At 64.9% G+C, this 57671-nt stretch carries 50 protein-coding genes and 1 pseudogene (1 of these 51 running past the window's edge); 15 read left to right on the top strand and 36 right to left on the bottom strand.

Annotated elements, in window-relative coordinates:
• The 6 genes from RT513_RS06140 to RT513_RS06115 form a co-directional block, all read left to right on the top strand.
• Positions 1–1036, top strand: the 3' portion of a protein-coding gene (locus tag RT513_RS06140) for a class I adenylate-forming enzyme family protein (protein WP_290690450.1). 479 nt of this gene lie to the left of the window's left edge; 1036 of the gene's 1515 nt are visible here — the last part of the coding sequence; its start codon lies off the left edge, out of view; it ends in the stop codon at positions 1034–1036.
• A gap of 413 nt (positions 1037–1449) precedes the next feature.
• The gene (locus tag RT513_RS06135) at positions 1450–2064 is read left to right on the top strand and encodes a TetR/AcrR family transcriptional regulator (RefSeq protein WP_179209167.1); all 615 of its coding nucleotides are present in this window, start codon (positions 1450–1452) and stop codon (positions 2062–2064) included.
• Between the two features lie 151 nt (positions 2065–2215).
• Positions 2216–3793 (top strand): class I adenylate-forming enzyme family protein, encoded by a 1578-nt coding sequence (locus tag RT513_RS06130; protein ID WP_290690453.1) that lies wholly within the window; start codon positions 2216–2218, stop codon positions 3791–3793.
• 33 nt (positions 3794–3826) lie between these two features.
• Positions 3827–5035 (top strand): acetyl-CoA C-acetyltransferase, encoded by a 1209-nt coding sequence (locus RT513_RS06125; RefSeq protein WP_290690455.1) that lies wholly within the window; start codon positions 3827–3829, stop codon positions 5033–5035.
• 14 nt (positions 5036–5049) lie between these two features.
• Positions 5050–7185: a 3-hydroxyacyl-CoA dehydrogenase NAD-binding domain-containing protein gene (locus RT513_RS06120; RefSeq protein WP_290690457.1), complete on the top strand. Its 2136-nt coding sequence runs from the start codon at positions 5050–5052 to the stop codon at positions 7183–7185.
• Positions 7186–7272: 87 nt separating this feature from the next.
• Entirely contained in the window at positions 7273–8478 is a 1206-nt protein-coding gene (locus RT513_RS06115) for an ABC transporter substrate-binding protein (RefSeq protein WP_290690459.1), read from the top strand.
• A gap of 48 nt (positions 8479–8526) precedes the next feature.
• Here the strand turns inward: RT513_RS06115 and RT513_RS06110 are convergent, their stop codons facing one another.
• From RT513_RS06110 to RT513_RS06090, 5 genes are all read right to left on the bottom strand, one after another.
• Positions 8527–9645 (bottom strand): acyl-CoA dehydrogenase family protein, encoded by a 1119-nt coding sequence (locus RT513_RS06110; protein ID WP_290690461.1) that lies wholly within the window; start codon positions 9643–9645, stop codon positions 8527–8529.
• A gap of 303 nt (positions 9646–9948) precedes the next feature.
• On the bottom strand, positions 9949–10962 hold the full coding sequence (locus tag RT513_RS06105; protein ID WP_290690464.1) for a TRAP transporter substrate-binding protein: 1014 nt from the start codon (positions 10960–10962) through the stop codon (positions 9949–9951).
• Positions 10963–10976: 14 nt separating this feature from the next.
• A complete protein-coding gene (locus RT513_RS06100) occupies positions 10977–12812 on the bottom strand; it encodes a TRAP transporter large permease subunit (protein WP_290690465.1) in 1836 nt (611 codons plus the stop codon).
• Positions 12812–13942, bottom strand: coding sequence for an LLM class flavin-dependent oxidoreductase (locus tag RT513_RS06095; protein ID WP_290690468.1), 1131 nt, complete (start codon positions 13940–13942; stop codon positions 12812–12814). The genes RT513_RS06100 and RT513_RS06095 overlap by 1 nt, the downstream gene beginning before the upstream one ends.
• A 14-nt stretch (positions 13943–13956) precedes the next feature.
• Positions 13957–14784: an ABC transporter substrate-binding protein gene (locus tag RT513_RS06090; protein ID WP_313533747.1), complete on the bottom strand. Its 828-nt coding sequence runs from the start codon at positions 14782–14784 to the stop codon at positions 13957–13959.
• Between the two features lie 263 nt (positions 14785–15047).
• Between RT513_RS06090 and RT513_RS06085 the strand changes: the two genes are divergently transcribed.
• The gene (locus tag RT513_RS06085; RefSeq protein WP_088215418.1) at positions 15048–15425 is read left to right on the top strand and encodes an ArsR/SmtB family transcription factor; all 378 of its coding nucleotides are present in this window, start codon (positions 15048–15050) and stop codon (positions 15423–15425) included.
• Between the two features lie 215 nt (positions 15426–15640).
• On the opposite strand, the gene RT513_RS06080 is transcribed toward RT513_RS06085, so the two are convergent.
• From RT513_RS06080 to RT513_RS06070, 3 genes are read right to left on the bottom strand one after another with little or no spacing between them, the layout of a single operon-like run.
• Positions 15641–19525 (bottom strand): amino acid adenylation domain-containing protein, encoded by a 3885-nt coding sequence (locus RT513_RS06080; protein ID WP_290690473.1) that lies wholly within the window; start codon positions 19523–19525, stop codon positions 15641–15643.
• A gap of 1 nt (position 19526) precedes the next feature.
• Positions 19527–19763, bottom strand: a complete 237-nt coding sequence (locus RT513_RS06075; protein ID WP_290690475.1) for a phosphopantetheine-binding protein — start codon at positions 19761–19763, stop codon at positions 19527–19529.
• On the bottom strand, positions 19760–21400 hold the full coding sequence (locus tag RT513_RS06070; RefSeq protein WP_290690478.1) for a (2,3-dihydroxybenzoyl)adenylate synthase: 1641 nt from the start codon (positions 21398–21400) through the stop codon (positions 19760–19762). The genes RT513_RS06075 and RT513_RS06070 overlap by 4 nt, the downstream gene beginning before the upstream one ends.
• A gap of 161 nt (positions 21401–21561) precedes the next feature.
• On the opposite strand from RT513_RS06070, the gene RT513_RS06065 reads away from it, so the two are divergent.
• Positions 21562–22131 (top strand): cytochrome b, encoded by a 570-nt coding sequence (locus RT513_RS06065; RefSeq protein WP_290690481.1) that lies wholly within the window; start codon positions 21562–21564, stop codon positions 22129–22131.
• A gap of 159 nt (positions 22132–22290) precedes the next feature.
• On the opposite strand, the gene RT513_RS06060 is transcribed toward RT513_RS06065, so the two are convergent.
• From RT513_RS06060 to RT513_RS06030, 7 genes are all read right to left on the bottom strand, one after another.
• Positions 22291–23277, bottom strand: a complete 987-nt coding sequence (locus RT513_RS06060) for a TRAP transporter substrate-binding protein (protein WP_290690483.1) — start codon at positions 23275–23277, stop codon at positions 22291–22293.
• 11 nt (positions 23278–23288) lie between these two features.
• A complete protein-coding gene (locus RT513_RS06055) occupies positions 23289–24545 on the bottom strand; it encodes a TRAP transporter large permease (RefSeq protein ID WP_290690485.1) in 1257 nt (418 codons plus the stop codon).
• Positions 24542–25126: a TRAP transporter small permease gene (locus RT513_RS06050; protein ID WP_290690487.1), complete on the bottom strand. Its 585-nt coding sequence runs from the start codon at positions 25124–25126 to the stop codon at positions 24542–24544. Before RT513_RS06050 ends, RT513_RS06055 begins: the two co-directional genes overlap by 4 nt.
• Complete coding sequence (locus tag RT513_RS06045; RefSeq protein WP_290690489.1) at positions 25123–25917, bottom strand: ABC transporter ATP-binding protein; 795 nt, start codon at positions 25915–25917, stop codon at positions 25123–25125. The genes RT513_RS06050 and RT513_RS06045 overlap by 4 nt, the downstream gene beginning before the upstream one ends.
• Positions 25914–26954, bottom strand: coding sequence for a FecCD family ABC transporter permease (locus RT513_RS06040; RefSeq protein ID WP_290690492.1), 1041 nt, complete (start codon positions 26952–26954; stop codon positions 25914–25916). Before RT513_RS06040 ends, RT513_RS06045 begins: the two co-directional genes overlap by 4 nt.
• Entirely contained in the window at positions 26951–28057 is a 1107-nt protein-coding gene (locus RT513_RS06035) for an ABC transporter substrate-binding protein (RefSeq protein WP_290690495.1), read from the bottom strand. The genes RT513_RS06040 and RT513_RS06035 overlap by 4 nt, the downstream gene beginning before the upstream one ends.
• An 89-nt stretch (positions 28058–28146) precedes the next feature.
• Complete coding sequence (locus tag RT513_RS06030) at positions 28147–29559, bottom strand: ATP-binding protein (RefSeq protein WP_290690497.1); 1413 nt, start codon at positions 29557–29559, stop codon at positions 28147–28149.
• A gap of 239 nt (positions 29560–29798) precedes the next feature.
• Between RT513_RS06030 and RT513_RS06025 the strand changes: the two genes are divergently transcribed.
• A complete protein-coding gene (locus RT513_RS06025) occupies positions 29799–30581 on the top strand; it encodes an alpha/beta hydrolase-fold protein (RefSeq protein WP_313533744.1) in 783 nt (260 codons plus the stop codon).
• 668 nt (positions 30582–31249) lie between these two features.
• A complete protein-coding gene (locus RT513_RS06020; RefSeq protein WP_290690502.1) occupies positions 31250–31879 on the top strand; it encodes a 5'-methylthioadenosine/S-adenosylhomocysteine nucleosidase in 630 nt (209 codons plus the stop codon).
• Between the two features lie 840 nt (positions 31880–32719).
• Here the strand turns inward: RT513_RS06020 and RT513_RS06015 are convergent.
• The 6 genes from RT513_RS06015 to RT513_RS05990 are packed head-to-tail and all read right to left on the bottom strand — an operon-like array spanning position 32720 to position 39889.
• Positions 32720–34009, bottom strand: a complete 1290-nt coding sequence (locus RT513_RS06015) for an amidohydrolase family protein (RefSeq protein ID WP_290690504.1) — start codon at positions 34007–34009, stop codon at positions 32720–32722.
• 11 nt (positions 34010–34020) lie between these two features.
• Complete coding sequence (locus RT513_RS06010) at positions 34021–34965, bottom strand: ABC transporter permease (protein WP_290690506.1); 945 nt, start codon at positions 34963–34965, stop codon at positions 34021–34023.
• Positions 34962–36011, bottom strand: coding sequence for an ABC transporter permease (locus tag RT513_RS06005; protein WP_290690509.1), 1050 nt, complete (start codon positions 36009–36011; stop codon positions 34962–34964). Before RT513_RS06005 ends, RT513_RS06010 begins: the two co-directional genes overlap by 4 nt.
• Complete coding sequence (locus RT513_RS06000; RefSeq protein WP_290690511.1) at positions 36001–37515, bottom strand: ABC transporter ATP-binding protein; 1515 nt, start codon at positions 37513–37515, stop codon at positions 36001–36003. The genes RT513_RS06005 and RT513_RS06000 overlap by 11 nt, the downstream gene beginning before the upstream one ends.
• On the bottom strand, positions 37512–38888 hold the full coding sequence (locus RT513_RS05995; protein ID WP_290690513.1) for an amidase: 1377 nt from the start codon (positions 38886–38888) through the stop codon (positions 37512–37514). Before RT513_RS05995 ends, RT513_RS06000 begins: the two co-directional genes overlap by 4 nt.
• 2 nt (positions 38889–38890) lie before the next feature.
• The gene (locus tag RT513_RS05990; protein WP_290690516.1) at positions 38891–39889 is read right to left on the bottom strand and encodes a BMP family protein; all 999 of its coding nucleotides are present in this window, start codon (positions 39887–39889) and stop codon (positions 38891–38893) included.
• A 397-nt stretch (positions 39890–40286) separates the two neighbouring features.
• Between RT513_RS05990 and RT513_RS05985 the strand changes: the two genes are divergently transcribed.
• From RT513_RS05985 to RT513_RS05975, 3 genes are all read left to right on the top strand, one after another.
• Positions 40287–41852, top strand: a complete 1566-nt coding sequence (locus tag RT513_RS05985) for a flavin monoamine oxidase family protein (RefSeq protein WP_313533743.1) — start codon at positions 40287–40289, stop codon at positions 41850–41852.
• Between the two features lie 17 nt (positions 41853–41869).
• Positions 41870–42250, top strand: coding sequence for a c-type cytochrome (locus RT513_RS05980; protein ID WP_256947303.1), 381 nt, complete (start codon positions 41870–41872; stop codon positions 42248–42250).
• Between the two features lie 75 nt (positions 42251–42325).
• Positions 42326–42808, top strand: a complete 483-nt coding sequence (locus RT513_RS05975) for a RidA family protein (protein ID WP_290690522.1) — start codon at positions 42326–42328, stop codon at positions 42806–42808.
• Between the two features lie 364 nt (positions 42809–43172).
• On the opposite strand, the gene RT513_RS05970 is transcribed toward RT513_RS05975, so the two are convergent.
• Positions 43173–43598, bottom strand: coding sequence for a GlcG/HbpS family heme-binding protein (locus RT513_RS05970; protein ID WP_290690524.1), 426 nt, complete (start codon positions 43596–43598; stop codon positions 43173–43175).
• Between the two features lie 212 nt (positions 43599–43810).
• Positions 43811–45505, bottom strand: coding sequence for an L-lactate permease (locus RT513_RS05965; RefSeq protein ID WP_088215397.1), 1695 nt, complete (start codon positions 45503–45505; stop codon positions 43811–43813).
• A gap of 235 nt (positions 45506–45740) precedes the next feature.
• Between RT513_RS05965 and RT513_RS05960 the strand changes: the two genes are divergently transcribed.
• Positions 45741–46532, top strand: coding sequence for an FCD domain-containing protein (locus tag RT513_RS05960; protein WP_290690529.1), 792 nt, complete (start codon positions 45741–45743; stop codon positions 46530–46532).
• A gap of 566 nt (positions 46533–47098) precedes the next feature.
• Here the strand turns inward: RT513_RS05960 and RT513_RS20815 are convergent.
• From RT513_RS20815 to dctP (RT513_RS05950), 3 genes are all read right to left on the bottom strand, one after another.
• On the bottom strand, positions 47099–47245 hold the full coding sequence (locus RT513_RS20815; protein WP_409518401.1) for an integrase core domain-containing protein: 147 nt from the start codon (positions 47243–47245) through the stop codon (positions 47099–47101).
• Positions 47246–47408: 163 nt separating this feature from the next.
• The gene (locus tag RT513_RS05955; RefSeq protein ID WP_313533740.1) at positions 47409–47795 is read right to left on the bottom strand and encodes a hypothetical protein; all 387 of its coding nucleotides are present in this window, start codon (positions 47793–47795) and stop codon (positions 47409–47411) included.
• On the bottom strand, positions 47756–48382 hold the full coding sequence (gene dctP, locus RT513_RS05950; RefSeq protein WP_290690533.1) for a TRAP transporter substrate-binding protein DctP: 627 nt from the start codon (positions 48380–48382) through the stop codon (positions 47756–47758). The genes RT513_RS05955 and dctP (RT513_RS05950) overlap by 40 nt, the downstream gene beginning before the upstream one ends.
• A gap of 172 nt (positions 48383–48554) precedes the next feature.
• Here dctP (RT513_RS05950) and tnpB point away from each other — a divergent pair, with 172 nt between their 5' ends.
• Positions 48555–48767: an IS66 family insertion sequence element accessory protein TnpB gene (tnpB, locus tag RT513_RS20810; RefSeq protein ID WP_409518400.1), complete on the top strand. Its 213-nt coding sequence runs from the start codon at positions 48555–48557 to the stop codon at positions 48765–48767.
• A 184-nt stretch (positions 48768–48951) separates the two neighbouring features.
• On the opposite strand, the gene RT513_RS05945 is transcribed toward tnpB, so the two are convergent.
• The 10 genes and pseudogenes from RT513_RS05945 to RT513_RS20805 form a co-directional block, all read right to left on the bottom strand.
• Positions 48952–49200 (bottom strand): YciI family protein, encoded by a 249-nt coding sequence (locus tag RT513_RS05945; RefSeq protein ID WP_313533739.1) that lies wholly within the window; start codon positions 49198–49200, stop codon positions 48952–48954.
• Positions 49181–49939 (bottom strand): SDR family NAD(P)-dependent oxidoreductase, encoded by a 759-nt coding sequence (locus RT513_RS05940; protein ID WP_290690537.1) that lies wholly within the window; start codon positions 49937–49939, stop codon positions 49181–49183. Before RT513_RS05940 ends, RT513_RS05945 begins: the two co-directional genes overlap by 20 nt.
• A 1-nt stretch (position 49940) precedes the next feature.
• Positions 49941–50789 carry an alpha/beta fold hydrolase gene (locus RT513_RS05935; RefSeq protein WP_290690540.1) on the bottom strand — a complete coding sequence of 283 codons (849 nt, stop codon included), beginning with the start codon at positions 50787–50789 and terminating at the stop codon, positions 49941–49943.
• 10 nt (positions 50790–50799) lie between these two features.
• The gene (locus RT513_RS05930) at positions 50800–51573 is read right to left on the bottom strand and encodes an alpha/beta fold hydrolase (protein ID WP_290690563.1); all 774 of its coding nucleotides are present in this window, start codon (positions 51571–51573) and stop codon (positions 50800–50802) included.
• Positions 51573–52814 carry an LLM class flavin-dependent oxidoreductase gene (locus tag RT513_RS05925; protein WP_290690542.1) on the bottom strand — a complete coding sequence of 414 codons (1242 nt, stop codon included), beginning with the start codon at positions 52812–52814 and terminating at the stop codon, positions 51573–51575. The genes RT513_RS05930 and RT513_RS05925 overlap by 1 nt, the downstream gene beginning before the upstream one ends.
• A gap of 221 nt (positions 52815–53035) precedes the next feature.
• Entirely contained in the window at positions 53036–54343 is a 1308-nt protein-coding gene (locus tag RT513_RS05920; RefSeq protein ID WP_290690545.1) for a TRAP transporter large permease, read from the bottom strand.
• The gene (locus RT513_RS05915; RefSeq protein ID WP_290690548.1) at positions 54336–54896 is read right to left on the bottom strand and encodes a TRAP transporter small permease; all 561 of its coding nucleotides are present in this window, start codon (positions 54894–54896) and stop codon (positions 54336–54338) included. The genes RT513_RS05920 and RT513_RS05915 overlap by 8 nt, the downstream gene beginning before the upstream one ends.
• Before the next feature lie 91 nt (positions 54897–54987).
• Positions 54988–56133 (bottom strand): TRAP transporter substrate-binding protein DctP, encoded by a 1146-nt coding sequence (dctP, locus tag RT513_RS05910; RefSeq protein ID WP_290690549.1) that lies wholly within the window; start codon positions 56131–56133, stop codon positions 54988–54990.
• Between the two features lie 411 nt (positions 56134–56544).
• Positions 56545–57132 carry an IclR family transcriptional regulator gene (locus RT513_RS05905; RefSeq protein ID WP_290690551.1) on the bottom strand — a complete coding sequence of 196 codons (588 nt, stop codon included), beginning with the start codon at positions 57130–57132 and terminating at the stop codon, positions 56545–56547.
• 3 nt (positions 57133–57135) lie between these two features.
• Positions 57136–57312: pseudogene (locus tag RT513_RS20805) on the bottom strand (helix-turn-helix domain-containing protein); the annotation flags it as partial.
• Positions 57313–57671: the final 359 nt, after the last annotated feature.

Below are 57671 nucleotides of genomic sequence, written 5' to 3'. Positions count from 1 at the left end.
CAAGCCCAAGGGCGTGATCCTGACGGCTGCGAATGTGGAGGCGATGTGCTTCGGCTATCTGGCAGACGTGGATACCCTCTCCTCCGACGACGCGATCCTCTATGCCGCGCCCATGTCGCATGGCGCAGGGTTCTACAACTTTCCCCATGTCATGAAGGGCGCAAGGCATATCGTGCCCGAAAGCGGCGGCTTTGAGGCGGAAGAGGTGCTCGATCTGGCGGAACAGGTCGGCAACGTCTCCATGTTCGCTGCGCCCACCATGATACGGCGGCTCATCGACCGGGCGAAGGCTACGGGGCGGAGCGGCGAAGGGCTCCGCACGATCATCTACGGCGGCGGTCCGATGTATCTCGCCGACATTCTTGAAGCCGTAGAGATGCTGGGGCCGCGCTTCGTGCAGATCTACGGTCAGGGCGAAAGCCCGATGACCATCACCGTTCTGCCGCGCGAAATGGTTGCGGACCGCAGCCACCCCCGCTGGCGCGAGCGGCTGGCTTCCGTCGGGTTCGCGCAGGCGCCGATGCAGGTCCGCGTCGTCGATGAAGCTGGAAATGACGTGCCAAGCGGGGTGACAGGTGAAATCATTGCCTCCGGTGCCGCGGTCATGGCGGGTTACTGGCAAAAGCCGGAAGCCAGCGCGGAGACCCTGCGTGACGGCTGGCTCTGGACGGGCGACATGGGAATGATGGACGAGGACGGCTTCCTGACGCTTCAGGACCGCTCGAAGGACGTGATCATCTCCGGCGGCACCAACATCTATCCGCGGGAGGTGGAGGAAGCGCTGCTTCTGCATCCCTCCGTCCATGAAGTCGCCGTGGTCGGGCGGCCCGATCCCGAATGGGGCGAGGATGTGGTGGCCTTCGTCACGCCGACGCAAGGGGCGGAAATCGATCCTGCGCAACTCGACCGCCATTGCCTCGCGCATATTGCCCGCTTCAAGCGACCAAAGGCTTACCGGGTTCTCGATGGGTTGCCCAAAAACAACTACGGCAAGATCCTGAAAACGGAGTTGCGCGCATTGCTCGCACAGGAATAGCAGGCCGCTGAAAACGCATTCCGGGGTGGTCGCGAGACCGAACTCCCCCCACATTGCTGGATATCGCCCCGGAAACTGCAAGCCTTGATCCCTGACCGGACCGATTTCCGGCTTTAGCAGGGTGCTGAAGTATTCAGAGGTTGCTCCGGGGCGGAGACCTTCCTTGTATGGTTGAAGTTCACCCCGGAAACCGCAGGTTTTTGCGCGTGACCGGACCGATTTTCTGGTTTTCAACGCAAGGCTGGCCAGACCCACGACTTTTCCGCAGCCTGTTAGCGTGAACCCGGCCGTTTGGCAGCCAGTTGAGGATCGGGCGCTTTCCCGTTGCAGGGGAGGGGCCTACGCATTTATAAATCAAGCGATTGATTTTGGTGCGGGATGTGTCCCCTGCCACGTTCGGAAGGATGCGGATCATGGCAAAACCTGTCAGGCGCCGGGTCGGACGGCCGAGCCGCCAGGATATGGAGGCCGCTGCTCCGGGCTTCGACCGGCGTGAGCAGATCGTCGCCGCCTCCGCAGCCCTGTTTGCCGAAAAGGGCTACGACCGGACGTCCATGCGGGATATCGCGGCGGCGACCGGTATCCTGTCAGGGTCGCTCTACTACTATTTCAGCTCAAAGGAAGCCTTGTTCGTCGAGGTTTTCAATGCCGGAATGGCAGTCTTGACGGAGGGGGCGCGGGCCGCCGCGGCAATGGAAGCGGTCTCGCCCTGGGACCGCCTGGAGCGGATCGCCGCGGCGCATTGTCGGGCGCTGCTCGAAAACAGCGGGCTGATGATCATGGTCGTGCCGCGTTTTCCCGAGGGAATGGATGAATACCGTGCGGCACTGGTGTCACGCCGGGATGCCTATGAGAGTATCATCGCGGATGCTGTCCGGGCGCTCGATCTGCCGCCTGACATCGATCCGCAGGTGTTCCGCCTGCAATTCCTCGGGGCGCTGAACTGGTCGCAAAGCTGGTATCGACCGGGGGTGATGAGCCCCGAGGAGATCGGAAGCCATCTGGTGCGGATGCTCCGGCCGCGGTGATGTAATACCCAATAAAGACAACGCATTACGCGCGGCATAAGATTTTTCTTTATTTCAAGCAAGTGATTGGTAGAATAATTGGCAAGGGAGAGTCGCGAGGAGGCGGCTGCCTTGGAGCATGGCCGTTTCCACGGCCGGGGGGAGGAGAGGCATGCATCGTTTCGATGTGGTCGATGTCACATTGCCGGAAATCTGGGCCAGCCACGCGCGGCGTGATCCCGACAAGCCCGCCCTGGTCTGTGACGGCCAGGTGCTGAGCTGGCGGGAATTCAACTCTGCGATGAACCGGCTGGCAAATGCGCTGATCGGGGCAGGGGTCGGGAAGGGTGATCGGGTCGCGGTGCTGGTCTCCTCCTCCATCGACGCCTGCGTCGCGATGTTCGGCACGGTAAAGTCCGGGGCGGTGATGGTTCCGGTGTCGGGCATGCTGACATCGGATCAGGTTCTTACGCTGCTGTCGGATTGCGCGGCCGCTTTCGTGATCGCCTCCGCCGATCTGCGTCCGCTGGTCGATGCCATCGCAGACCGTCTGCCCGCGCTGCGCAAGGACGGACGGATCGGCACGGATTTCGACGGCGGCGGCTGGATCAAGCTCGGCGATTTTTGCGCGGAGGCGGAGAGTGCGGAGCCGGAGGTCACGCTGCGCGGCGATGACGTGTTCAGCATCATGTACAGCTCCGGCACGACCGGCTTGCCCAAGGGGGTCGTCCATACCCATGCCGCGCGCGTCTATTTCTGCCTGTCGAACGGTTTCGAGATGCGGTTCGATGGCTTGGCGCGGTCATTGGTCACCACGGCGCTTTATACCGCGGGGACGTGGCTCGTTGTGATGCCGACCCTGTTTGCGGGGGGCACGCTGCATATCCACCGGCAGTTCCGGGCGGAAGGCTTCCTGCATACGCTGGAGGCAGAACGCATCACCCACACCTTCACCGTGCCGAGCCAGATCCACGTGATCCTCGCGGGCGATGGCTTTGCCGCCCGTGATCTCTCTGCGCTGAAGATGATGCTGTCGGCGGGATCACCGCTTCGCCCGGACGTGAAGGCGCATCTGATCGGCCTGATCGGCGCGCGCTTCTTTGAGCTTTACGGCTTCACGGAAGGCTCCTCCACCCTGCTCCGGCCAGAGGATCAGCTCCGCAAGCCGCTCTCCGTCGGCACGCCGCTGATGGGGCAGGAACTGGCCATCGTCGATGGAGAGGGCCGACAGTGTGGGCCGGATGAACCCGGCGAAATCGTCGGCCGCGGGCCTGGCCTGCTGCGGGAATACCATGGCAAGGCCACGGAAACGCGGGCCGCGATCTGGCGGGACGCGGCGGGGCGCACCTTCATCCGCTCGGGCGATGTCGGGCGTCTGGATGCGGAGGGGTTTCTCTACATTCTCGACCGCAAGAAGGACATGATCATCTCCGGCGGTCTCAACATCTATCCGACCGATCTGGAGGCCGTAGTGGGCACGCATCCCGAGGTGCTCGACGTCACGGTGGTGGGGATCGAGCACGAGAAATGGGGAGAGACGCCGCTGGCGGTCGTCGTGCTGCGCGACGGCGCTCGGGTCTCGGCTGAAGTGCTGCTCGACTGGGCGAACGCGCGGCTTGCCAAGCATCAGCGGCTGTGCCGCATCGACCTGAGGGAAACCTTGCCGCGCAACGCGCTCGGCAAGGTGCTGAAGCGTGAACTCCGAGACGAGTATCGCCGCACCCGGCCCGCCTCCGGCGCGGCGGCCTGAGGATTTGCCTGAGGATCGGCATGGGAGATCGATATGTCTGAAGCCCTGATCTACGATCACGTCAGGACCCCGCGCGGCAAGGGGCGGCCGGATGGCGCGCTGCACGAGATCACGCCGATCCAGCTTGCCACACAGGTGCTGGAGGCCGTGCGCGACCGCAACGCGCTCGACACGGCGCTTGTGGAGGATGTCGTCATGGGCATCGTGTCGCCGGTGGGGGAGCAGGGTTGCAACATGGCGCGCGTCGCAGCGCTACAGGCGGGCTATGCCGAGACAGTGACGGGGCTTCAACTCAACCGCTTCTGCGCGAGCGGTCTGGAGGCAGTGAACATCGCGGGCGCGCGGGTGAAATCCGGGGAGGCGGATGCCATTCTGGCCAGCGGCACGGAGTCGATGAGCCGGGTGCCGATCTTCTCCGACGGCGGGGCCTGCTACAGCGACCCGCGCACCAACTGGGACACCTGGTATATCCCGCAGGGCATCGGGGCGGATCTGATCGCCACGATGGACGGCTACAGCCGGGACGATCTGGACGGCTATGCGGCCGAGAGCCAGGCCCGCGCCGCGCGGGCCTGGCAGGGGGGATGGTTTGACCGCTCGGTCGTGCCGGTGCGGGACATTCTGGGAGAGGCAGTGCTCTCGCGCGATGAACATATGCGCCCCGGCACGACAGCGGCCGATCTGGCGCGGCTGAAACCGGCCTTTGCAGAGAGCGGGCGGCGGGACGGGCTCGATGCGGTCATGCTGCAGCGATACCCGCAGGTGGAGCGGATCGCGCATCTGCATACGGGCGGCAATTCCAGCGGGATCGTCGATGGCGCGGCGGCGGTTCTGGTGGGCAACGCGGCCTTCGGCGCGGCGGCGGGCCTGAAACCCCGCGCCCGCATTCGGGCCGCGGGCAATATCGGCAGCGAACCCGCGATCATGCTGACCGGGCCTGCGCCCGTGTCGCGCAAGGTGCTGGCGCGGGCGGGTATGACGGTGGACGACATCGACCTGTTCGAGGTGAACGAAGCCTTCGCCAGCGTCGTGCTCCGCTACATGCGGGAGATGGATGTCCCGCATGACCGGGTGAATGTGGCGGGCGGCTCCATCGCCATGGGTCATCCGCTCGGCGCCACGGGGGCGATGCTCCTCGGCACGGTGCTGGACGAGCTTGAGCGGCGGGATCTCAACACCGCGCTCATCACGCTCTGTGCGGCGGCGGGCATGGCGATCGCCATGATCATCGAACGCATCTGAAACCGGGGATTGCCATGACGACGATTGAATACATAACCGACGCGAGCGGCATCGTGACACTGACGATCGACGTGCCGGACCGGCCGTTGAACGTCCTGACACCCGCGTTTCTGGCCGATCTGACTCAGGCGGTGGACAGGATCGCCACCGATCCGGCGGCGATCGGCGCGGTTCTGACGTCGGGCAAGACCTCCGGCTTTCTGGCCGGGGCGGATCTGAAGGAGATGCTCGCCCTCCATGACAGCGGCATCACGGCGCCGGAGGCTGCCCGCTGGGCCATGGATGCGGCGGCGGTCCTGCGCCGGTTGGAGACTTGTGGCAAACCCGTGGTGGCGGCGATAAACGGGCTGGCGCTTGGCGGCGGTTACGAAGTCGCGCTGGCCTGCCACCGGCGCATGGCGCTCGACACGCCTGCGGTGCGGCTCGGGCTGCCGGAAGTCACGCTCGGCCTGCTGCCGGGCGGCGGCGGAACGCAGCGCCTGCCGCGGATGATCGGCGTCGAGGCGGCCCTGCCGCTGCTTCTCGACGGCCGGATCCTGTCCGTTGCGGAGGCATTGCGGGCAGGTCTGGTAGATGAGGTCGCGGCTGACCCGGCGGCGCTCATGGAAGCGGCTCGGGGCTGGTTGCTCAGCCGCCCCTCCGCCATCGCGCCGTGGGATACGAAAGGATACCGCCTGCCCGGCGGAACCGGCCCGCTTGCGCCCCATGCGGCACAAAGCTTCATGGCCGGCACGTCGCGCCTGAAGGCCACGCGGCGGTGCTATCCTGCGCCGCATGCGATCCTGTCGGCGGTCTATGAAGGAACGCAGGTGCCGTTCGAGACCGGCATGCGGATAGAGGCCAAGTATTTCGGCACGCTGCTGGCGGACAAGGTTTCGGGCAACCTGATGCGCAGCTTCCTGCGCACGAGCGCCGCGCGCAAGCGGAGCTTCGGCGATCCGGCACGCCAGCCGCTCGCGGTGCAGCGGATCGGCGTGCTGGGGGCGGGGATGATGGGCAGCGGCATCGCGCAAGTGGCCGTCGGAGCGGGGATTGATGTGGTGCTGTACGATACGGATCCGTCCGCCACCGCCCGTGCCGTTGCCGGCGCGGAGAACGGACGGCCCCGCGCGCAGGGCAGCCTGACGTCGGCGGGGACCCTCACGGCCCGTATCACGCCCGCCGATGATGTGGCGGCTCTCTCCGGTGCCCAGCTGATCGTGGAGGCGGTCTTTGAGGATGGCGCCGTGAAGCGGGACATTCTGGGAAAGGCGCAACCGATGCTGGCGCCTAGCGGGTTCATTGCGTCCAACACCTCCACACTGGCGATCACCGGTCTGGCCAGGGCCATCGCGGATCCGGCGCGGTTCATCGGCCTCCACTTCTTCTCGCCCGTGGCACGAATGCCGCTGGTGGAGGTGATTGTCGGGGCCGAGACCGCAGAGGAGACGATCGCGGATGCGCTGGCCTTCGTGGCGAAGCTGAAAAAGACGCCGATCATCGTCCATGACAGCCCCGGTTTCTACACCAGCCGCGTCTTTTGCACCTATATCGACGAGGCGATGGCCATGCTGGCGGAGGGCGTCTCTCCGGCGCTGATCGAGAATGCCGCACGCATGGCGGGGTTTCCCGCTCCGCCGCTCGCCGTGACGGACGAGGTCTCGCTCGACCTGCAGGCCCGCGTGATCGGTCAGGCAAAGGCGGATGGGCTGGACAGGCGGTTCCTGCGGGACCATGCGGCGCCGGTGGTTGCGCGGCTGAACGCGCTTGGCCGCCTTGGCCGAAAGGCGGGCGCCGGCTTTTACGACTATGCCGCGGAGGGGGGCAAGCAGCTCTGGCCGGGGCTGACGGAGCTGTTCCCGCAAGCCGCCCGGCAGCCGACCGCCGAGGAGGTGGGCAAGCGGCTTCTGTATATCCAGGCGCTGGAGAGCGCGCGCTGTCTGGCCGAGGGCGTCATCGATGATGAGGTCACCGCCGATATCGGCTCGGTCCTTGGCATCGGCTATCCCGCATGGACGGGCGGGGCGCTGTCGCTCATCTCTACCGTCGGTCCAGAACGCTTTGCCGCGGAATGCGCAGGCTTCGCCCGGTCCTGTGGCGAGCGCTTTTCCCCCGAGGATGTTGTTATCGCACGCGCGGTTGCAGCCGCGTCCCGGTCGCGTGCAGCCTGACGCATGTTTCAATCGGTCGATTGATCGAAATTCAGGATCGGGTAGTGTCATCTGGCAGGCGGGGAGGCCTGCCGAGGGAGGAAGAAAATGAAGAAGATCGCAACTTGTGCGGCAGCCCTGTCCATGGGGGCTACCATGGCCATGGCAGACATGACCAACGGGGAGATCACCGTCGTTGTGCTGACCGATATGAGTTCCAGCTACTCCGATACCTCGGGGCGGGGATCGGTCGCGGGGGCGGAACTGGCGGTGGAGGATTTTGCCCGGGAGCATCCCGAGATCAAGGTGCGCGTGCTGAACGCCGACCATCAGAACAAGGCCGATATCGGTGTGCTGAAGGCGCGGGAGATGATCGATACCCAAGGCGCGGATGTCTTTGTCGATATCTCCAACTCGGCAGTCAGCCTTGCCGTGCAGACCATCGTGCGGGACGCCGATCGCGCGGTGATTCACGTCGGATCGGCCACGGCGGCGATCTTTGGCGAGGCCTGCACACCCACGGGTGCCATGTGGCTCTATGACACGGATTCGCTGTCGGAGGGTCTGGGCCGCGCAATCATCGCCGAAGGCGGCGACAGCTGGTTCTTCATCAGCGCCGACTACGCCTTCGGCAAGGCCATGGAAGCCAGCATGACCCGCATCCTGGGAGAGATGGGGGGCACCGTGAAGGGGGCGGTACGCCATCCTATCAACAACACCGACTATTCATCCTTCGTCCTGCAAGCGCAGGAATCGGGCGCCAAGGTCGTCGGCTTCTTCAACGCCTCTGGCGACACGGTGAACTCCCTGAAGGCGGCGGGCGAATTCGGGCTCGCGCAGCAGGGCCAGAAAATGGCCGCGCCGCTCTTCTATATCCAGTCCGCCAAGGCGGTTGGCCCGGAGCTGGCGCAGGGGCTGCAATACATGGCGGGCTACTATTGGGACCGTGACGAGCCGAGCCGGGCCTTTGCCGAGCGCTTCAGCAAGAAGATGGGCGGAGGTGTGCCGTCAGAGGCCCACGCGGGCACCTATAGCGCCACGCTCCACTACCTGCGCGCGGCAGCCGCGGCCCAGAGCGACTCGGGCAAGACGGTCATGGCCAAGATGAAGGAAATGCCCGTCGACGATTTCTTTGCTCCGGGTGCGATGGTGCGGGCCGACGGACGGCTCCAGAACGACATGTATCTGGTGGAGGTCAAGAAACCGTCCGAAATCACCGGCGAGTGGGACATCCTGAAAGTCATCCGCACCATGCCTGCGCAGGACATCCTCGTACCGCTCGAAAAGAGCAAATGTCCGATGGTCAACAACTGACAGATACGGCGCGGGAGGGCTGGAGCCGGGGCTCCGGCCCTCCCGGCATCAGAGGGAGCGCGAGATGAGCTCTTTCATGATCTCGTTCGTGCCCCCGTAGATGCGTTGCACGCGAGCGTCGGTCCACATGTGGGAAATCGGATATTCCGCCATATAGCCGTAGCCGCCGAACATCTGCAGGCAACCGTCGATGATGCTGCCCTGCTTTTCCGTGAGCCAGAGCTTCGCCATCGCCGCGGTCGTGTCGTCAAGGGTGCCGTCCAGCAACCGGCGGATACAATCGTCAACGAACACGCGGCCGATCCGCGCTTCCGTGCGATAGTCGGCGAGTTGAAACCGGATGGACTGATTGTTGAACACCGGCGCACCGAAGACCTGGCGCTCCTTGACATAGGCCGTGGCAAGGTCGAGCGCCGTTTCAATCGCCGCGATGGCCTCCACGGCGATGATGAGCCGTTCTTGGGGAAGCTGGGCGCGGAGCTGGGCGAAACCTTCGCCTTCCCGGCCCAGAAGATTTTGGGCCGGAACCTCTGCCGCATCAAAGAACAGTTCGGCGGTGTCCTGGGCATGCCAGCCGATCTTTTTCAGATTCCGCCCCCGACCGAACCCCGGCGTATCCTCCTCCACCCCGATGAGGGAGAGCCCGCGCGAACCCTCCCCCGGCCCGGTTCTTGCCACGACGAGCACCAGCCCGGCATTGTGGCCGTTGGTGATGAATGTCTTCTGACCATCAAGAATGTACCGGTCACCTTCCCGTACCGCCCGCGTCCTGATCGCCTGCAGATCGGAGCCGGTGCCGGGTTCCGTCATGGCGATGGCGCCGACCAGCTCACCGCTTGCCAGCCGCGGCAGCCAGCGCGCCTTCTGCTCTTCCGTGCCGTAGTGAAGGATGTAGGGCGCGACGATGCCATTGTGGAGCGGGATGCCGAAATCGAGAAACCCGATCCGCGCCAGTTCCTCCATGATAACGACCTCGTGCCGGAAATCGCCGCCCGCGCCGCCATATTCCTCCGGCATGCTCGCGCAGAGCAGGCCTTGCCCGCCCGCCTTGAGCCACACCTCGCGGGGAACCGACTGACCGTCGCGCCATTCCTGCATATGAGGAACGACCTCCCGCTGCAGAAAACGTTCAAGAGACCGGCGGAATTGCTCGATTTCGTCTGACATGGCTTGCCGTCCTCGGCCCTGGGAACTGTCAGACGAAATTTATCGGTCAATCGTTTGGTTTGTAAAGTCGCCGTTGGGGGGCTGATCTGGAAATGAGGTCGGGGAGGCTCCGGGTACACACTGCGCTTCTCTCGCGGGCGGTGCCTGTGTCCGGAGAAATGCCGCTGACCCATCGCCTCCGAGAGCTTGTGCGGGGGCGATGGGCGCAGGCTATCGCTTCGCCGGAAGTCCCCCCGGCGCAGAGGTCGGTCGCAGGCTGGTGGTGTCAGCCGACGCCGCTGAAGCGCCGTGCATCCGTTCCGGTCAGGACATCGACCTGATCTGTTCTATCCGTTCGGCCCCGCCCACATTCGGCGCAATTCTGTCCCATACCGGGCGGGCGCCTGCGACCCATGCCTCCCGGTCCGTGGGCTGAAACACCTGTGCGCCGCCCGCAGTCGCAAGGGCCATCGAGGTTTCCTCGTCCGCCACCATGAGGCCGTTGAAGTAATCGGCACCTTCGACCGCAGCTTCGGTCAGCACCTGTTTCTGCTCGTCATTCAGGCGTCGCCAGAAAGGCTGCGCAAAGTAGATGACACCGCCCGCCCAGACATGCGCCGTCTCCGTCAGGCAGGGAACGACCTCATAGAGTTTGAACCCCGCATAGGCGCTTTTCGTCAGGTCCATGGCGTCGGCAACGCCTGTCTGCAACGCGTTGTAGGTTTCGGCGATCGGGATCCCGATCGGGTTCGCGCCATAGGCTTTCCAGAGTTCGGTGTGCAGCGGACTCTGGATGACGCGCATGTTCAGCCCCTTCAGTCCCGAAGGATCGGTGATCGGGCTGCGCGTCAACAGATGCCTGGCGCCATAGTTGATGTAAGCGGGGACGACAAAGCCCTGATCGGCGAGCTTTGCCCTGATGTCTTCGCCCACCTCGCCCTCCCCTGCGGCCTTCAGATGAGCCGCATCGCGGAAAAGGAAGGGGAGGTCGAAAATCTGCGCTTCCGGCACCCAGCCGGAAATGACGGAAATCGTGGAAAGTGACGCCTGCACGGACCCGAGCTTTGCCGCCTGGGCCACTTCCCGCTCTGCCCCGAGGGCCGCATTGGGGACGATATTGAAGCGGAAGCTGCCCGGCAGCTTCGCCTCCACCGTCGAGGCGATATGGTTCCAGATCAGGGTTTCCGGTTTGTCGGGCGCCATGAGAGAGGCGACAGTGACCGGCAAAGCGGCTTCTGCCCGGCGGACCAGCGCAGGCGTGGCGAGGAGGCCGAGCACCGCGGCGGAGCCGGTCTTGAGGAAGGCGCGGCGGCAGGCGGGCTGAGGGGACGTGAACATGGGAGCATCATCCTTCAGAAGAGAGATTGGCCGAGGGCATAGAGGCAGAGCAGGCCGAGCGCGGCGGTGAGCGCGCCGACATAGGGGAGCACCGCGCGGAACAGGGCGGTCGTCGCCGTCCCGGTGACGCCCGAGACGACAAAGATCAGCACACCGAAAGGCGGGGTCAGGCCACCGATCATCAGGTTCACGACGATGATGACACCGAACGTGACGGGATCGATGCCGGCACTGATGGCCAACGGCAGCAGCAGCGGGGCCAGCAGCAGGATCGCCGCGCCGATGTCCAGAAACAGGCCCGCGATGAACAGCAGGACTACGGAGAAGATCAGCGCCGCGATCGGGCCGGAGCCGAACAGACCGGCGAGATGGCCGATCATCCCCGCGATATCGTCCACCGCGAGCAGAAAGGCGAATGGCGCGGCGGAGGCGATCAGCAGCGCGATCGCCGCGGCTTCCGTTGCAGACTGGCGGAAGGCGGTGAAGAGCCGCGCGCTGCCCGCCCGGTAGTAGAGGCTGAGGCCGAACGTGTAGACCGCCGCAACCGCTGCGGCCTCCGTCGTCGTCACGATACCGAAGCGGATACCCAGCACCACGACAAGGCCAAGGCCGAAGGCCGGCACCGCCTGCACGGCCAGGCGAAGGCGCTGGCCACCGGCGACACGCGGTGCGAGCGGCGTATCGGAGCAGGTGATGCGGATGACGATGAAGAGCGCCACTGCAAGAAGCAACCCGGCCCAGAGACCGCCGACGAGCAGGCTCCCCACAGACAGGTTCGTTGCCGTCGCGAGGATCAGAAACGCGATCGACGGCGGGATGACATTGTCGAGCATGGAGGTTGCGGCCACGATGGCGCCCGCTTTCTCCGGGCGGTAGCCGCGTTTGACCAGCTCCGGCTGAAATGTCGAAGCGCTGAATGCCGCGGCGGCGATCGAAGAGCCCGAGGCACCCGAGAACAGCACATTCGTGAGAAGCGCCGTTTGCGCAAGTCCGCCGCGACGATGGCCGACGAGCGAATCCGCAAACCGCACCAGCCTGCCGGCCACGCCGGAAAGCGTGAGCAACGTTCCCGCAAGCAGGAAGAAGGGCACCGAAAGCAGCAGGAACTTCATCATTCCCGAAAGGGCGGTATGCACCAACGCCGGCTCCGGCAGGCTCGACCCGAACGGAACGGCGATGAAGGCCGCCGCGATGAAGGCGTGGGGCAGGGGGGTCGCGACGATCAGGCCAACCGCCGCGACAAGCGCGAGAAAAAGGCTCGGCGCCATGCCGGGGTCGATGTAGAGATCGCTTGAGCCAAGCCAGAACAGCGCCGCGGCGGCAAGCGCAGCCGGCAGCAGGACCGCGCCCCGCTCCTCCGCCAGCAGGCGCAACGCCGTGAACAGGATGACCAGAGAGCCGCCGAGGGCAAAGGTGGCGAAGGGGATCCAGTCGGGCAGGCCGAGCGCCGGATTGGTGCCGCCGACCATCTCCGTCACGATCATGCCGCCATGGGCGATCACCAGCCCGGAAGTCAGGGTCAGCGCCTCCGCAACCACATCCGCGGCGGCGCGGAGTCTGGCGGGGAGAAAGCGATGCACCACGTCGAGCCGCATGGCGAGCGCCGATGTCAGCGCGACGGGCATGCCCAAGGCGAGAATGGCCACATGCAACCAGATCCCCGCATCCTCCGCCCCCAGAAGCGCGGATGAGAAACCATAGCGCAGCACGAAGCCCGCCATCACCAGCAGAAGGAGTGCCGCCAGAGCCACCGCGGCCAGCGTGGAAAGCAGGCCGGACAACCACGCCAGACTCCGGCTAGCCAGCCGTGCCACACCCGGTTGCGGCTGTGCGAGGCTCTGGTCTGACATCAGCTTACCTTCGCGTCCAGATCGCGATCAAAGAGCGTGTTCCAAGTGAAATGCTTCTTCTTGGGCGCTTCGTCCCGCGTCACGTCCAGCTTCGGCAGGACGAGTTCGCCGAAACGATAGGCTTCCTCCAGCAGCGGCATGCCCGAGAGGATGAACGTGTCGATGCCCACCTTCTGATACGCCTCCAGCGTACGGATCACCGTCTCCGGCGACCCGACGATGGCGCTCCCGGGTCCGGGCCGTACGAGGCCGATACCGGCCCAGATGTTCGGCGCGACTTCCAGATCACGCAGATCGTCGGGTTTCACTCCCCCGTGCATCGCGCTCATGCGCCGTTGCCCGACGCTGTCGGTGCCGCCGACGAATTTCTGGTTCCCGGCGATGGAGGCCGCGTCCATCTGGTCATACATGTCTGCGGCGGCGGCCCATGCTTCCTCGTCGGTGCGGCGGACGATGACATAAAGCCGGACGCCATAGTTCAGCTCCCGCCCGTAATGCGCGGCGCGGGCCTTCACCTGCCGGATCTTGGCGTCCATCTGCTCCGGCGTCTCCCCCCAGGAAAGGTAGGTATCGACATGCTTCGCAGCGACGTCGATCGCCTTGTCCGAGCTGCCGCCGAACCACAGGGGCGGGGGCGTGATGGTATCGGAAACGGGCAGCGCGAGCTTTGCGCCCACGGTCGGGAAATACTTCCCCTCCTGGGTTACGCTCTCTCCCGCCATGATGCGGTTGTAGATCGTGAGGTATTCGTCCGCCATCTCATAGCGTTCGTCATGGCTCATCGTGAGGCCATAGGCGCCCATCATCTTGGCATCGCCGGAGACGATGTTGAGAAGCGTGCGCCCCTTGGAAAACTCCTGCATCGTCGCCGCCATCTTGGCGAGCAGCGTGGGCGCGATCACGCCCGGATGAACCGCGCAAAGGAACTTCATCCGCTCCGTGAAGGGCATCAGGGCCGCTGCCAGCACCCACACGTCATGCGCGCCGGTCGCAAACAGCGCGCCGGTATAACCCAGATGGTCATAGGCCTGCGCGAGCTGGCGGTAATAGCCGTAGTCGAGCGTGCGGGAGCCTTCCGGCTTCCACGGATAATGCCCGTCGGGGGCGCACATATACCAAAGGACGTTCATGTCGCGATCTCCTGTCAGGCGGCGAGGGTGGGACGGAAGGCGGTGATGTGGAGCGGCGCGGCGAAGTCGCCATGGGCGTGAAGCACGTCGGCCTCTTCCTGCTGCTCGGCGACCAGCGCGGCGCTTGCCGGGATCACCCGCCAGTCGCGTCCGGCGATCACCGCTTTCCATTGGGCAAGCTGCGCAGGGGTGGCGGCGTCGCCGGCGAGCAGCCCGGCCGCCTGCTCGGGATCCGCGGCAACGGCCTCGCCCAGCTTCAGGAGGGCGGCCACGAAACCGTCAAGCTCCGCCTCGGTCGCACCGGAGCCCGCCAGCGTCCAGAAGACGGAGCGGTTGGGAATGGTGGAGCCACAGAGCGACAGCAGCCTTGCCTCTCCTGCAGCGATGGTCTGGTCGATCAGCGGTGCCATGGCGATCCAGACATCGACCTCCCCCGAGGCCAGCGCCTTGCGAGAGGCGGCGGGCGACATTTCGCAACGGACGACATCGGCAAGTTGCAGGCCCGCCTGCTCCAGGGAGCGCGCGAGAAGGTAGGTATGAAACGAGCCGTCGATCAGCGCTACCCGCTTGCCCTTCAGCTGCCCCATGTCGCGGACAGGACTTTCCGGTGCCACCAGCAGGGCGCCGTTTGCCGGTCGTGGCGCGGAGGCACCAAGATAAAGGACCGACTTTCCCTCAGACTGGGCGATCAGCGGCGGAGTGGAACCCGTTCCGCCGACATGAAGCCTGCCATCCGCGATCAGCAGGCCCGTATCCCTGCCTTCAGGATAGGCGACGAATTCGGTCGCCCGATGATCCATCGCGCCCGGCCAGAGCGACAGCAGCCGCAGGTGCAAGTTCATGGGGTGAACGCCGACTTTCAGCATCCTGTTGCTCCGCTCTACCGGTTTATGATTTTCTTAATTGGAACCTGCAGGACAGAAGGAGTCAACGAGGCCACACGGCCAGCAAAATATTAAAAATATTCACCCAAATATTTTGCATCCTACAGGATGATATGATCGACACTTAAGCTTTGTATGGATTATTTGCCCGATTTCCGATGGCTCATCTTGCGCCGGAACGCGGGGCAGGCATTGTTGTCGCAGCGGCGAGGGGGAGGATGATGGCAAAGGTCAGGCCGGAGAAGGTTTGTCACAGCGTCGATGAGGCGAGCGAACTGATAAAGCATCTCGCCAACCCGAACCGGCTGGCGGTGATTTGCTACCTCATCGAAGCGCCGCGTTCTGTCGCCGAGCTGGAGGAGGATCTTGGCATCAGCCAGCCCACGCTTTCGCAGCAGATCACCCAATTGCGCGAGGCCGGGATCATCACCGGCCAGCGGCAGGCGCGATCCGTCACGTATCGCATCAGGGATCAACGGATCATGCCGCTCGTTCATGCCCTCCGCATGGCTTTTGCGGAGCTGAACGACCTGCGTATGGAGCAGCGCCGTGCGGCGGCCCAGACCTCGGCGGAGGTGCTGCCGGACATGTTCGACTGATACGGGCCATCCGGGCGCTACGCCCGCGCGCGACATCCGGCCCCGTGCTCGCGCCCCGGGGGACAATTCTGCTCCGCAGGCCGGGCCGTGTTCGTGACCCGCTTCAGCCCGGGCGCCGGAGAGCCGGCGGCATGAAGCGGCGCGCTTCAACAGATCACCCAAGCGGTGCGCAACCGCGGGTTTCCCGAGGAACCCGCGGCGTGCTTCCCTGACGGTCAGTCGAACTTGCGCATCCGGCAGACAAGCTCGGGACCGATCAGGGCGGAGATCTCGGGCGAGGTCATCTGCGCATGCAGGCAGGGCACGTCGAGCAGATCGAGGGCCTCGGCATAGGCTTGCCACATCTCCGGCCGTAGCGGTTTGCCGGCGTGGTCCTGCGCGGCACGGATGTGGGTCAGGGTCGCGGCCATGGCCCTGTGGTAATGATTGCGGACAAGCCGGTTGGTATCCGTCACCGCGCGCACCACGCCGTCGAGCGTCCGCTCCGGCAGGCTGCCGAGGGCGGTATCCCCCGCGCGGAGAAACGCGACGACGGCTTCGCGGGTGGCAAGCTCCGGGTGGGCGTCCGGGTCGTAACCCGCGATGGCCAGAAGCGCGCGGAGCGCCGCCACGGGATCGGGGTCCGGCTCATCGCGCCAGCAATCCGCCGGATAGCTGTCGAGAAGCGCGACCAGCCCCGTTTCACGCCCCATCTGCGTCAGCGCAACGGCCATTTCCTGTGCGATGAGGCCCCCGACCGACCAGCCTGCCAGATGCACCGGACCGTCCGGCCGAAGCTCCGCCACCAGGTGAGCATAGCAACGGGCCAGCGCCGCAAGGCTCTCCGGCATGGGCTTGTCGGGGTCAAGGCCGGGATGCTGAAGCCCCCAGACCTGTCGTTCCGGCGCGATCTGCCGGGCAAGCGCACGGTAGCCCCAGACGATACCGCCCGCGGGATGGATCAGGAACAGCGGCGCCTTCTCCCTGTCGCCATCGGCCAGCAACAGCGTCGTGCCAAGGCCGTCATCCCGAGGCCGCGCAGCATCCAGCGCGGCGGCAAAAGTGAAAAGCACCGGATGTTCAAAGAGAGTGCCCAGCCCGCAATCGCGGCCAGTCTCCTCCTCGATCCGAAGGACGAGATGGACGGCCAGCAGGGAATCCCCGCCCAAGGCAAAGAAATCGGCCTCGGCCGGGACGGGGCCGGGAAGATGCAGAACCTCGGCAAAGAGGGTGGCGAGAAGGGCTTCGGTAGGCGTTCGCGCGGCGCGGCCGGTCGCCACGAAATTGGGTGCGGGCAGGCCTTTGCGGTCAAGTTTGCCGTTGGAGGTGACGGGAAGCGCATCGAGCGGCACTTCGGCGGAGGGCAGCATGTAAGCGGGCAGACGCGCGGCCAATAGGGGGGAAAGCGCACCCGGCCTGTAGGCTTCCGTGGGCACGAGATAGGCGACCAACCGTTTCTCTCCGGCATGATCCTCTCGCGCCACGACAACGGTTTCGCGCGCGAGGCCCGTCGCCATGATCGCCGCTTCGATCTCGCCCAGTTCGATTCTGAGACCCCGGACCTTCACCTGATGATCCGAGCGGCCCAGATAGACGACCGCGCCGTCCGGCCGGAGGCGCGCGAGGTCGCCGGTTGCATAGAGCCGCTCGCCCGGATGGGCCGGATCGGCGATGAACCGGGCATCGGTCAGGTCGGGGCGGCCGAGATAACCGCGTGCAAGCTGCATCCCGCCCAGATAGAGGTGCCCGGCAAGGCCGGGCGGCACTGGGCGCATCCGATCGTCCAGAACGTCGAGCCGGGTATTCCAGACCGGGAAACCGATCGGCAGCGGGTTGCTGCGGTCCTCTGCCGGCGCGGGCCAGTAGCTCACGTCCACCGCCGCCTCTGTCGGACCGTAGAGATTGTGCAGCTCTGCCGAAACGCGCCGGTGAAAACGGTCGCGCTGGTCGGCGGTCAGTTCTTCGCCCGAACAGAAGACCCGACGCAACGACAGGCCTTCCGAGGCCGGAACCGCAAGGAAGGCCGACAGCATGGATGGCACGAAATGCAGCGTGGTAACGCCGTGCTCACGGATCGCAGCCGCAATGGCCGACGGATCCCGATGCGCACCGGGGGGCGCCATGACAAGCTCCGCACCGGCGATCAGCGGCAGAAAGAACTCCCAGACCGAGACGTCGAAAGTCGCGGGCGTTTTCTGAAGGATCCGGTCGTCCGGCGCGATTCCATAGTGCGTCCGCATCCAGAGCAGCCGGTTCACGATGGCGCGGTGTTCGATCACCACACCCTTCGGCTCCCCTGTCGAGCCGGAGGTAAATATGACATAAGACAAATTATCCGCGCTGATATCGATCTGCGGCGCGTCCCCCCGCACCGGCCAGTCGGAGACTAGTAGGAGCGGCGTTTCCGGCGGAAACAGGCCCGCATTCTCCGCCGTGGTCAGCACAACGACGGGTGCCGCCATCTTCAGGATGCGCGCGATCCGTTCCGGGGGATGGTCGAGATCGAGCGGCAGATAGGCTGCCCCGGCGCGCAGTACGCCGACCAGCGCCACAGGAAGCTCAGCGGACCGCTCCAGAGCCACCGCCACGATCCGCTCCGGCCCGGCGCCCCGGCGCACGAGTTCTGCCGCGAGCGCACCGCTGCGACGCTTCAGTTCCGCATAGGTCAGCGTATCGGTGCCGGCGGTGATCGCGGGCGCATGGGGCGTCGCCGCCATCTGCGTCGCGATGAGCGCGGTGAGCGTCGTTTCCGGCACCGGGGTCCGCACGGCTTCGGCGCGGGCATCATGGAGAGCGATTTCCTCCGGCGTCGCCGTGGCGACATCCGCGAGCCGTTCGGCGACAAGGGCGTTCTGCAGGAACGCGACCAGCCGCTCGGAATGGGCCGCTGCTTCATCGGCGGTGTAAAGTTCGGGATTGGCGTCGATCTCAAAGAGCAGGCCCGACCGTGCATCCCCCCGGAATGTCATCGTGAGATCATCCACCGCGCCCGCACCCAGAATGTGCAGACCCACCTCCAGCCCGGCAAAGACCGGCGGCAGGTCAAAGGGCTGCACGTTGACCAGCGGCCCGTAAAGCCGCCGCGTGCCGCCGATAAGCCCCAGATCCCGACGCAACTGCTCGCTCCGGTAGCGTCCGTGGCGCCGCGACTGCATGAGCTGTTTCGCCACGCCGGTCAGCCAGTCCGGCAGCGGCGCGTCCTCATCGGGCGTCAGGCGCAGGGGCAGGACGTTCATCACCATGCAGGGCAGCCGGGCGGCCTTGCTGCCCATGCGGGCCATGAACGGCACGCCCAGCACGGCCTCCCCTTCGGACCAGCGGGCCAGATAGGCCCCCGCAAGCCCCGTCAGCACATCGGGCCAGGTCAGCCGATGGCGCGCGGCAAAGGCGGTCAGATCCGCCTGAAGGGGGCTTGGCAGCCAGCGGCTGTGGCGCAGGAATGTGTGCCCCGAAACCGCACGCCCCGGCGCAGGGCCGGCCACTTCCGGCAGATCGGCAAGGGTCTGCCGCCACCAGTCGCGGTCAGCCTCCCGGCGCGGCGAATTCCGGTAGTCCGCATCCTCCTCCAGCGCACGGGCGAGCGCAGGAAAGGACACAGGCGGCGGCGCCCCCGCCACCAGCGCCGAATAATGCTCCCCGATGCGGTTCGTGATCAGCACCATGCCGTAGCCATCAATCGCCAGGTGATGAATCCGTTCGTAAAAGAGCTGTCGCCCCCCCGTCAGCAGAAACAGCGTGAAGGCCGCGACCGGCTCCTGCGCGAGGTTCAGGGGCCTGTCGCTGTCGGCCTTCATCAGCGCCAGCGCCTCGGCTTCGGCATCCGGGCGATGGGTGAGGTCCACGATCGTCAGCGCGGGCCCTTCGCTGTGCCGCCACTGCACCGGCCCCTCCGGCGTCGCCCGGAACCGCAGATGCAACGCCTCCGTTTCCCGGATCGTGCGGGCAACGGCTGTGCGGAAGGCGGCAAGGTCAAGCGCCCCGCTCAGCTCCAGATACTGCCCCGTGTTGAGGATCGGGTTCGCAGGGTCGAGCGCCTGCGCGTACCATAGCCCCTCCTGCGCTTCGGTCAGGGGAAAATCTTGCCCCGAGACGGGCGGCGGCAGGAGGCTCTGGTCAGTCATGTCACTGGGCAGCCTGACGCTCGGAGACGACGCTCCACCATCCGCCCAGCGTATCGTATTCGGCGAGCGCTCCGAAATCCGCGGTCAGCCCCGCCTGCTCCCAGCCGAGGATGAGTGTCATCAGCCGCATGGAATCCAGCCCCAGATCGGGCAGATTGTCATCGTCGCCGATCTCGGATGGATCGACATAGAGCACATCCGCGATGTCCTTGCGCATCCGGTCGAGGGTCAGGGTCATGCGGTCTTCTCTCCATTCAGATATTCGGCGCGTAGGGCCGCGCGCAACGCCTTGCGGCTGACCTTGCCGACGGCGGTGGCCTCGAACGCGGTCACGAAAACCACCTGATCGGGCACCTTGAAATCCGCGACACCCCTTGAACGCATGAAGGCGCGGATTCCGGCGGCCTTCGGGCGCTCCTCCCCGGCGGGAATGACAAAGGCGCAGCTGCGTTCCCCCAGATAGGCGTCGGGGATCGAAACCACCGCCGCGTCGAAGATCTGCGGATGCGCCAGCAGGTGATCCTCGATCTCCTCGGCGGAAATCTTTTCCCCCGCGCGGTTGATGTGATCGCCCGCCCGCCCCTGCACCACCAGATAACCCCCCGGCAGCCGCTTCACGATATCGCCCGTGCGGTAGAACCCGTCGGGGGTAAAGCTGCGGGCATTGGCGGCGGGTTCGTTGTGATAGGCGCGGATCGTGTAGGGTCCGCGGGTCAGCAGATGCCCCGCCTCGCCATCCGGCACGGGCGTGCCGTTGTCATCGAGAACCAGAATCTCGTCATCCGGGCTGATGGGGCGACCTTGCGTATTGACGATGATCTCCTCGGGATCGTCGAGGCGAGTGTAGTTCACAAGCCCCTCCGCCATGCCGAAAACCTGCTGAAGCGTGCAGCCGAGCACCGGGCGGACCCGCGCCGCTGCTTCGGGAAGGAATTTCGCGCCGCCCACGCCCAGCACCCGCAGGCTGGACAGGTCATGCTTCGTTGCCGGCGCCGCCTGCATCCACAGCAGAGCCAGCGGCGGAACAAGGCCGGTGATCGTCACCCCCTCGCGTTCGATGAGGGCGAAGGCGGTGGCAGGGCTGGGATCCGGGCTCATCACGACCCGCCCACCGGCATAGAGGGCACCGAAAACGCCCGGAGAGCTCATGGGGAAGTTATGCGCCACGGGCAGCGCCGCCAGATAGACCGTATTGGCATCCAGACGACAGATCCCGGCGCTGGCGCGGAAGCTGTAGATGTAATCATCATGTGTGCGGGGGATGAGCTTGGACAGGCCCGTGCTGCCGCCGGAAATCTGGAGAAAGGCAACGGTCGAGGGATCGACCTCGGGCAGCGCGACCGCTGTGCGAGGCAGGGCGTCCATGGCGAGATGCGGCCCCGGATCACCGATGACGATCACATGGGCAAGTGCCGGAACCTCGGCCTGCACCATGCTGGCCAGCGGCCGGTAGTCGAACCCGTCGAGCCGCTCCGCCACCACCAGCGCCCTGGCCCCTGAACGCCGGGCGAAGTGGATCAGTTCGGTCTGCCGGTGCGCGGGCAGCGCATAGACCGGGATCAGACCCGCCAGAAACAGCCCGAAGACCGCCGGAAAGAACCCCGCGACATTCGGGATCTGCACGATCACCCGGTCGCCCGGCATCAGCCCCAGCCCGAGGAATCCGGCCGCCGCCGTCTCTGCCCGGGCGAGAAGCTCCCCATATGTCCAGCGTATCTCGCCATCCACCACGGCCATGCGCTCGGGATGACTGGCCGCCCGCTCCCGCAGGACGCCGCCCATCGTTTCGCCGCGCCAATACCCCTTCTCGCGATAGCGTGCGGCAACCTCCTGCGGCCAAATCTGGCGGGGCGCGGTCTGGTCGGATTGCACCATGCGATACACCTGCTCCTCGGATGGCCATCAGGCCCGGCTTGGGCGGCATAACCGTCCATACAAAAACAGTCAACTTTGCGCGCGCAGAGCCTCGGCAGCGTTGCGGGGAAGCAGGATCAATGGCATGACCCCTTGACCTCCCCTTTGACGAGATGCGCGCCATGCCCTCCCCCACAGTTCCCCTGCGCGATACGCCGACCGTTTACGGCCGGGTCACGCGCGTTCTTCACTGGTCGATCGCCGCACTGGTCTTGTGGCAATTGTTCGGCATGACGCTGCGGCTGATATTCGGTCGCCAGCCGGTCGTATCCTTCTTCGTCGGCTCGCATCAGCCGGTGGGCACGGTGCTCTTCGGGCTTATCCTCCTCCGGGTGATCTGGGCTTTCGCCAACCGCAGGAACCGGCCCTCGCACGGGGCGGGTCTCGTCGGAGTCGGGGCGCGGCTCGGGCATCTGGCCCTTTACACGGTGATGCTGGTCGTGCCGTCGGTCGCGCTCCTGCGGGCCTGGGGGTCGGACCGGGTCTTTGCGCCCTTCGGCTTTCAGGTTTTCCAGGCCCGGACCACGCCGGTGGAGTGGGCCGTCGGGCTGGGCGATGCGCTGCATGGCGAGCTCGGCTGGGTTCTGGCGCTGCTCATCCTGGGCCATGTCGTCATGGTCGGCCTGCACGAGGGGATGTGGCGCGACGGGACCATGGCCCGGATGGCCGGCTCCCGCGCGCGGCGCGGTTAGCAGGCCGCTGAAAAAGTTCAGAAGTCTCATGCCTATGCTCCGGACATCGGGAAATCGTCTCTGGAATGCCCCGACATGCATGGATGCCCTTTGGGGGTGGTCGGACCGGGGACGATTTCCGCTCCACCCCGGGGCCTGAAAGCCTTTTCCGGCAGCCTGTCAGGGGGTCAGCGCCTTCGCCTCCCTCTCCAGTTCGATCAGCAGCGGCGTTTTCTCCCGCCAGGCCTCGTACCAGCTTTCCACGGCGTTGCCGAAGATGTCCGGCCCGGCCTCCGCCAGCGGGGCGCCCGCCTCCGCCAGCTTCGCCCGGTAGTCTGCGTCGATGCCGGGATAGGTGGCGCGGATATGGGCGGCTTCCTCTCCGACCAGCCGGGTGATCAGGGCGCGGTCCTCCTCGGAGAACGTCCGCCATTTCCGCGCCGAGGCCACGGCGAACATCGGAAAGATCGCGTGCCGGCTATCCAGCACCACGGCCGAATAGTCCTGGAAGCGATTGTTCCAGGTGCCCTCAAGGTCGATCTGCATGCCGTCGATCTGGCCGTTGGCATAGGCGTCGAACAGTTCGGGCAGCGGCAGGGGCGTGGGGGCGGCGCCGGCACGGGTCCAGAAGTCCATCTCCTGTGCCAGCGGCACGGTGCGGATCTTGCGCCCGGCAACGGTGCCCCCTTCGGCCAGCGGTTTGGACAGCAGCACGATCCGCATGCCCGCCATCCCGTATCCCAGACCCTTTAGCCCCAGCGCGCCGAGCTTTTCCTGCAACGCGGCTGCGGTCCGGCCCTCCAGCAGCTTCGCCGCGCTTTCCGCGTCGGGCACCAGATAGGGGGCGATGAGGATGCCGAAATCCGCATCGCGGTTGGCAAGCTCCCCCACCGTCAGAAAGGCCAGGTCCAGCGCCCCTGTCTGGAGCTGCTGGAGCATCTGGGCCTCGTTCCCCAGCTGACCGGAGGGGAAAACCGCGAGCTTCATCCGGCCCCCCGTCTCCGCGGAAATCCTTTCGGCCAGCGCATTCGCGGACCGTGTCCACTGGTGCGGCGGCGGAGTGACCATGCCGATCCGCAGGTCCTGCGCGCCCGCCGGGCCAGCCAGCGTGACGGCAACGAGCGTAACGGCGGCCAGCAGCCCCGGCACCCACCTTGGAAAACGCATATCTTCTCCTCCTAGCCTGCGTTAAGGGCGGCGATCACCGTCATCCCCGCAAGGATCGCGATCACGCCCGCAAAGAACGGAACAAGCAGCCGTGACAGCCGCTCGGCGCTGACGCCCGTCAGAAGCGACGCGGTGTAGAGCCCCGCGCCAACAGGCGGGGTCAGAAGGCCCAGCGTCAGGTTGAGACAGAGGATCACGCCGAACGTCACTGGATCGATGCCATAGACATCGGTCGCCACCGGGAGGAGCACCGGCGCGACCAAAATGATCGCGGGGATGGGTTCCAGCACCGTTCCCAGCAGCAACAGCAGGATGTTGAGCAGGATGAGGAAGGCCAGCGGGGAGGACGCCATCTCCTGCATCCAGTTGGCCGCCTGTGCGGGCAGGCCGGCGAAGGTGACGACCCAGCCGATGATCTGCGCAGCCGCGACAAGAAAGAGCACGGCGCCGGAGGTGACGGCCGTGCGCACGAAGACCTGCGGCAGATCGGCAAGGCGAAGTTCCCGGTACACGAACATCCCGATCAGCACCGCGGCCAGAGAGGCGATGGCGGCGGATTCCGTGGGCGTCGCCACGCCCGTCAGTATGGACCCCACCACGACCAGCGGCACCACCAGCGCCGGGAGCGCCCGCCATGCGGCGCGGAGCCTCTGGCGCGCGGGTTGCGACGGCACGCGGGGCAGGTTGTGCTTCCACCCCAGCCACGCGATGATGAGCGCAAAGACCGCCGCCATCGCCAACCCCGGTACGATCCCTGCGACGAAGACATCCGCCACAGGAACTTGTGCCACGGTTGCATAGACAATCAGGTTCATGGAGGGGGGAATGACGGGGGCAAGCAGCCCGCCCGCCGCCGTGACGGTGGTGGCAAGATCGCGGGGATAGCCCGCGCGCTCCATCTCCGGCACGGCGAGCCGCGACATCACGGTCAACTGCGCGACGGTCGATCCCAGAACCGCCGCCATCATCAGGTTGGCCAGCAGGTTGACATAGGCCAGACCCGCCCGGACCGGCACCATCATCGCCTCGGCCAAAGCGAGAAGCCGCCGCCCGATCCCGCCCGCACCCATCAGCTCTCCCAGCAGGATGAAGAGCGGCAGCGCAAGGAGCCCGTAGCTTTCGATCCCCGCAAAAAGCTGCTGCGGGAAACTGTCGAGCAGCACCGCATTGCCGCCCGCGACGATCAGGATCAGGGCCACCCCGATAAGCACGAAGGACATCGGTGCTCCGATGGCTAGAAGGAGGAGGAACGACAGCCCCGCGGTCATTGCTGCCTGCCCAATTCGGCCAGATCGGCGGCGATGGCGGCGAGCGCGTGGATCCCCCCCGTCACGCAGGTCACCGGCACGATCAGCCAGAACCAGACCTTCGGCACGCCCAGGGTCAGCGTGGGGTCGGTATAAATGAAGTTGAACGTGTCGCTGGCAAGCCCCGCGCCTGACCCTGCGCGCAACAGCCCCGGCAGGTCGAACCAGCGCCAGACAAGCCATGCCATCACCAGAACGAAGGCCATCACGAGCAGGTCGGTCAGCAGGAGAAGCCACGCCCGCCCGCGCAGGCCCAGACGTTCAGGGAGCAGCGCGATCGCCATGTGGCCGCGTGTGGCGATCCCGAGCGAGCCGCCCAGAAACGCGACCCAGACCATCAGGTGCACGGCGAGTTCGTCCGTCCAGATGAGCGGGCGCCCGAGCGTGCGCGACACCGATCCCGCTAGCAGCGACAGGGCGATCACCGCCACCAGCGCCGCACCGAGCGCCATTTCCGCCTGCGCCAGGCGCCTGCTGGTCCGGGCCAGAAGAGAGGCGCGGATACCGGGGCCATAATCGACGACATCGTTGTTCAGGCTCATTCGGCCGCCTCCTTTTGCGGGGGGGCCAGCTCCTCATCGACCAGCACCATCAGGCGGCCGCGCGAGCAGCGCTCGACACGTGCGCTGACCCCATAGACCTCGGCCAGCATGGCGGGCGTAAGCACCTCCGCCGGGCGGCCGGCGCTGTAGAGGCGCCCCTGCCGCAGCATCACCATGCGGTCCGACCATTGCGCCGCAAGGGCCAGATCATGCAGCACGGCGATGACCGTCCGCCCCTCGGCGGCAAGGCGGCGCACCTCTGCCAGAAGCCGCGCCTGATAGGCAAGGTCGAGCGCGCTGGTCGGCTCATCCAGCAAAAGAACGCGGGGGTCGCGCACGATGGCCTGCGCAAGTCCGACCATCTGGCGCTGCCCGCCGGAGAGGCTGTCCACCGGATCGAGCGCGAGGGCGGCAATCCCCAGCCGGTCGAGCGTTGCCATCGCGACGGTTTCCGCCGCGCTCCGGCCCTGCTCGCCTCCCGCCCGCAGGGCTGCGATCACGCTCTCCAGCACGATGAGCGAAGAGCCGGTGAGCGACGATTGCGGCATGAAGCCGAGGAGCGCCGCCCGCTTCGGCCCGGGCAGGCGGTGCAGATCCTGACCGTTGAGCGTCACCTGCCCGCGATAGGGCAGAAGCTGCGCCACCGCGCGGAGCAGCGTGGATTTCCCCGCGGCGTTCGGCCCGGCAAGCACCGTCACCTCGCCCTCCCGGAGCGGCGGCAGGGTCAGCCCGTCCAGCACCCTGCGGGCACCGAAATGAACGGAAAGATCGGTGACGGCCAGCCCGGTCATCGCACCGCCCTGCCCCGCAGGATCAGCCAGAGGAAGACCGGCAGGCCGATCAGCGAGGTGACAAGGCCGATGGGCAACAGAACTCCCGGCACGACGAGTTTCGACAGGGTGGAGGCGAGCGACATCACCAGCGCCCCGGTGAGCAGGCTGGCGGGCAGGAAGAAGCGGTGATCCTCCCCGACCAGCATCCGCGCGATATGCGGCCCCGCAAGGCCCACGAAGCCGATCACCCCGACCATGGAGACAGCGCCCGCGGCCAGCAGACTCACCCGGACGAGCGTCCAACGGCGGAGCGTGGTCACGTTGACGCCGAAGCTCCGCGCCTGTTCCTCTCCCATACGGAGGGCGGTGAGCCGCCAGGCCGCCCGGATGGAGAAGGGAAGCGTCACCACGAGCAGCGTCGCAAGTAGCGCCACGCCCGGCCAGCGGCTGGAAGCAAGACTCCCCATCGTCCAGAAGACGAGTTGCTGGAGCGCATCCGCAGAGGCCACGAACTGCACCAGCGACAGAAACGCCGCCGCGGTGAAATTCAGCGCGATGCCGAAAAGGACGAGCACCTCCGTCCCGCCGCCGCGAAGCCGCCCCAGCGTCTGGAGCAGCGCGAGCGTGCCGAGCGCGAAAAGGAAGGCATTGGCCGAAACGCTCCACCCTGCGGGCAGGTACGGCAGGCTGAGGCCGAGCACGATGGCCAGGGCCGCGCCAAGCGCCGCGGCGGAGGAGACGCCCAGCGTGAACGGCTCCGCCAGCGGGTTCTCCAGCACGGTCTGCATCTCCGCCCCCGCCAGCGCGAGCGCGGCCCCGACGCAAAGCGCCATCACGGCCACCGGCAGCCGGACATCCCAGACGATGACCCTTGCCCCGCGCGACACATCCTCGGCGCCGGTCAGCACGCGCAATGTCTCGGCAAGCGGCAGGCCCGCCGGCCCGGTGGTCAGGTCGATGAGCAGCGCGGCCACGGCAAGCAGCCCCAGCAGCGCGACCAGCCCCGCACGGCGGCGGTTCCGCTGCCGGTAACGATCAAGCAGGAGCGCCGTCATGGCCGGGGCACCACCCACCAGGTTCCGGGCACGGAAACCGGGGCGAAACGGGTCTCGATCTCGGCCAGCGTGGCGGCGGGATCGACATCGGCGAACAGGTCGGGATGGAAGGTGCGGGCAAGGTATTCGATCAGCGCGATATGCACGGGCGAGTCGTTGAAAAGGTGCCACACGCCCGCGGCATGCCCCCCCTCCACCGCACGGAGAGAGGCGATGCCGGGCGCACCGACAAGCGTGTCAAAGGTCTGCTGCGCCGTTTCCGCATCGACCAGCGGCCCCAGCACCAGCCCCCCGCGCGCCGCCATATGCGTGCCGCCTGTGGCGATGTAGAAATCGGGATCGGCGGCGATCAGGAATTCGAGGCTGACATTGCCCAGAACGCCCTTCACCAGTTCTCCGCCGATATTCCGGCCACCGGCGGTCGTGATGAAATCGTGGAAGACGCCCGTGCCGACGGTGGAGCAGCAGCCCTGCGGGGCGGCATGAACGTGGAAGAAAACCCGCGGCCGGGGAATGGCCGGATCAGCCAGCCGCTCGCGGATGCGGTTCAGGCGGGATTCGTAGAATTGCACGAAGTCTTCGGCCCGGTCCTCTGCGCCCGTCAGGGTGCCGAGCAGGCGGAGACTGGGGACCGAATTCTCAAGCGGGTGGGAGAAGAAATCAACGTAAGCCACGGGGATCCCGGCGGCTTCGAGCTGACCGCGCGCCACCTCCATCCCCTTGTCCTCCGCATCCATCAGCGACAGCACCACCAGATCAGGGTCCAGCGCCACAATGGTCTCCACCGAGATATCGCGGTTGCCGGAGCCGACCGGCCTGATCGTGTCTATCGCCGGAAACCTGGCGCGATAGGCGTCGAGGGTCGGCGCATCCAGCGCCTTGTCCAGCCGCCATCCGGCCACAAGCGCCACGGGATCGTCATGGATCAGGCCCAGAACGGCCATGTGCCGCCCCTCTCCCAGCACGATCCGCCTGGCAGGCTGCGGCAGGACCACCTCACGCCCCAGTGTGTCGGTAGCCCGGACCTCTGCCGACAGGGGTTGGGCGACGACTGCGGCGGCCAGCGTAACCAGGGCGGCGAACAGGGCGTAAAGGCGGACCATGGCCAGGTCTTTCGTGCGGTGCCGGGTCTCCGGCTGGGAAATGCATGCGGCGGAGGCGTGCGCCTCCGCCGCCGTCTCATGGGGCGGGGTCAGTTCGTGGCGGGGGTGATCCGCCAGATCCGGTCGCCGACCGGGTCGTTTTCGCCGCGGGATTTGTTCACGGCATAGACATTGCCCTTGCCATCGGCACGGAGCTGGTTCGGCATGCTGCCCGCGTCGAGGTTGGCCACGATCCTGCCATCGGTATCGACGACAGTGATCGTTCCCGCACCCCGGTTGGCCACATAGGCCAGGCGGTTCACCGGATCGAAGGTGACGTTCAGCGCACCGGCGCCCACTTCGACATCATGGAGCACTTCGCCGCCGTCGGCCTTCACGATCAGCAGGTTGTCGGTTTGCTGCGAGGCCACGAAGATCAGCCCGTCCCGGGCGTCCAGCGCCACGCCGGAAGCGCTGCGGGCGCCGGGAAGCGGGAAGACTTCCGTCTCACCCGTCGCCAGCGTCACGACCGCCGCTTCGTCCGAACGCATGCTGACCGTGACGAGCTTGCCGCCCTTGGTGTCGAGATCAAGGCTCATGACCGAGAACTCGCCGCCGCGCTTGCCAGACTGGATCACGATGGGTTCCAGCTGCTCCAGCGTCCTGGTGTCGAAGACCTCGATGTTGCCGGTGCCCGTCGCGCTTGCATAGGCACGGGAGTTGGCCTCGTCGATCACTACATCGCGGGCATGGGCAACCGCCCCCGGCTCAAACTGCCTGACCAGCGACAGGTCGGACTGGCGATAGACTGCAATGGTGTTCTGCCGCGTGTTGGTCACCCAGACATTGCCGTTCGCATCATCCACCGCGACGCCGTAAACGGCGAAGACACCGCCGTCACTGCCATCTTCCCGCGCGGGAGCAGCGGCAGGCGATACCTGTGCCTTGACCTCGAGCGTCTCCGCGTCGATCTTCAGCAGGGCGGAGTCCTTCACCGGCGGGCGGCCGACCGCAGAGGTAACGAAGGCGGCCTTGGCCGCATCACTGAACACGACCTGATAGAGACCGCGCGTGACCAGACCGCTTTCGATGGCGAACTTTTCCGCACCGGAAACCGGCACATCGGGAGAGATCTTCACCTCCACGACAGTGGCGGCCGCAGGTTTCTCCGCGATGACGACGACCGGTTGCAGGCCGGTGACGGCATCGGCATCCAGCGTCAGATCGAAAGCGAACTTGCCCTCTGCATCGACAACGATCGGCCCGTCGGGGTTGAGCACCGTCGGGCCACGGAGCAGCGTGATCTGCTGCCCCGGGATCAGCCGGTCACCGGCGATCCTGACCTTGCCACCTTTCAGGATGGCCGCGCCCGGCTCATCGGCGGTGGCGCGAACCATGCCCGCAAATCCGTCTGCGGAGGGCGTAAAGATCGTATCGGCCAGAACGGGGCTCGCCGCCGTTGCAAGGATCAGCGCCGTTGCACCCAGTGAGGCGCGCAGGCGGCTGAGAGGAAGAATGGCCATGTCGGGGCTCCTTGACGTCGTGTGATCAGTCATTTGGCTGGCCCGGGGACATATCCGGTCTGGCTCGGTTCGCGTGCAGCACTATATTTCCGACAAACTTTGTCAACCAACAACCGCCGCGAATCGCAGCGGTAACGATATGAAGAGACGCCATGCGGCAGACGGGAAAGGCGGGGCCGGATCACGCCCTGCGACAAGCGGAGCTGCAGATACTGCGCAGTGAAAACCCCACACACGAGATGTCGGAAAGGACCGTGGCCACAGGGCCGGGGCACCGCATTTTCCTTGCCATCCCGAAGGCCGCCCCCCCTGAGAACGGATGGCCGATCCTGTATCTGCTCGACGGCAATGCCGCCTATGATTATCTGACAGCGACGCATCTCGCCCTTGCTCCGGGGCTGGTGATCGCCGGCATCGGCTATGACACCGACCGGCAGTTCTCGCGGGAGCGCCGCACGCTGGATTTCACCCCGCCTGACGGACCGGGCGATGGCATCCGGCCCGACCCTGTGCACCCTGGTCGGCTTGCCGGGGGGGGAGCAGTGTTTCTGGATCGGCTGACCGGGCCTCTGCGGGAGGCGGCGGAGCAGGGTCTGCGGATTGATCCGCGCCGCCGCACGCTGTGGGGCCATTCCTTCGGGGGGCTTTTCACGCTTTACGTCTTGCTCTCGCGGCCCCGTGCCTTCGCGCGCTATGCCGCCATCAGCCCATCGGTCTGGTGGGACGAGCCGCTGATGCAGCGCATCGCCGCGCAAGCCCCCGTCCTGGAGGCCCCCGTCCTGGAGACCCCCACCCGGGAGGCCCCGCCGCCGCTGCTCATCGCGCTTGGCGACCGCGAGAAGCGGTCGGGAAGCGACGGTCCGGTGCCGGATGGCCCTGCCCCCGCCACGATGCATTTCCTCGAAACGTTACGGGAGTTTACTGGCCTCCGGCCCGCCCTGCATGTTCTGCGGGAGCATGTCCACATCCAGACTCTTGCAGGCTCGCTGCCACTGGTCTTTCCATTCGCGGCTGAGGAGTGATCGCCCCTGACAGGGTGCCGAAAAATCCGGGGCATGTTTATGCGCTGCAAATCGTTAAATCGGCCCCGGAATGACGCGAAACTGGTAGATTTCCGGCGGAATTCCTTGCGAACGCTTCCCGCTTCATCGCCGACGTGCCCTTTTCAGCAGCCTGCCAAGCATCGGAGATTTGCGGGGTCTGCCTCCCCGGCGCGCGGGAGGAGCCCTGATCTGGCGGCGGCGTCCTGCACCGGCTGGGCGGCGTGCCGCGGGAGGCGCCCCCCAGTAACCCGTGCCACCAGATGGTCAGCTACATTCCGCCATACCACGCGTGTGGAAGGAGCCGCTGACACCCACCCGACCACTAGCATACCGGCTGCCTACGCGGCATGGCCCAGCACTTCTTGGGCGCCATCCACCCCCGGTTGGACGATCGCGCGTATTTTACGCAACCCTCTCGTTTTGCATCAAGCCGCGACAGGCGCCCCCTCGCCATCGGGCGCGATCCCGCCCTGGCCGCCGATGCGCTCGAAACAAGGGGCTGCGCGTCTGGGGTCACCTGCACGGATCACAAAGCATGCCGGTCAGGGTCCGGAGGCCCGGGGCGGTGGCTGTGGGCGCATCCCTTCCCGATCCTTGACCGGATGCTCTGGACCATGCCAGTCCTGTCCGGCAACACGAGGATGACAATGGCCGTACCAACCGATGTTTTAGCCGGACTTCCGGTGCTGTTCGTCATGGCGACAGAGGCGGAATACGGCCCCGCCCTGCGCGCCCTCATCACGCCGCTCATCACCGGAGTCGGGCCGGTGGAGGGTGCGGTGACCCTGACCGCCGCCTTGGCCGAAATGCGGCAGCGACCACGGCTGATCGTTTCTCTCGGCTCCGCCGGGTCGCGGGCGCTGGAGCAGGCGCGTGTCTATCAGGTCTCCTCGGTGGCCTATCGCGACATGGATGCATCGGCGCTGGGATTTGAACGCGGTCTTACACCGTTTCTCGACCTGCCCGCGCGGATCGACCTTCCGCATCTTATTTGCGGCCTGCCCCATGCCAGCCTGTCCACGGGGGCCAATATCGTCAGCGGCACGGCCTATGATCGGATCGCAGAGGAGATGGTGGACATGGAAACCTTTGCCCATCTGCGCGCGGCCCATCGGTTCGGCATTCCCCTGATCGGCCTGCGCGGAATATCGGACGGCGCCGCTGAATTGACGCACTACACCGATTGGACCCAGTACCTGCATGTAATAGACGAACGGCTTGCAGCCGCTGCTGTCGTGCTCGGTGACGCGCTGGAAAGCGGTGCGCTGCGCCTCTGAGAGAGGCTCCCTTCCTCCCGTGTGCCTGCTCCCGCAATGCGCGGAGGCGTTGAACTCCCGGCAAGCCCGATAGCGGCTTCAACGGGTTTCCTCCCTGCTCGCCTGCGAAAGGGCCGACCCTGACGCGGCCTCCACCCTCGGCGTGTCGCGGGCGGCCATAAGGGGCAAAAGCTGGGAGCTGGCCTCCGACGCTGTGCCGTCAGGGGGAGAATGTCCGCTCGACGGGGCAGCCGATGTTGGCAGGCTGCCGAAAAAGTTCATAAGTGTCGTCTATGCTCCGGAAATCGGGAAATCCGCCCGTGAATGACCAGAAATATGCGGATCTACCGCCGTAATCTAACAGATGGAGAACGATTTCCGCGCCAGCCCAGACCTGAAAGCCTTTTCCACAGCCTGTTGGGGTAAGGGTGGCAAAAAGTCGGTGGAGAGGTCTGGCCGCTGCATGTTGTTATAGATCCGGCCATCACCAACAATCTTCGTGGCGAGGGGCAGGGCTGACAACCCGCAAATGAGGTGCCGCATGGGCAGGAAGGACTATGCAGCGCTGTCGATCAAGATGCAAAGATCAAGCAGAGCCTGGCAGGCTTCTGAAAAAGGCTTCTTGGCCTGTGTCGGAGTGGAAATCGTTCGCAATCTGACGAAATCCAGCCGGAAATCCATACACTTCCGGGTCGATTTCCAATTTCCAGCGCATAGGGATGACATTTCAGGACTTTTTCAGCAGCCTGCTAGGGCCATGAACACCCTCCGCAGGCCCCTCCACGTCATTGAACACCGTTTCCGAAGGGCTGCTCTGGGACTTCAGGGAATGAGGACAGCCTTCGTCGCAGGAGTGCGGCCCTACCGGACGGGGCGGAAATCCAGCCCCGGGTCGATACGGGCGGGACGGTCTTTCAGCGAGAGCGTGGCGGTCAGAGGGGGGGTGTGGCTGATCACGCGCCCTCCCCGCAGCACGAAAAGCCGCGCCGGTTTGAGCCGGATGGCCTCCGTCACATCGGCGGCCTGCAACACCACCAGATCGGCGCGGCAGCCCGGCGCCAGACCATAATCCGCAAGGCCCATCGCCCTTGCCGGATTGAGCGTGATCGCCTCGAAAAGCCGGGTCTTGTCGGCGACGCTGCCCATCTGCGTGACGTGGACGGCCATATGCGCGACCTCGATCATGTCGGCGGAACCCATGGAGTACCACGGGTCCATGCAGCAATCCTGCCCCAGCGAGACGTTGATCCCCGCAGCCATCAGCTCCGGCACCCGCGTCATGCCGCGCCGCTTCGGGTAGGTGTCGTGCCGTCCCTGAAGCATGATGTTGATGAGCGGATTGGGTATCGCATGGATCTGCGCCTCCGCCATCAGCGGGATGAGCTTGGAGACGTAGTAATTGTCCATGGAATGCATGGAGCTGAGATGGGATCCGGTCACCCTGCCCTCGAGGCCGAAGCGGATCGTCTGCGCGGTCAGCGTTTCGACATGGCGGCTCAGCGGATCATCGGTTTCGTCGCAATGCATATCCACCCGGAGGCCGCGATCTGCGGCGATGCGGCAGAGCGCTTCGACAGAGGCGCGGCCATCCTCCATCGTGCGTTCGAAATGCGGGATGCCGCCGACGATCTCCACCCCCATGTCGAGCGCCCGTTTCAGCGCGGCTGCCCCCTCCGGGGTGCGGAAGTAACCGTCCTGCGGGAAAGCCACCAGTTGCAGGTCAATGTAGTCCCGGACTCGGTCGCGCACTTCCAAAAGCGCCTCCGCCGTCACGAGCCGCGGGTCGGAGGTATCGACATGGCTTCGGATGTGCAAAAGCCCCCGGCTCACCGCGAGGTCGCAGTAGCGGAGCGCCCGTTCCACCAGCGCCTCCCTGGTCAACAACGGGCGGAGTTCCCCCCAGAGCGCGATCCCCTCCAGCAACGTGCCCGACACATTCATCCGCGGCAACCCGAGAGAGAGGGTCGCATCCATGTGGAAATGCGGATCGCAGAAGGCGGGGCTGACAAGCCGGGCGGTCGCGTCGATCACCTGTCCCGCCTCGGCGGTGATCCCCGGCTCCACTGCAGCGATACGGCCAGCCCTTATGGCAATGTCGATGCCTTCCCGCCCATCGGGGAGGTTGGCGTTGCGGATGAGGGTATCGAACATCGTATGGCCTTTCAGCGTTCGCCGCGGCGGTAGGGTTGCATGAGCGCCTGCGGCACGCGGGCGCGACGCGCCATCACCGCCAGCGCGATGATCGCGAGCACATAGGGTATCATGAGGAATATCTGATAGGGGATCTCGCCGCTGAAACCAGCCTGAAGCCGGAGCTGGAACGCGTCGAAGAACGCGAAAAGCAGCGCCCCGGCAAGCGCGCGGAGCGGCCGCCACGAAGAAAAGACCACCAGCGCAATGCAGATCCATCCCCGCCCCTGCACCATGGTGGGGATGAAGCTGTCAAAGGCCGACAGCGTGAGGAACGCGCCCCCCACGCCCATGAGCGCCGAACCCGCGATCACCGCGCCATAGCGGACGGCCATCGGGTTGATACCCTGCGCCTCGGCGGCATGGGGGTTTTCGCCGGTCATGCGGATCGCAAGGCCGAGCGGCGTGCGGAACAGGATCCAGCCCATCAGCAGCGCCAGCACAAAGGCGAGGTAGGTGGGCGCGGTCTGACTGAACAGCGCCTGACCGAAAAACGGCAGATCCGACAGGCCCGGGATCGCCAGCGGGGCAAAGGGCGTGATCTTGGGCGGGGTGCCCTGTATGGCGACCAGCAGGCGAAAGAGATAGTAGCTGAGGCTGGAGGCAAAAAGCGTGACCCCCAGCCCCGCGACATGCTGCGAAAGGCCGAGCGTCACCGTCAATACGGCAAGCAGCAGGCCGAAGAGCGCCCCCGCCCCCGCAGCCGCGATCAACCCCGTCCAGAGATCATGGCCCTGAAAGACCGTCAGCCAGCCGATCATGGCGCCGAAGGTCATGATCCCCTCGATCCCCAGATTGAGCACGCCCGCCCGCTCGCAGAGCAGCGCCCCCAGCGTGCCGAGGATCAGCGGTGTCGCGATCCGCAGCACCGCCGCCCAGAGACCGGCAGAGGCGAGGATGTCGAACAGATCGGTCATCGACGGATCCTGTATTGCGTGAAGAAGAGAGCGACGAGCATCGACAGCAGGGCAAGCGACACCGTGACATCGGCGATATAGCTTGGAACGGCGAGCGCCCGGCTCATGGCATCGGCGCCCACGAACATCGTGGCGGTGAAGAGCGCGGCCAGCACCACTCCAAGCGGACTGAGATTCGCCAGCATCGCCACCACGATGCCCGAATAGCCATAGCCCGGGGAGAGCTCCGTGGTCACATAGCCCATGACGCCCATCACCTCCATCGCGCCCGCGAGGCCCGCCAGCCCCCCGGAGATCATGGCGACCCCGACCAGCGTCCGCCCGAGAGGCACGCCTGCGAATGCTGCCCCTGCGGGATTGAGGCCCGCCGCCCGCGCCCGCATTCCGAAGACGGTCCGCGCCTGCACCCACTGGATCAGCACCGCCAGCCCGAGAGCCACGATCAACCCGATATGCAGCCGCGAGCGTGCGACGAGAGCCGGCAGGGTTGCATTGTCATCGACCGGGATCGACTGGGGCCAGCCGAAAGCCATGGGATCTTTCAGCACCGTGTCGATCAGCATGGAGACCAGGAGGATGGCGACGAAGTTCAACAGAAGCGTCGTCACCACTTCATCCACCCCGAAGCGGAGCCGGAGCCACAGGGGAATGAGCAGAAGCACCGCCCCCGCCATGGCGCCGGTCAGGAACAGCAGCGGGATTTGAACGACTGCGGGCAATCCGGCAAAAGCGGTGCCGCTGGCCGCCGCGACCGCGATGGCGCCCATGTAGAATTGCCCCTCCGCCCCGATGTTCCACAGCCGCGCACGGAAGGCGACGGCGGCTGCAAGCCCCGTCAGGATCAGCGGGATCGCGCGTGTCAGCGTCTCGGTGATCGCAAGACGGGAGCCGAAGGCGCCGCTTGCGATCCGGCCGAAGGCATCCAGCACCGGCGCGCCGGCCATGGCGATGAGCCCGCCGCTGAGCAGCAGGGCCACCGCGACGGCGATCAGCGGGGCGAGCAGGATGAGCAGGGCGGGGCGTTCTGCTCGGCGTTCAAACCGCATCCGCCGCCTCCCACGCGCCCGCCATCATCAGGCCGAGCCGCCGCGTATCGGCGGACTCCGTCGGAATGGCAGGCGACAGCCGCCCGCCCACGATGGCATGGATGCGATCCGACAGCGCCATGACTTCCTCCAGATCCTCTGAGATGAGCAGCACCGCGGTGCCTTGCCGCCGGGCGCCGAGCAGACGCGCATGCACGGCGGCAACGGCCCCCTCGTCCAGCCCGCGCGCCGGCTGCGCGGCGATGAGGATGCGGGGCGGTTCAATCAGGTTGCGGCCAAGGATGAGCTTTTGCATGTTCCCCCCGGAGAGCAGCCTGACGCGGCTCGTCGGCGTGCCACCCCGTACGTCGAACCGGGTGATGATCTCCTGCGTGCGCCCGATGGCGGCCTGCTGATTGACGAGGCCGAAGCGCGCATAATGGGCCAGACGCTCCAGCACGACGTTCTCCCACAAGGTCATCTCCCCCACGGTGCCCTCATGGTTCCGGTCCTCGGGGATCCGGCCGATACCCGCCGCGATGGCCCCCGGAACCGTGAGCCGATCCAACCGCTCACCATCGAGCAGGAGGTCGCCCCCCGTCCAGCGCGCCATGCCGCCCAGCACCCGTGCAAGCGGTGTCTGGCCGTTCCCGGAGACGCCGATGATGCCCAGAACCTCACCCGCATGGAGACGGAAGCTCACGGATTTCAGCCGCTCCACGCCGCCGTCGCGCAGTGTCAGCCCCGCCGCCTCCAGAACGACGGGGCCGGGGGTCGCGGGCGCGCGGCGCGGGCGTTCGACGGCCCGCCCCACCATCAGCTCCGCCAGTTCGCCCTTGCTCGTCTCCGCCGCGCGTCGCTCCGCCACGAGCCTGCCGCCCCGCAGCACGGCCACGCGATCGGCGGTGGCCATCACCTCCTCCAGCTTGTGGGAGATGAAGATGAGCGACAGTCCCTGCCGCGCCATCTCCTTGAGCGTGGAGAACAGCCGGGCGGATTCCTGCGTGGTCAGCACCGCAGTCGGCTCGTCCAGCACGAGGATCTGCGCATCGTTGTAGAGCGCCTTCAGGATTTCCACCCGCTGCTGCTCGCCGACCGACAGATCGCCCAGCCGCGCGTCCGGCGCGACGCTGAGACCGAACCGGTCGGAGATGGCCATGAGTTTCGCCCGCGCGGCCCCCGTCGCGGAGCGCGGGCGCCAGAGGCCCTCCGTCCCCGTCATGACATTCTCCAGCACCGTAAGATTGGGCGCGAGCGAAAAGTGCTGATGCACCATGCCGATCCCCGCCCGTATCGCCGCGCGCGGCCGTCCCGGCGGCAGGTCCGCCCCCATGACCCGGATATGGCCGGTATCCGGGGTGTAATGGCCGAAGAGAATGCTCATCAGCGTGGTCTTGCCCGCGCCGTTCTCTCCCAGCAGGGCGAGGATCTCTCCCCTGTCCAGGGTCAGGGTTATCGCGTCGTTGGCCAGCGTGTCGCCAAAGCGCTTGGAGACATCGACGATTTCGAGAACGGCATCGCTCATGCGGCGTTCCCCAGGGGGTTGGACCAGCGGCCCTCCGCCTCAAGGAGCGCCGCGAGCGCCAGCAGCACCGGCTCCGCCCCTATGGGCGCGATCATCTGGAGGGGAAGCGGCAGGCCGTCCGCATCCGCGCCAAAGGGCAGTGTGATCGCCGGACAGCCCGAGACATTGGCGAGTGTAGCGAGCGGGGCAAAGCCCGATAGCGCGGCAAAGTGCCGGTCTGTGTCGGTCTCCGTCACCGGAAGCCAGCCGACGGGCCGCGGCGGCCCCGTCAGCATCGGTGTGAGCAGCACGTCCACACCGTCGAACAGACCGGAGAGAGCATGGCCGACTTGCGGGAATTCGGCCAGAACCTGCCAGAAGGCCGTGGCGGCGGTTGCCTGCCCCTCGGCGATCACCCGCTGCGTCAGCGGCTCTGCCCGCGCCGGATCCAACCCTGCCGCCGTGACAAAGGCTGCGAGGTTCACCGTGACGAGGGCGCGGAAGATCCGGTCGCTCGCCGCCGCCTGCGCGCGGATATCGGCCCAGCCGAGGGGGGTGAGCCGGTGCCCATGGGCCGCCAGCGTCTCTGCCGCAAGTTCCACCGCCGCGCGACGCAACGGGTCCGTCGCCGGTTCGGTTTCGATCAGCAGGCCAATTCGCAGAGGACGGGGAACAACAGCAAAACAGCGCGGAGCCCGTGCTGCGCCGCTCAATACGGGGAAAAGCCGGGCCGCATCGCGGACGGAGCGGCAGATGGCGAACTCGCTGGCAATCCCGCCCAGGTGGTTGCCAAAATCCGGCCCTTCGACCACCGATCCCCGGCCCGGTTTCAAGCCCACCAGTCCGCAACAGGCCGCCGGCACACGGATGGATCCGCCCGCATCCGTGGCATGGGCGATGGTAACGATCCCCGCTGCCACCGCTGCAGCCGCACCGCCCGAGGATCCTCCGGGGCTGAGCCTTGGCGCCAGCGGGTTGCGCGCGATGGGGCCGATGGCGGGCTCGCTGGCCAGCGACAAGCCGAATTCCGGGCTGGTCGTCAGGCCGAACGGCAGGAGGCCCGCCCGGCGAAATTCGGCGGCAAGGCAGGACTCCCCGGCCGCCATCGGCTCGATCATGCCGGACCCCAGCCGGAGGGGCAGGCCCGCGAACGGCCCGCCCAGATCTTTCGCGAGCGTCGGAACACCGGCAAAGGCCGCCTCGCGCCGCGGTGAGTCCGGGGCCAGCGCGTCGAACTCCGCGGCGGCGGCGCGCCCGGCGGTGGCGTCCAGCCACGCCACGGCACCGAGAGCGGAAAGACGGTCGGCGGCGGACAGCGCTTCCTCCATCGCGGCGCCCGCAGAAATATCCCCGCGCAGGATCGCCTGGGCAAGTGCGATGGCGTCGGACGACACGATCAACCCTTGGTCGGGTCCGCGAAATTCTGCGGAACGGCGAAGGCCCCGCTGCGGATCTCAGCATGCACCGCCTCCATCGCGGCCTCCGCCTCTGCCGGTGCCACGCCTTTGACATAGGCGATATCGCTGCCGCCTTCCTTCATCAGCCCGTAGGCCGTGTAGTCGCGGCCCGCAGGCTTACCCGCCTGAACATCCGCGATGGCCGCGTTGAGGATCGGGCGGAAGCCCCAGAGAGCATTGGCAAAGACGGTGTCGGGATACATCGGCGTGTAGTCGATGAGCGAGCCGACCGCCTTGATGCCACGCTCCTTCGCGGCATCGGCGGTGCCGATCCGTTCGCCGAACAGGATGTCCGCGCCCGCGTCGATCAGGGCCAGACCGGCCTCCCGTGCCTTGGGCGGATCGAAGAACGTGCCGATGAAGGTCGTGGTATGGCGGGCCTCCGGGTTCACGGCCTTCACCCCCTCTGCAAAGGCATTGATGAGGAGATTGATCTCCGGGATCGGGATGGCTCCCACGGAACCGAGCCGGTTTGTTTTTGTCATCTTGCCCGCCAGCATCCCGGCCAGATAGGCGCCGTCGTAATTCCAGGTGCCGAACACGCCGAAATTGTCGCCGGAGGGCTTGCCGCTCGACCCCATGACGAAAGCGGTGCCGGGATAATCCCCCGCCACGTCGCGGGCCTGTTTCTCCACCGGGAAGGTCTCCCCGACGATGAGTTTGGCGCCCTGCTCCGCATATTCGCGCATAGCCCGCGGATAGTCGGTCGCGGATACGCCTTCCGAGAACACGTACTCGATCGTCCCCTCCGCAGCCGCATCCCGGAGCGCCTTGTGAAGGACGGAGTTCCAGGCATTCTCCACCGGCGAGCCGTGGATACCGGCCACCTTGATCGGCGTCGCCGCACGAAGAAGCGCGGGCGCGAAAAGCGTGGCCGTGCCGATGACGAGCCCGCTTTGCAGCAGCCTCCGCCGCGTCGGTGTGGAGAAGGAGGTCATGACATGCATCCCTGTGGTGTTCTGGCTGTTTTCCGAGAGCTAGGAAGAGGTATCGCCCGCTGTCAACGCAGACCGCTCCCTGCCCGCCTGCATGGGAAGGGTCGTATCGCTGATTGCTTAATAATGCGCCAAATGAGCGATCGCTGGCTCGTTCATGCCCGAAGTCTCCGTCGTCGGTGGATAGTGCTGGAGCGCGACGAGATTTGCATAATGCATAACGCTCGGGCAGTTAGCTGTTGCATTGTGCAAAGATCATGGCCGCTCCACTTCCCTCACGGTTGTGCGACTGCGGCATCTTGCCGCCTCTTCAGGTCAAAAATACAGCGGACCTGCCGTGTTTGGCGGCGACCTACGCATTTTGACGAAGGCAACAACAATGACAGACATGCCGACCGGCATGACGCGTCGCAATCTGCTGACGCTGATCGGGACCGTGGCGGGTAGCGCCGCAATGTATAGCGCGATGAGTTCGATGGGCTTTGCACAGGCGTCCAATTACGACGGCCGCCTGAAGCTTGAAGGCGATCCGAAGGGCGCTTCCGTGCTGATCCTCGGCGCCGGATTGGCGGGCATGAGCGCGGCCTATGAGCTGCGCGCCGCGGGTTACAAGGTGCAGGTGCTCGAATACCGCGAGAAGGCGGGTGGACGCTGCTGGACGCTGCGCTCGGGCGATACCTATACCGAACTCGGCGGCTTCACGCAGAAGGTGGATTTCGCGGAGGGGAACTACATCAACCCCGGCCCGTGGCGCATTCCGCACGACCATTATGCGGTGCTCGATTACTGCAAACGCTTCGGCGTGAAGCTGGAGCCGTTCATTCAGGTCAACCACAACGCCTATCTGCACAATACCAAGGCGTTCGACGGCAAGCCCCAGCGCTTCAAGGAGATCGCGGCGGACTACCGGGGCCATGTTGCGGAACTGCTGGCCAAGGCGGCCAATGCCGACAAGCTCGACGATCTTGCCACGACGGAGGATCTCAAGATTCTCGTGGCCTCGCTGAAGCGCTACGGCGGGCTGAACGACGATCTGGGCTATGTCGCGGGAGAAGACAGCTCCGAACTCCGCGGCTGGAAGAAGGCACCGGGCGGTGGCGTGGATGGCAAGCCGGAACCGTCGGAGCCGATCAGCCTTTCCGAGATCCTGAAATCCAACCTCTGGCGCTCGCTGGTCACCGGCGAGTCGATCGACCATCAGGCGGCGATCTTCCAGCCGGTCGGCGGGATGGACATGATCGCGCAGGCCTTCCAGAGGGAGGTTGGCGACCTCATCACCTTCAACGCCAAGGTCATCCGCATCGCGCAGGACGAGAAGGGGGTGAGCGCGACCTACGTTCCCTCGCACGGCGCGGGCAAGGAAACGACAGTCACGGCGGATTACTGCATCTGCACGATCCCGTTCTCCGTTCTCGGCCAGATCGACCACAACTTCTCCTCTGAGATGACGTCGATCATCGACAGCACGTCCTATTATGCGGCGTTCAAATGCGGGCTGGAATTCAAGCGGCGCTTCTGGGAGGAGGACGAGCATATCTACGGCGGGATCAGCTACACCGATCTGCCCATCTCGCAGATATCCTACCCTTCCACGGGCTATTTCTCCTCCGGTCCCGGCGTGCTTCTGGGCGGGTATTGCTGGGGAGCCTCGGCCTATCAGTTCGCGGCCCTGCCCCCGGAAAAGCGGATCGAGAAGGCGCTGGAGATGGGCGCGCAGCTCCATCCCCAGTATCATGAGGAGTTCAAGACCGGCGTCGCCGTCGCCTGGCACCGGGTGCCGTGGGTGCTGGGCTGCTATGCCAACTGGAAGGACAAGGAGAACGACTATCCCAAAGCCGTTCAGATGGACGGCCGGACGCTGATGGCGGGCGAGCATCTCTCCTACCTGCCCGCCTGGATGGAAGGGGCCATCCTGTCGTCGCTGGACGCCGTGAAGCGTCTGCATTCGCATGTGACCAAGGCCTGAGCGCGAGGATGACCCAGATGAAGACGTTTCTGACGGCGGCGTTCGCACTGCTGGCCGCACCGGCGCTGGCCGATGACCCGGAGCTGTTCAAAAGCCCGACGGTTCTGACCCAGAAAAGCGGCGAGGCGATCTACAACGCGATCTGCGCGGGGTGCCACATGCCGCAAGGAGAGGGTGCTGTCGGCGCGGGCCACTACCCCGCGCTCGCCACCAACCCGATGCTGGAAGGCGCGGACTACCCGGTTTACATCGTGCTCCACGGCCAGAAGGCCATGCCCGCCATCGGAAGCCTGCTCGATGATGCCCAGGTCGCGGAAGTGGTGAACTACATCCGCACCCATTTCGGCAACGACTATCAGGAGCCGGCGACGCCGGAGATGGTCAAGGCCGCCCGCTGACCCGGCTGGCCCCGCCGGGAGGCGGGGCTGCCCCTCCCGCCTGTCCGGCGGGCAATGAGAGAAGGAAGTGAACAGATGAAGAAACTCGCCCTTGCCGCCGCGCTCCTCGCGCTCCCGGTTGCCGCTCAGGCCGAAGACGTGGTGCGCCACCTCACGCCCGGCTCCACTTTCCCGATCGCCCGCGCGGTCGAAGTGCCGGCTGGCAAGACCACGGTCTATGTGTCCGGGATGGTGCCGAAGGTCACCAATGAAGCCGCGCCGAAGGGTTCGGTCGAGTCCTATGGCGACATGAAGACCCAGACCGTCAGCGTGCTGGAATCGATCGAGGCGACACTGAAGGATATCGACCTGACAATGGGCGATGTGGTGAAGATGCAGGTCTATCTTGTGGCACCCGAGGGCGGCGCGGCCGACTTCAAGGGCTTCATGGAAGGCTATACGCAGTTCTTCGGCACCGAAGCGCAACCGAGGCTGCCCGCCCGTTCCGCGATGATCGTCGATGCGCTGGTCAACCCTGCATGGCTCGTCGAGATCGAAGTCACCGCCGTCCGCCCCTGAGGACGTGATGTGCCGCGCCTCACGGTGCAAACTAACAGGTTGCTGAAAAACCGGCATCTACCCGGGCTTGCATTGAAAGCCGGAAAATCGGTCCGGTCACGAGCCAAGATTGCGGGTTCTCGGAGCGCTCGCAATGTGGGGAAGAAAGCCGCCTCAGGGCAACCCAGATACTGCTTTCAGCAGCCTGCAAAGGAGGGCGCCGGGAACGGCGTTCTCCCGCCCACTGCAGAGCGACCTTTCGATGCGCGGGTGGCGACCCATCCGATGGACGCATCGCCAGCCCATTCATCCCCCCGGGCAGGTTGGAGCGCCCGCTAGCCAGGTCAAACCAGTCCACATCCGATGCGGGTGGTCTGACTGCCGGTCAGCCTTGCGCTGCAAGCCAGGCGTCGATACCGGCCTGCGCTACGGCCTGATCCTGCGCGGGCGAGCCGGAAGATATGCCGATCCCGCCGACAACCTCCCCGTTCCACACCACAGGCAAACCACCCCCGACGACCATCAGCCGGCCCCCGATGGCGGAGTTGATACCATAGGCGGGTGATCCGGGCTGGCTCGCGCTCCCATAGTCATGGGTCGCTTTCTTTGCCGCGGAAGCCGTGAATGCCTTGTCGATCGCAATGGTTGTCGAGGTCACCTTCCCGCCTTCCATGCGCTCGAAAGCGATGAGCTGTCCGCTTTCATCCGTCACGGCGATGCACATCGGTACGCCGATTTCCCCTGCATGTGCGGCGGCACCCGCGATCAGCTTTCGCGCGTCTTCGATGTCCAGTCTCGTGAGTGTCTTCATTAATCTTCCTCAGTCTTCCTTGGGCGATAATCGCGCATAGGGCTTTGCCATGAAGGGCCTATGACTGCCACAGTCGTGGCCGGCTTTCTTTTTGCTCGCCGCATCCCTGACAGGTGCGGCAAGCCATCTCATCCCCGGCGGAGCAATCAGTTGCTCCATCAGCATCGCGGGACGATCCGCAGGCCGCTGATCGCCACGCGCCGTCCCATACCTCAGTTCACGAGCAAGGGATCGTTGATCCCCAGAACGTAGAACCCGATGCAGAGCAGGATCCCGGCAAAGCACAGGTAATAGATCGTCGGCAGAATGGTGATCCTGAGCGTTGCGCCTTCCCGCCCGAGCAGGCCCACCGTCGCCGAGGCCGCCACCACATTGTGGATCGCGATCATATTGCCCGCAGCCGCGCCCACGGATTGGCCCGCCACCATCAGGGCCGATGAAAGCCCGAGCCCTTCGGCGACCGAGAACTGGAACTGGCTCAGCATCAGGTTGCTGACGGTGTTCGATCCCGCAAGGAAGGCCCCGAGCGCACCGACTGCGGGGGCAAAGAACGGATAGACGGAGCCCACCTGCATCGAAACCCAATCGGCGACAAGGATCGGCATGCTCTGCAGATCGTTGGCATTGACGCCCGAGTTGATCATGACCCGCACCATCGGAACGGTGAAGATGAGCACGAAGCCTGCGCCGGCGATCGTGGTGGTACTCTCCCGCATTGCCGCGGCGAAGCCCGAAAAGGACATGCGGTGCAGGAAGAAAGTAATCACGCAGATCATGACGAGAATGCCGCCGGGCGAGAAAAGCAGCGAGAAATCCCCGTTGATCCCCTGTTCCCCCATGATGCCGTTGAACATGACATTGGCGGATTTCAGCAGGTCGCCGAACGGGGCGAATGTCCGGCTCAGGACAAGCACCAGCGCGAGGATCACATAGGGGGCCCAGGCCAGCGCCAGAGAAATCTTTTGCCGGGAAAGATTGTCGAGCTTGATGTCCACCTTGCCGAACCATTCCTTTGCCCAGGCCGACGTCTCCGGGAAATCCCAGGTGTCGCGCGGCACGAGGATGCGCCGCTTTGCCGCCAGCGTCATGAGCGCAAGCCCCACGAGGCCACCGATGATCGAAGGGAACTCTGCCCCGAGGAACACGGCTGCCAGCACATAGGGAACCGTCATCGCGAACGCTGCCATGATGGCGAACGGCGCGATGGAGAGCCCCTCCGTCCAGGATTTGTTCTTGCCGAAGAACCGCGTCATGATGACGACGAGAAACAGCGGCATGAACGTGCCGCAAATGGCATGGAGGATCGCCACTTCAGAGGTGATGAGGTGGAAGAAGTGCTGCCAGGTCGATCCGGTCGCAACGAGTTCGCCGGTGATGGCGGTCTGGTCCAGCCCGCTCTGCACACCGACGATGAGCGGTGTCCCCACCGCCCCGAAGGAAACGGGCGTGGACTGGATGATCAGACCGAAGACGACCGCCGCCATCGCCGGAAATCCGACAGCCACCATGAGCGGCGCCGCCACGGCAGCCGGCGTTCCGAACCCGGATGCACCCTCAATGAAAGACCCGAAGAGCCACGCGATGAGGATGACCTGAATTCTCCGGTCGGGACTGATGGACGTGAAGCCCGACCGTATTGTCGAAACCGCGCCCGAATGTTTAAGCGTGTTGAGCAGCAGCAGGGCACCGAAGATGATCCACAGCAGGCCGACGCTCTGTAAAAGACCCTGAATCGTGGAGGCGATCACGCGGCTTGGGCTGACCCCCCATGCGGTGAGAGCGACCACGACCGCGATGACATAGGTCAGTGGCATGACGTATTTCGCGGGCGCCCGAAAGCCCACCAGCAGGACGCCTGCCGTAAGAATTGGCAAAAACGCCAATAGCGCCAAGAAACCAGAACTCATCCCGCAACTTCCCCCCTGAATACCGCATAGACCGGCACCGCGCGCTTGGCGTGCGGGCTGCGGCAAATTTATCGTTGTGTCCCATCGCCCCTCCCAGACCGATGATAATTTTTGGTAAAATATTTTTACCCAGCGAGTCAAACGGTATGCCGGTTTCTCCCCTCTCGGAAACCGATTGCCTGCCCCACAGGCGTCAAGATATTGGTGTGCATGATTATCAGCGGAGGTCGCGTTGATGAGCGAGACCAAGTCTATCGGACCGGATCGGGCATCCGACTGCATACGCAAACACATTGAAAACCTGATCCTGGAAGGCTCGCTGAGGCCGGGCGAGCCGCTGCTGCCCGAGCGGGAGATGGCCGCCAGGCTTCACACATCCCGACCCACACTTCGGGATGCCCTCAAGGCGCTTGAGGCGGGTGGTCTGCTCATCAAGGAGGGGCGAACGGTCAAGGTCGCTCAGCTCGGCACGAAAAGCATCACCGATCCCCTGCTCAAGATGCTGTCCGATCACGGCGAGGTGGCCGACGACTATCTGGAGTTCCGCGATGTCGTGGAAAGTTCTGCAGCGGCAATGGCGGCAGAGCGCGCCAACGCACCCGAGATCAAGCGCATCAAGGATTGCGCGGCGCGTATCGAGGCCGAGCATGATACCGGAAGCCCGGCGGACGAAGTCGATGCCGACGCGGAGCTTCATATCGCGATCTACGAGGCGAGCCATAATCTGGTATTGCTCCAGGTCATGCGTGCTCTCGCGCAAAACCTGAGAACGGACATCCTCAACAATCGGCAGCGCTTGTTCACCGTTCCCGATGTCCGCGACGTGCTGCGCGATCAGCACCTTGCGATCGCCCGCGCCATTATCGAACGACAGCCGGACGCGGCGCGATCTGCAGCACATGAGCATCTGAGCTATCTTCGCCGCACGATCCGGGAAGTCCATGAGGCACAGGTCAAGTTCGAACTCTCCCTGCGGCGCCGCGACAGCGGGGGGCTGAGCGCGCTCAAGGGCAAGGTGCGCACTTGAAGCTCGCAGGGATGATAGGAACGGCGTCCAGAAGGATGCCCAAGCTGGCAGCGATAATTCCGCAGCGTCGCCGGATAAGCGGCCCCTTGTAAATTGAGTTGAGGGGAAGACTATGAACGAGGCATATAATGCAGTGTTTTGTAGCTATGCAATTTTTGCAATGCAGCATTGGCCGCTCCGACATGACGAATCGACTTGCAAAATGCATGCTGCAGTGCAATATAAATCTCACAGGCGCCACGATGCGCCCACGGGTTTCCCAAGGCTCACTCCTCCTCCCCGAGCCTCGGAAAATGGCGGCGACCCCCTCCTCCTCCCTGGGGTCGCCGCTCCCCTCCCCACCATTCGAATTACGATGAAGACTAATGTTGCGGCGCTCCGCGTTTGGAAGGTCGGATTGCTTGAAACAGGCGTCGCCGCTCAGCTTCTTGGGGTGCGCTGGTGCCGCAGACCGCGGGGCACGCGAACGCGCGTAAATCGATGTTCCACTCACGCCCGCAAATGCTCGCATTCCACGGAAGCGAGGGCCGTTGTTGGATAACCCGGAACTGGAACTTCCGGCTTCATCAGAGATGATGGCTGGTTCGGCTGCCGGGATTTGCCATCTCGATCGGGACTTTGTAGCCGATCGCGCCGTGAGGTCGTTCCTCGTTGTAGTATGTGAGCCAAGCCTCCATTTTTCCGCCGGCATCCGCAGGCGTTAGGGACCAAATCGGGGTTCAGGCATCCCCCCGAACGATCCGTTAGAAAGTATGGAGGGGTCAGAAAACAGTCCCGTTGAACCGTTTTCCCCGACGCAAGACGAACGCAGTGTCGGCGGGTTTGCCCGGACGGGAGCAATCCAGCGTAACGTTGTTGCTACAGGCTCAAAAGGTTTTAGGTCGCGGAAGACGAACTCGGAGTTCCGATCGGCGCGGATCGTCTTCGGGTAGCCAAACTGGGCACAGGCCTCTTCGAGGGTTTCGACCAAATTCTCGGCCCGGTGCCCGCGCCGTAGACTTCATCGGCGAGACGCTGATTCAGGGGCTCGAGATCAGCGGCAAGGCTGGCTCCGTCAAACTTCAGCACGCTGTCGGGCCCATTCGCACCCTCCCAGGTCGCAAGGTCCTTTTCCTTTCCGCTGATCGAGGCGCCGTAGTAGTCGACCTCCTCCATCTCGGCGAAAAGCGATTGCATGATCTGTTGTTTGTCTTCGGGCAGCCGGCCCCACGAGGCTTCGGAGATCACCTGCTTGTCGAGGGCGAGGCCGAAGTCCGGTTCCACCACATAGGTGGCGACTTCATAGAACTTGCCCGCGACGCCGGGGCTGAGAGCGGTGAGAACGCCGTCCACGATCCCTGTTGGAGAGCGAGATAGATTTCGTTGAACGGGATCGGTGTCGGGATGGCGCCGAAATGCCTCAGTCCCTCGATGCAGCCCTCGATGTTGGCGGAGCGGATCTCCAGCCCCTTCAGTTCGCTGAGCGAGGTGATCGGCTTGCGCAGCATCAGATTGTAGCCACCAAGACGCCCGACGCCCAGCAGCCGCGCGCCGTAACGTTCGCCCAGCATGGCGGAGGCCTTCTGGCCGATCTCGGATTCGATCACTGCCTTGGCCTGCACGCCGTCCCGAAAGAAGCCGGGGGCATAGAAAATGTTGAATTCGCGCGTGCCGGTATAGGCGCCGTTGTAGACATCGAGCGAGCCGAGCGAGATTGAGTCGAGCAGCTTCTGCTCGCCGCCGAGGGAGCCTGCGAAGATCTCCATCGACAATTCGCCGTTCGTCTTGGCGGCCATCGCCTGCGAGAGCTTCTTGTTGAAGATGTTGGACAGGCTCGTCTCGGTCCCGGCGTTGCCGTAGCGCAACTCCACCGCGGCTGCGCGCGCAAAACCAGCAGGCAGCGCGAGCGAGACCGCGCCGGCATTCCTGCCCTGCTCCTCCAGGCGAGTTGTCCCCCATGATCGCGCCCGCTGGCAGCTCCGCGATCTACCTCGCCACGCAGCCGGTCGATTTGCGCAAGGGGAGGGACGGGCTGGCGTCATCGTGCAATCGGAGTTCGTCTTCATCTTCCGGGCCAAACGGCTGACGATCCTTGTGTGGGATGGAACCGGCCTCGTCCTGATTCACAAGCGGATCAAGGGCGCTGGCTTCGTATGGCCGCGGGCTTCCGATGGGATCATCTCGGTCAACCGTTCACAATTCGAGGGGTTGGACCGGAGAAAAATCCCGGGACGGCAGCATGCTATTGCTGCGTGAAGCGCAGCCCCATAGCTTATCGGCTGCTGAAAAAGGCCTTTTGGCCTGTGTGGAGCGGAAGTCGTTCGCCATCCGAGAAATCCAACCGGAAATCTACATACTTCCGGGCGTTTCCGGACCGATTTTCCGATTTCCGGCACCTAGGCATGACACTTCAGAATTTTTTCAGCAGCCTGCTATGGGATCATTGGACAGCGATGCCCTCCTTCACGAAGGGATCGCCGTTCAGGATCGGCTGTGCTTCATTGAGGGTTTCGGCGCGCAATGGGATCAGCCCGCCCGCTGCGGGATCGCGCCGACCGGCGGAGACGATGATGCCATCGATCGCCGCCTGTTTCAGCGAGACGCTATGAGCGTCTAGAGCTTCGGGAGAGATGTCTTCTGGTATGTGCTCGGGCAGGCGTCCGGTTGCTTCAGATTGCGGTCCGACCACCGTCGCAGGCGATGATCTGGCCAGTGATGAAGGCCGAATGGTCACTCGCCAAGAACAGGGCGAGGGCCGCGATATCCTCGGGTGTGCCGATCCGGCCGAGCGGCGTCTGTTCCAGCCGGGCGACAAGCCCGCTGTTGACCAGTGCCGGGGCGAGCATGGGCGTGTCGATCGCGCCGGGCGCGATGGCGTTCACCCGGATGCCGCTTTCCCCAAGCGATGCCGCCAGCGCCCGGGTCAGCGCAACGAGCGCACCCTTGCTGGCGGTATAGGCGTCGATGTTCCGCTGCCCGACGATCCCCGCGATGGAGGTGTTGAAGATCACGACGCCCCGCTTCGCCTCCACCATCGCCGCGCCGAGGTACTTGGTCATCAGGAAGGCGCCGGTCAGATTGATCCGCAGGATGCTGTTCCAGTCCTCAAGCGGCGTGTCGAAGATCGACGCCATGCGGAAGCGCGCATTCTCTGAATAGCCGATGCCGGCATTGTTGAAGAGGATATCGGGCGTGCCGTGGTCTGCAAGGATCCGGTCGCAGGCGGCGCGAACCTCCGCCTCCACTCCCAGGTCGCAGGCGACGAAGGCCGCGGCATCGCCCAGTTCTTCCACCGCCTGCGCGCCCTTGTCTGCATTCCAATCGAGGATCACCACCCGTGCGCCGTGCTCCAGATAAAGCCGCGCCGTGGCAAGTCCCTGCCCGCTGGCGCCCCCCGTGATGACGGCCAGCCTGTCGTTCAGCATCATGTCACTTTCCCCCCGCCATCTCCGGCACCCCGGCCACCGTCCGCGCGGTGAGCCACGGCAGTACCAGTCGCAGCACTTCCTCCGGATAGTCGACGACCATGCTGTGCCCCCCCTTGCCCATCACGCGCAGGTCCGCGCCGGGAATGAGCCGCGCGATCTGATCCGATTGCGCGATCGGGGTCAGGATGTCTTCCGCCCCGCACAAGACCATCGTGGGCGTGTTGACGGAGCCAAGACCGGAGGTGGAGTCATAGACACGAAGTCCCGCCGCCTGCGCCTCATACCCCTCGTGGCCGGTGGGCCATGGATTGGACAGCACATGCTGCACATAGGCCGCGGTGCGTGCGTGATCGGACAGGATCAGCGGGGACAGCGCCCAAGGCAGCGACAGCGCCACCTTGGCCTCCGGCGGCGCCGCGCTTCGGCGCAGCGCGATCAGCGCATCGAGCCAATAGTGCTGCACGGGCGTATAGTTCGGGAAGGCATTGAGCAGGACGCAGCAATGCAAAAGCTCCCCGTGCCTGATAAGCAGGGACTGCGCCACCGAGCCGCCGAGGGACCAGCCCACGACGGCTGTGGGACCAAGACCCAGATGGCGGATCAGCCCCGCCGCATCATCGGCCATCGCGTCGATCGTATAGGGGCCGGGGGGCACGTCGCTCCGCCCCGTGCCGCGATTGTCGAACACGATGGTCCGGAAGCGTTCGCGAAAGCGCGCGATGACACCCGACCAGACCAACGCATTCTGCCCAAGCCCCGAGATCAGCAGAAGGGGCGGCCCTTCGCCGCCGATCTCGTAGTGCAGGTCCACCCCGTTCACGCGAGCGCGGCCCTCTGTCGTCTGTGCCATGGTGCCGCCCTCAGCGCAGGAAGTCTGTAACGGCGGAGACGAAGGCGTCCTCCGCCTCGATCATCGGCAGGTGACCGGCATTGGGAATGACCCGGACCTGCGCGCCCGGCAGGGCGCGGGCGAAGGCGTCGGCATAGGCCACCGGCACGAAACCGTCCTTCGCCCCGTGCAAAATCAGCGCCTTTGCCCGGACATGCCGGAGGCGCCGCGCCAGCCCCCTGTCCGGTATGGGCCACATGAACCGTGAGGCAGACCCGAGGTTCTGGCTGCGATAGTAGACATAGTCGGCACCCGGGCCGTCGTAGCTGTTGGTCTCAGTGCCTTCCCACCTGTCCGCGTTCGCCCATTTGGCGGCACGAAATTCGGCAGGCGGGATCGCGAACGGATCGGGCTGCGGATGATCGTCAAGCCAGAGCCCGTAGGCATTCACCAGCACAAGCCGCCGCACGAGATCGGGACAGATCGCCGCGATCTCGGCCGCGAACATGCCGCCCAGCGAATGGCCGATCAGGTCGACCGGCCCGCGTTCGGCCACCAGCGGCGTGAGCCAGCTGCGGTAATGCAATACCAGGTCGAGGATGTCGACCAGCTCCGCACCGCCGCCCGACTGGCCGAAGCCGGGATGCTCTGGCGCAAAGACCTGCCGGTCTTCGGCCAGCCGTGCCAGGAAGCGGGCCGATCCGGGGTGCTGCTCGAACCCGTGGAGGTAGACGAGCGGCGCGCCCTCCCCCCCGATCCAGGCGCGCACGGGCGTCGCGCCCGCAGTCTGCATGACGGCCTCCATCACGCCACCTCCGCCATGCGTTTGACCTTGGCCAACCCCATCGGGGTCCACCGGTCGTCATACTCGGACCACAGACCGCGCAGTTGCGGCAGCACGCGGCTGGCAACAAGCGAAGTGTTCATCGCCGCGGTTTCCTCCGAAAGGTTGCCCATGTGCAGGCAGCCGATCAGTTGACCGACGCGCAGTTCCTTCACCATCTCTTCCACCCGCTGACGCACGCGCTCCGGCGATCCGGCGATGATGAAGCCGTGCCTGTCGTAATCCCAGAAATCCATCTCTCCGCGGGCGGCACGGGCTTTCTCCTCGGCCGGAAGCTTCTGGTTGCTCTGGGCCGTGTATTTAGCCATGGCTTGCACCGATTTCTGCGTGCGGTAGCCCGGCCCGGTCTCGAACCCCGGATGGACACTGCGGTTGCGGTAGAAGTATTTCACCGCCTCCGAATATTTCGCCTCCGCCTCGGCATCGGTTTCGGCGCAGCAGATGAGCTGGGTGAAGGCCAACTGGAACGGATTTGTGTCGTAGCCGTTCTTCGCCGCATGCTCCCACCACGCATCCACCAGCGGCTTCGCGGAATGCAGACCCGAGAACGACAGCTGCCCATAGCAATAGTCGTTCTGGAGCGCGAGGTCCCAAGTCTCCACGCTGCCGGATCCGGGCACCCAGATGGCGGGCCGATCCTGAACCGGGCGGGGCCAGAGGTTGACGTAGCGGAGTTTCGTATACTTGCCGTTGAAGACGAAGGGTTCGGGTTCGCGCCATGCCCGCTCAATCAGTTCGCGGGCCTCGTGGAACCGCTCGCGCAGCTCGGTGGGCGGAATGCCATAGCAGTAGATCGTATCCATCGGCGTGCCGAAGACAAAGCCGGAGATCACCCGCCCGTTCGACAGACAGTCGATCCACGCCACCTCCTCCGCCACGCGCACCGGCGGATTATAGAGCGCGAGCGAGTCCCCGATGATCAGGATGGCCGCACGTTCGGTCGTGTTCGCCAGCGTGGCGGCAAGAAGGTTTGGCGAGGGTGTAAGCGCAAAGGGCGTCTGATGGTGTTCATTGACGGCCAGACCGTCGAACCCTTCCCGATCCGCCTGCTGCATCAGGCGGATGAACATCCGCGTCATCTCGCCCACTTCCTCGGGCGCGCAGTGGCGGATAGGCGTCGTAACCCAACTCGACTCGCCACTGGCCCGGAAATCTGCCGGCAGGTGCGGATAGCTGGCTTCGGCAAACCAATGAAGATTCACGGCATGTCCTCCCTCGATTTCTGGTGAGTGGGCGGCGCCTCCTCTGCGCCGATCCACCCGACATTTCCACATTGTGGATACAGTATATTTATTTTTCCTTCATAGCATGATCATGTCAACGCTTAACCACCACTATGTGGATGTAGAACGCATGCTTTTGCGTTATTTAAAGATCTTGCGGCACAAACTCCACAATGTGGAAATTTGTGCCGCCACTACTTTCATCCGAGCAGGTTCGGCAGAAAGAGGATGACGAGCGGGAACGCCACGACGAAAGCGAGGATCAACAGGTCGACCGCGATGAACCACATCACCCCGCGGAACACCGTGCCCAGGGAGATATTGCGGTCCACCACGCTTTTGATGACGAAGACGTTCATCCCGATGGGCGGCGTCAGCATCCCTATCTCCAGGATCTTGGTCAGAAAAACCCCGAACCAGATCGCCTCGTATCCCGTCTCGGCGATGATCGGCAGCACAATCGGCAGGGTCAGCATCATGCAGCCGATGGGCTCCAGGAACATCCCGAGGATAAGGTAGATCAGCGTGATCCCGAAGATGATCACAAGCGGCTCGGCACCGAAGCCGAGAATTGCCTCGGTCAATGCTTCCCCTGACCCGGAAAGCGCAAGAAACCGGGTGAGCAGGCTTGCTCCGATGGCGATGATCATCAGCGCGGATGTGGTGACGATGGTTTCCATCGCAGCCTTGCGGAGAGCGTCGAAGCTCAGCCGGCCGAAAACCAGCGCCACGACGCAGGACAGGAACGCGCCTACCGCGCCCGCTTCGGTCGGGGTGAACAAACCGCTGAACAACCCCCCGAACACCCCCAGAATGATGATCAGGACCGGTGCTGTCTGAGCCAGAGCCGCCAGCTTTTCCGAAAAGGAATAGCGCTCCTCCACTGCTGGGGCGAGGTTCGGATTGATCATAACGCGGGCAATGATGAGCGTGGAATAGGCGAACAGCGTCAACACGCCGACCGCCAGCCCGCCCATAAACAGCTTACCGACGGGGGCCTGAGCGATCACCGAATAGAGGATCATGATAAGCGATGGCGGGATCAGCGCGCCGATCGTTCCCCCAGCGGCCACTGCCCCAGTGGCAAGGGAGGGATGATAATTGTAACGCGTCATCTCCGGTACGGCGATTTTGCCCATCGCGGCGGAACAGGCGACGGACGACCCCGTGACCGCCGCAAAGCCGCCGCAGCCGAAGACAGAGGCCACCGCCAGCCCACCGGGAAGCGCAGAAAGCCAGACCCGTGCCGCGGTAAACAAGCCCTCCGTCAGCCGCGCGTGATAACAGATGAACCCCATGAAAAGAAACGCGGGAACGGAGCTGAGCACCCAGTTCGACGCGAAGTGAAACGGAATGATGCCCACCGCGCCCCATGCCACCCGCCAGCCCATCAGTGCCCAAATGCCGCAGAAGGAAACCGCGATGAGGGCTATGCCGATGGGCACGCGCACCAGGATCAGCGTCAGCAGCGCGGCGACGAAGTAGATGCCGATTTCGACCTCAGACATTCGGCTCGTCCTTTGTCATGTTTTCAAGCCCGGCGGGCGGAGGCTCATCCACGTCGAAGAAGGGTCGGCCAGTTAGCAGACAGATCAGCTTGTAGAACGCGACCAGCGCCGCGACGCCGAAGCCGAAAGGCAACACGAAATAGCTGGGCCACGTGATGACGGGGTCCCGACCCGCAATGACCACCACGGAATTGCGCCGCATCTGCGATAAGGCCTCAAGCCAGGTCCGCCAGCACAGCATCGCCATCACCACCACGCCAAGGATCGTGGCGAGGATCAGCAGCACATGGACGATGCGCGCAGGCATCATCTCCGTCAGCACCTCGACGGAAATATGCGCATCCTTTCGCTCCACCAGACCGAGCGGGAGGAAGGCGATGCCGATCATGTAGAAAAGCGAGATGATCTCGGTTGTGCCGGCGATCGGCGCATTGAACACCGTACGAAGCGTTGCATCCGCCGTGACATGCACGACAAGCAACAATACCAGCGCCGAGGCCACATAGCCGAGCGCCTCCGTCAGGCCGCGCACGACCCGTGTCAGACGTCGCATTTTATTTCCTCACTCCAGAGACTGTCGACCGGCACCAAGCCGCAAGGTGCCAGGCACGATCCTGCCCCCGCACGCCGGGAGCAGGAGGCTGTCAGAGGCTGTAGGCCGCTGGATCGATGTCCTTGAAGATGCGTGTCCAGAAGAGGTCACGCAGCGCATCGCGTGACTCGATGGGTTCCACCAGTTTGAGCCACTCCTCATAAGCGGCAAGAAATCCCTCTGCGATCTCGTCCGCTTCCTGCACGCCGTAGTGGATCCGATAGGATGCGATGGTTGAAGGCAGGTCGGCCTCCGCAAAGGCGCGCATCTTGTCGAGCACGGCGGCATCGACGTTGATCAGCCCGATCTTGTGGTCGTCCGCCACCTTCTGGTTGTTTAGCGCGTCGGCATAGTAGCCCCAGGTGATGTCGGACGAAAGCTGGCTCGCCCCCCAGACCAGCGCCGCACGCTGATCTTTGTCGAGCGCCTGCCAGCTGTCCCGGTTGATGTTCCCTACCGCAACGTTGGATGAAAGCCCGCCCGGCAGGTCGATGGTCACACTCTTTACAACGTCGGCCAGACTCATGTTCGTGAGTTCCGGAAGCGACAACTGGCTGCAATCCACTACGCCCTGGCTGAGCGCCTCATAGGATTCATTGGCCGGGAAGGATACGGGCGTCGCGCCGAGATCGGCAAACATCCGGCTGACCACCGCGTGGCTCACGCGGATCTTCATGCCGCGCAGATCCTCCAGCTTTTGGATCGGCTTGGTGCAGAGCGCCATGTTGATCGAGCTCGTGGCCCCGCCCATGTAGACCTGCCCCTGCCTGGCGAAATCGGCCAGGCATTCGGGGCACTTCATGGTGTATTCGATCACCGCCCCGGCATAGGCGAGGCTTTCCTTGCCCGTCGGCTTCCGAAGGTTCACCACAAGCTGCACATCCTGCATCAGCATGTAACGCGGATAGTCGCCGGGCGACAGCGCGGTCACCACATAGGCGATGTCCGCTAGGCCGTCGCGCAGACCCGGCCCCGCTTCCGCAAGACTGAGGAGCGACAACGGGAAGTTGCGGACCGAAACGGTCCCGCCCGAGCGCTCCTTCACGCTGGCCGCGTATTCTTCCGCCGCTAGCCCAACCGTAGATGCCGCTGGATAGCCGAAGGCATATTTGAGCGTCTCCGCGCCCGCCATGGAGCCTGTCGTCAGTCCGACAATGGCGAGTGCCAATCCGATATGTTTCGTGAACCGGTGGATCACATCTTCCTCCCCTGCTGCCCCTGTTTGTCGATGACGGAGTCCCGTCACCATCACTGGCTGAACGGCCTCTCCGAATGGTATTCACGGGCTCCTCCTCCCGTGAAATCCCTCGACCCGATGCATCCCGCAATGCAGAATATTTCCACATAGTGGATATATCCATTTGAATCCTTCTTCGTGAGGCTCTGTCAAGACTCGGCGTGAGCGTCATTGGACAAGGCAGGATAATCGCGCCAAGTTAGCGCATAAGACGGCCAGATTGGCCGCTTACCGTCGGGAAACGCATCGTCTTTCGGCATCGGGTCGAATCAGTCTGCGCCAGCGGGCGACCCGTTACCGGAAAGGTCTCGCAACGGCGATTGTCGCAAACGGCATCACGGAACAGCCGTATCGTGGAGCTTCAAGTGATCGTCAGCGAAGATCGAACGCCGCTCCGATACGTTCCGCCGTCATCCGCAGGATCCGCAGCGACGGCGCCAGGTTTGCATCGTTCAACCGCGCGTGGGTGCCGACTATGGAGAGTGATAGCGACGGAAGAACCTGATCGCTCCTGACCACCACGCCGATCCCGCGAACTCCGGGGATCGGCTTGTCGGAAATGTCCGCGAAGCCTTGTTCACGCGCCCGCGCCACGCGGGTGCGGATTTCGTCGCGCGTCACAGGGGAGTGCACATAGCCGGGCGCCGTGAGGATTTCCTCGATTTCCGCATCGCTCATGGCGGCAAGCAGCAAGACACCGCCCGTCCCCACACCCAGCAGCAATCTCTCCCCGACCTGAGCGACCTTAGCCTCCAGCGGATCTGCGCCGTCGGCGCGATCCAGACAGACTGTCTCCATCCCCGCCCGCATGGACACCATGATGGTGAAGCCGGTATCTGCCGACAGGGCCCTGATATGAGGGCGGCACAGCTCGACCACATCCGCATGAAACCTTGACGCCAGCCCCAGTTCGAAGGCCAGCGGTCCCAGCCGATAAAGTTTGGCCTCGGCATCCTGCACGACAAAGCGTTCATGCATCAGGGCCACGAGGATCCGGCGCACGGTTGGTTCCGTCAGTCCCGTTGAAACTGCCAGATCTCTCAGCCGCCGCCCGCCCGGCGTCCCGCGAGGGATGGCACGCAGGACATCAGCTGCGCGCGCGATGAGTTGCGCCCCCTGCGGCGCCTCAAGATGTCTCATCGTCGATCACCCTCTACATCGTGGAAAGAACACCGTCATAAGTCCTATTGCGTCTGCGCATATACGACCAGAGGCATCAAGCCAGCATAGGCGGTGTCAAAGACCGATGCGATGCATTGAAGGGGGAGCGACGCGCACCGGGGAGCCCCTCAAATACCCGGCGGATCTACGATGGCGCAGCCTTACCGGCTTCTCCTCCGAAGAAAATTCTCAGTGCCGGGGCAGAATGTGGCTGAACATCGCGCTGCTCCCATTTTCGAACGGTATTCAGATCAAGCAAATGGGGCACGATACCTTCTCGCCCCGGTCACGTCCGTCAAGGTGGTGTAATTTCCCGGATGGCCTGAGGTCATGATCAG

The sequence above is a fragment of the Haematobacter sp. genome (genome assembly GCF_032102465.1).
GTDB lineage: Bacteria > Pseudomonadota > Alphaproteobacteria > Rhodobacterales > Rhodobacteraceae > Haematobacter.
The sequence above is the reverse complement of the archived record's forward strand: the minus strand, read 5'-3'. Positions and strand labels throughout refer to the sequence as shown.

Bases quoted from the DNA above. Each gene is read 5' to 3' on its own strand.
- RT513_RS06135 (WP_179209167.1), top strand. From the start codon at position 1,450: ATGGCAAAACCTGTCAGGCGCCGGGTCGGACGGCCGAGCCGCCAGGAT.
- RT513_RS06130 (WP_290690453.1), top strand. From the start codon at position 2,216: ATGCATCGTTTCGATGTGGTCGATGTCACATTGCCGGAAATCTGGGCC.
- RT513_RS06125 (WP_290690455.1), top strand. From the start codon at position 3,827: ATGTCTGAAGCCCTGATCTACGATCACGTCAGGACCCCGCGCGGCAAG.
- RT513_RS06120 (WP_290690457.1), top strand. From the start codon at position 5,050: ATGACGACGATTGAATACATAACCGACGCGAGCGGCATCGTGACACTG.
- RT513_RS06115 (WP_290690459.1), top strand. From the start codon at position 7,273: ATGAAGAAGATCGCAACTTGTGCGGCAGCCCTGTCCATGGGGGCTACC.
- RT513_RS06110 (WP_290690461.1), bottom strand. From the start codon at position 9,645: ATGTCAGACGAAATCGAGCAATTCCGCCGGTCTCTTGAACGTTTTCTG.
- RT513_RS06105 (WP_290690464.1), bottom strand. From the start codon at position 10,962: ATGTTCACGTCCCCTCAGCCCGCCTGCCGCCGCGCCTTCCTCAAGACC.
- RT513_RS06100 (WP_290690465.1), bottom strand. From the start codon at position 12,812: ATGTCAGACCAGAGCCTCGCACAGCCGCAACCGGGTGTGGCACGGCTG.
- RT513_RS06095 (WP_290690468.1), bottom strand. From the start codon at position 13,942: ATGAACGTCCTTTGGTATATGTGCGCCCCCGACGGGCATTATCCGTGG.
- RT513_RS06090 (WP_313533747.1), bottom strand. From the start codon at position 14,784: ATGAACTTGCACCTGCGGCTGCTGTCGCTCTGGCCGGGCGCGATGGAT.
- RT513_RS06085 (WP_088215418.1), top strand. From the start codon at position 15,048: ATGGCAAAGGTCAGGCCGGAGAAGGTTTGTCACAGCGTCGATGAGGCG.
- RT513_RS06080 (WP_290690473.1), bottom strand. From the start codon at position 19,525: ATGACTGACCAGAGCCTCCTGCCGCCGCCCGTCTCGGGGCAAGATTTT.
- RT513_RS06075 (WP_290690475.1), bottom strand. From the start codon at position 19,763: ATGACCCTGACCCTCGACCGGATGCGCAAGGACATCGCGGATGTGCTC.
- RT513_RS06070 (WP_290690478.1), bottom strand. From the start codon at position 21,400: ATGGTGCAATCCGACCAGACCGCGCCCCGCCAGATTTGGCCGCAGGAG.
- RT513_RS06065 (WP_290690481.1), top strand. From the start codon at position 21,562: ATGCCCTCCCCCACAGTTCCCCTGCGCGATACGCCGACCGTTTACGGC.
- RT513_RS06060 (WP_290690483.1), bottom strand. From the start codon at position 23,277: ATGCGTTTTCCAAGGTGGGTGCCGGGGCTGCTGGCCGCCGTTACGCTC.
- RT513_RS06055 (WP_290690485.1), bottom strand. From the start codon at position 24,545: ATGACCGCGGGGCTGTCGTTCCTCCTCCTTCTAGCCATCGGAGCACCG.
- RT513_RS06050 (WP_290690487.1), bottom strand. From the start codon at position 25,126: ATGAGCCTGAACAACGATGTCGTCGATTATGGCCCCGGTATCCGCGCC.
- RT513_RS06045 (WP_290690489.1), bottom strand. From the start codon at position 25,917: ATGACCGGGCTGGCCGTCACCGATCTTTCCGTTCATTTCGGTGCCCGC.
- RT513_RS06040 (WP_290690492.1), bottom strand. From the start codon at position 26,954: ATGACGGCGCTCCTGCTTGATCGTTACCGGCAGCGGAACCGCCGCCGT.
- RT513_RS06035 (WP_290690495.1), bottom strand. From the start codon at position 28,057: ATGGTCCGCCTTTACGCCCTGTTCGCCGCCCTGGTTACGCTGGCCGCC.
- RT513_RS06030 (WP_290690497.1), bottom strand. From the start codon at position 29,559: ATGGCCATTCTTCCTCTCAGCCGCCTGCGCGCCTCACTGGGTGCAACG.
- RT513_RS06025 (WP_313533744.1), top strand. From the start codon at position 29,799: ATGTCGGAAAGGACCGTGGCCACAGGGCCGGGGCACCGCATTTTCCTT.
- RT513_RS06020 (WP_290690502.1), top strand. From the start codon at position 31,250: ATGGCCGTACCAACCGATGTTTTAGCCGGACTTCCGGTGCTGTTCGTC.
- RT513_RS06015 (WP_290690504.1), bottom strand. From the start codon at position 34,009: ATGTTCGATACCCTCATCCGCAACGCCAACCTCCCCGATGGGCGGGAA.
- RT513_RS06010 (WP_290690506.1), bottom strand. From the start codon at position 34,965: ATGACCGATCTGTTCGACATCCTCGCCTCTGCCGGTCTCTGGGCGGCG.
- RT513_RS06005 (WP_290690509.1), bottom strand. From the start codon at position 36,011: ATGCGGTTTGAACGCCGAGCAGAACGCCCCGCCCTGCTCATCCTGCTC.
- RT513_RS06000 (WP_290690511.1), bottom strand. From the start codon at position 37,515: ATGAGCGATGCCGTTCTCGAAATCGTCGATGTCTCCAAGCGCTTTGGC.
- RT513_RS05990 (WP_290690516.1), bottom strand. From the start codon at position 39,889: ATGACCTCCTTCTCCACACCGACGCGGCGGAGGCTGCTGCAAAGCGGG.
- RT513_RS05985 (WP_313533743.1), top strand. From the start codon at position 40,287: ATGACGCGTCGCAATCTGCTGACGCTGATCGGGACCGTGGCGGGTAGC.
- RT513_RS05980 (WP_256947303.1), top strand. From the start codon at position 41,870: ATGAAGACGTTTCTGACGGCGGCGTTCGCACTGCTGGCCGCACCGGCG.
- RT513_RS05975 (WP_290690522.1), top strand. From the start codon at position 42,326: ATGAAGAAACTCGCCCTTGCCGCCGCGCTCCTCGCGCTCCCGGTTGCC.
- RT513_RS05970 (WP_290690524.1), bottom strand. From the start codon at position 43,598: ATGAAGACACTCACGAGACTGGACATCGAAGACGCGCGAAAGCTGATC.
- RT513_RS05965 (WP_088215397.1), bottom strand. From the start codon at position 45,505: ATGAGTTCTGGTTTCTTGGCGCTATTGGCGTTTTTGCCAATTCTTACG.
- RT513_RS05960 (WP_290690529.1), top strand. From the start codon at position 45,741: ATGAGCGAGACCAAGTCTATCGGACCGGATCGGGCATCCGACTGCATA.
- RT513_RS05940 (WP_290690537.1), bottom strand. From the start codon at position 49,939: ATGATGCTGAACGACAGGCTGGCCGTCATCACGGGGGGCGCCAGCGGG.
- RT513_RS05935 (WP_290690540.1), bottom strand. From the start codon at position 50,789: ATGGCACAGACGACAGAGGGCCGCGCTCGCGTGAACGGGGTGGACCTG.
- RT513_RS05930 (WP_290690563.1), bottom strand. From the start codon at position 51,573: ATGGAGGCCGTCATGCAGACTGCGGGCGCGACGCCCGTGCGCGCCTGG.
- RT513_RS05920 (WP_290690545.1), bottom strand. From the start codon at position 54,343: ATGTCTGAGGTCGAAATCGGCATCTACTTCGTCGCCGCGCTGCTGACG.
- RT513_RS05915 (WP_290690548.1), bottom strand. From the start codon at position 54,896: ATGCGACGTCTGACACGGGTCGTGCGCGGCCTGACGGAGGCGCTCGGC.